The following is a 57,671-nucleotide window of genomic DNA, read 5'->3' as shown; positions in this document are numbered from 1 at the left end:
GAAGGCTGCTGCTCGCAACGACTCTCGCACTGGTCGTGGCGGTCGGCACGGCCTGCGGGTCGGACAAGGCCGAGGACGCGGCCGTCCGCCCCGACGGTTCGGTCGACCTGTCGCAGGTGACGTTGCACGCGGGCGATCAGAAGGGCACCGGGCTGCAAGCGCTGCTCACCGCCGCCGGCGAGCTGGACCAGACGCCGTACAAGATCACCTGGTCGCAGTATCCGTCCGGTCCGCCGATGCTGGAGGCGATCAACGCCGGTGCGGTCGATATCGGCGGCGTCGGCAACGCCCCGCCGGTGTTCGCGGCCGCGGCCAAGTCGGGTATCAAGATCGTCAGCGGCTACCGGGCCGGCACCGAGGGACAGGCCGTCCTGGTGCCCAAGGATTCGCCGCTGCGCAGCCCGGAAGAGTTGCGCGGCAAGAAGATCGCCGTGGCCAAGGGCAGTTCGGCGCACTACCACCTGCTCAGCGTGCTGAACAAGGCGGGCATCAAGTGGGATCAGATCGAGCCGCAGTACCTGCAGCCGCCGGACGCGCTGGCCGCGCTGTCCACCGGCCGGGTCGACGCGTGGACCATCTGGGACCCGTACACCGCGCAGGCCGAGCAGCAGGCGAACGCGCGAATCCTGGTGAACGGCAACGGATATGTCACCGGCGATGCCTTCTACGTGGCCGGCACCAAGGCGCTGGAAAGCAAGGCGACCGCCGCCGCCCTGCGTGACCTGCTCGCCCGCATCGCACGGGCACACGTCTGGGTCAACGCGCACCCCGAGCAGTGGGCGAAGACCTACGCCGAACTGACCGGGCTCCCCTATGACGTCATCCTCACCGTCGTCAAACGCGGCCCGTACCAAGACCATCCGCTCGACGCCGCCGCCATCGCCGCCGAGCAGGGTGTCGCGGACGCCTTCGCCGATGCCGGGCTCATCCCGCGCAAGGTCGACATCAAGGACTACACCGACACCCGCTTCAACGACCTGTATCCCCCGGCCTAAGGAGTTGGCTTCATGAGTTTGTCCTTCCACTGGTTCCTGCCCACCTACGGCGATTCGCGCGGCCTGGTCGCGGGCGGGCACGGCACGTTCATGTCCGGTGACCGGCCCGCGACGCTGCGCTACCTGAACCAGATCGGCGCCGCCGCCGAGGACAACGGCTTCGAGGCCGTGCTCACCCCGACCGGCGCCTGGTGCGAGGACGCCTGGCTCACCACGGCGATGATGGTCGACACCACCGAGACGCTGAAGTTCCTGGTCGCGCTGCGCCCCGGTCTGGTCAGCCCGACCCTCGCCGCCCAGATGGCGGGCACCTTCCAGCGGCATTCGCAGGGCAGGCTGCTGCTGAACGTGGTGACCGGCGGCGAGCCGCACGAGCAGCAGGCCTACGGCGACTTCCTGGACAAGGAGCAGCGCTACGCGCGCACCGGCGAATTCCTGCACGTGGTGAAGGAGCTGTGGAACTCGTCCGAACCGATCACCTTCGAGGGCGAGCACATTCACGTCCGCGACGCGCTGCTGAGCAATCGGCCCGATCCGATTCCGCCGGTGTTCTTCGGCGGTTCCTCCGCACCCGCCGGACCGGTCGCCGCCCGCTACGCCGACACCTACCTGACCTGGGGCGAGCCGCTGCTCGCGGTGAGCAGGAAGCTGGAGTGGATCCGCCGGCTGGCCGTCGATCAGGGTCGCGTCCTCGATTACGGCCTGCGCATCCACGTGATCAGCCGTGATACCTCCGAGGAGGCGTGGGCCGAGGCGGATCGGCTGTTGCAGGGCATCGACCCGGCCGACGTCGAGCGGGTGCAGGCGAGCCTGGCGCGCAGCGAGTCGGAGGGGCAGCGGCGGATGTCGGAGCTGCACGGGGGCAACACGGATCGATTGGAGATCGCGCCGAACCTGTGGGCCGGGGTCGGGCTGGTGCGCGGCGGAGCCGGCACCGCGCTGGTCGGCTCGCACGCCGAGGTGGCCGAGCGGCTGATCGAGTACTCGAAGCTCGGCATCGAGCACTTCATTCTGTCCGGGTACCCGCACCTGGAAGAGGCGTACTGGTTCGGCGAGGGCGTGCTGCCGATCCTGGAGCGCAAGGGGCTGTGGACGCACCCGTCCCGGCCGGCCGCCACGCCGGTCGCGACACCCTTCGCGGCGTCGTCGAGCAGCTGACCCAACTGCGCCTCCGCGCTCCCGCACCCGGCTTCACCTGCAATGTCGGGTGCGGGAACGCGAGCGGCGCGCGGTACCCAGTTGCACCCAGTTAACGGCGACTGACTCACTTCGACGAGAATGATCTAGTGGTCCGGCTCCCCCGCCGGCCCGCCAGACGAGCTCATAAGGGAGTCATGACCACCCCAGCCGCCCAGCGATGGCGTCGCCGCCTGCCCGATACCGCGACCACCGACGGGGCGCCCAAGCTGGCGCGCCGGCTCGGACGCGTCGACCTCACCGCGATGGGGGTCGGCACCATTGTCGGCGCGGGGATCTTCGTGATCACCGGCGTGGCCGCGGCGGAGAAGGCCGGGCCGTCGATCGTGCTGTCGTTCCTGCTGGCCGGGACGGTGTGTGTGCTGGTCGCGCTCTGCTACAGCGAGCTCGCGGCGATGGTGCCGGTTTCCGGCAGCGCGTACACCTACACCTATGCCACGCTCGGCGAAGGACCCGCGTTCCTGGTCGGGTGGAATCTGTTGCTGGAGTTCGTGATCGCGGGCGCCGCGGTCGCGATCGGCTGGTCCGGGACGACAGTGTCGGCGCTGGATTCGATCTTCGGGATCACCGTGCCCAAGGCCATCGCGGCCGGCCCCACCGAGGGCGGGATCGTGAATCTTCCTGCGGTGCTGATCATCTGCGTGATCGTCGCGGTGCTGGTCGGTGAGGTGTCGTTGACCGCGCGGATCACCAAGGCGCTGGTCGGGGTGACGATCGGCGTGCTCGTGCTGGTGATCGCGGTCGGCGCGCCGCATATCGACGTGAACAACTGGACTCCGTTCGCGCCCTTCGGTTTCGGTGGAATCGTCGGTGGAGCGGCTATCGCGTTCTTCGCGTTCCTCGGGTTCGACGTCGTCGCGGCCTCGGCCGAGGAGGCGCGCACCCCGCGCAAGGATGTGCCGTTCGCCATCATCGGCACCGTGCTCATCGCGACCGTGCTCTACGCCCTGGTCAGTGGGGTGCTCACCGGGATCGCGCCATTCGCCTCGCTGAACAACGGGGCGCCGATCGCGACCGCGTTCGAGGGGTTGAAGATCGGCTGGATCGGCAATGTCATCGTGGTCGCCTCGATCATCGCGTTGACCAAGGGGCTGCTGATGATCGTCTACGCACAGGTGCGGCTGGCGTTCGCGATGTGCCGGGATCGATTGCTGCCCTACGGTTTCGCGCAAACCGGGAAGCGGTCCACGCCGGTCCGGCTGACCCTGCTGCTCGGGGTGTTCTGCGCGACCATCGCCGGACTGCTGCCGATCGACATCGTGGTGGAGCTGGTGAACATCGGGGCCCTGTCCGCGTTCGCGGTGGTCTGCGTCGGCGTGCTGGTACTACGCCGCGCCGAGCCGGACCGGGAGCGCCCGTTCCGCACACCGTTCGTCCCGGTGGTTCCAGTGCTCGCCCTCATCGGGTGCGTGCTCCTCGCAACCACATTGGACGGACTCACCTGGGTGCGATTCGCGGTATGGGTAGCCGTCGGGCTGATCGTGTACTTCACCTACAGCCGCAAGCGCTCCACGCTCGCACCGGCCGCCGTCCGCACCTGACCCCATCCCGCTTTCCCGCGATCGCCCGGCCCCCAAGCAAATTCCCCGCCTCCCGCGAATCCCCGTCCAAGCGAATTCGACGGTTTCCCGGCGAATTCCCGGCCTACCCGGCGAGACTTCGCGTCTTGGGGAGCCTGCTCGTCCAGGCGAATCACCTGGCGAATTCGACGGTTTCCCGGCGCCTACCCGGCGAGCCATCGCGTCTTGACGAGCCGGCAGGGTCCTGAGCGCCGAGCACCGTCCCAAACGCCGACCGGCTGACGGTCTGCGTCGTCGACGTCGGCGCCGACCCGCAGCAGATCGTCTGCGGCGCGCGCCCAACGCCGCGGCGGGCCGGACCGTCGCCGTCGGCCGGTCGGGCTCGGTCATGCCGCCCCACTCGTCTCGGCAAGTTTCTCGTCCTGGCGAGCTTCTCGTCCTGGCAAGCCTGCTCGTCCCGGCGAACTGGCCCGCTCCGGCGAGTTTCCGGCTTCCCGGCGAGCGCAGGCATCGAGTCGCGACCTGTGGATTCGGTGCGGGCTCGGGCACTGATGGCAGGAAAGCGTCGGGATATATCACACATGATGTGGAATCCATTGCGCCGCATGCGCGTTTTCGGCAGGCTCACTAGATGCCGAACGCACTGGTGAGGCGCCATACGAAGGGACGATGAACGATGTCGGACGACGAGAAGACGATCCGGGTTCTGATCGAGCGCTGGGCGGCCGCCGTGCACGCCGGCGACCTGGACGCCGTCCTCGCCGATCACGCCCCCGACATCGTCATGTTCGATGTCCCGCCGCCGGACGAGGGCCTGCGCGGCATCGACGCCTACCGGGCGGCCTGGCCCGGCTTCTTCGAGTGGCAGGCGCAGGGTGCCACGTTCGAGATCGTCTCGCTCGACGTCACCGCAGGCACCGATGTCGCCTTCGCCCACGCCCTGCTCCTGTGCGGAACCGCCGAGGACTTCGCCACCAACCCCGGCCGCCGCCTCCGCCTGACCCTCGGCCTCCGCAAGGAAAACAACCGCTGGGTCGTCGCCCACGAACACCACTCCTTCCCAGACGCCAACCTCCCCACCATCTGATCAGCCGGCGGCCGACCTAAACGTCCCCGCCCATTCCCGCACGGGTTTCGCCCCACGCGGGTGGGTCAGTACCGGGGTACTAGGTGCGAATAGTGCTGCGGCGGGAGGTGTTCCGGGGGTTCGGATTCCTACCTTCGGGGCATGCCAACAACACATTCCGCCGCGCTCGACCGTCGGTCTTCGGCGCGGCATCGCCGCGGTGGCGCGGTCGCCGAGGCCGCCGCTCGGTTGCATCGTCCGCTGAAATGGATGGCGGTCACGATGGCCGGGCTCGTCGTTTTCTCTCTGGTGGCGATGGTCGTGGACGACCGGATGCTGCTGGGCGAGTCGGTCTGGTTGAAGCCGATGAAGTTCGGGCTCGCGTTCACGCTGTACGGGCTCACGCTGGCGTGGCTGTTGTCGTTGCCGCACAGGGGCAGTCGCGCGACCTGGTGGCTCGGCACGGTGTTCGCGGTGACCGGTTTCCTGGATGTCGGCTTCATCGCGGTGCAAGCCGCGCGCGGCACGTTCAGCCACTTCAACAACGAGACCGACGCGGTGAACGAGATCGGGCAGCAGGTGTTCCAGTCCGGGGTGCCGGGACTGTTCCTGGCGAACCTGATCATCGTGGTGATCCTGTCCTGGCAGCGGCTGGTGGATCGGCCGACCGCGCGGGCCATTCATGCCGGACTGTTCCTGGCGGTCGTCGGGATGATGCTCGGATATCTGATGGGCTTCACCGGCAAGCAACTGGTCCGCGACGCCGACGGCAACGTGGTCGAGCTGGTCGCCGGGCACACCGTGATCGACCAGGCCGGCCGCGACCTGTCGCCCCGCGACGCCGCCCCGGGCATCCCGATCACGCATTGGAGCACCATCGGCGGCGACCTGCGCGTCCCGCACTTCGTCGGATTGCACGGCATTCAGGTCCTGTTGCTGGCCGTCGTCGTCCTGTCCTGGCTGGCCCCGCGCTACCGCTGGCTACGCGCCGAACGCACCCGCGCCGCGGTGATCGGCATCCTCGCCCTCGGCTACACCGGCCTCCTGGCCATCGTATTCACCCAGGCGATGCGCGCCCAATCCCTGGCCCACCCCGACGCCACCACCCTCACCGCCTTCGCCGGCCTCACCGCAGGCGTTGTCGCGCTCCTCGGCCTCGTCTACTGGCGAGCCCGCGCAACCATGGACCGCGAGTCCCCCATCGCAGACCCGATCCTTCGCCCGGCGCCCGCCCCATACCCGATCCAAACCCGCCGGTAACCCTTCCCGAAGCGCACTTGACGTAGGAACCAGGTCGGTGAATCCGGATCCAGTGGCACATGGTGGCGGCGAAGTGCGAGAGGGGTCCGCCATGGTGTGCCACTGAATCTGGGTTCGGTACTGCCACCCGCCAGCGTTAGGCGATGGAGGTCGGGAGGTGCGGGCTGGTCAGCGTAGGCGTTCGGCATCTCGGGTCAGTTCGAGCAAGGTTTTGCCCAGCGTCGCCAGTTCATCGGGGCTCGCGCCCTCTTCGATGGCGATGGCGACGTCCTCGGCGGCGCAGCGCGCGGCGAACCAGCGGTCGGCCAGGTCGGCGGCCTCTTGGGCGCTGAGCACGACGGAGTCGTCGGGGATGCCGGTCCCTTTGAGACTGTTGCGGTGTTCGTAGGCGCGTTGACGACAGGATTGACGGCAGTACCGGCGACGACGCCCGGCCTCCGACTCCACGATCTCCCGCCCGCACCACAGGCAGGACAGCTGGCGAGAGTGACGACGATCAGAGATGGAACACACCCCCTAGCGGGACAGCAAGCGGCGCGACATGACGCAGAACCTTAATCGCTCGACGCCCGGAACCCGCTCAGCGACCCCCGAGAACCGCCCGACGGCGGGCGCGGCGTGCTCGGCGCGCCGTTGGCACTACAATGGAACGGTTCCGCGGCCCGTCGGGAACTATCGGCGCAGGCCCGTTCGTTGCACATAAGGTCCAGCGAGCACCACCCGCTCGTACGGTCGCAGCAACAAGACTCGAGCACACAGGGAGAGGCACACCATGGCAGATCGCGTACTCCGGGGCAGTCGGCTCGGAGCGGTGAGCTACGAGACCGATCGCGACCACGACCTGGCTCCACGTCGGATCGCCCGGTACCGCACCGACAACGGTGAAGAGTTCGACGTCCCGTTCGCCGACGACGCCGAGATCCCCCCGACGTGGCTTTGCCGCAACGGTCAGGAAGGCATGCTGATCGAGGGCACCACGGTCGAGACCAAGAAGGTCAAGCCCCCGCGCACCCACTGGGACATGCTCCTGGAGCGCCGCAGCAAGGAAGAGCTCGAGGAGCTGCTCAAGGAGCGCCTCGACCTGCTCAAGACACGCCGCCGCGTCTAGGTCGCACCAGCCGAAAAGGCCGCCCGCATCGTCCGATGCGGGCGGCCTTTCGCGTACCCCGTCAGTGAAACCCGCACCGGCGGCGCGTGACGCGCGTCCAGGGGACCAGGCTCGCCCCGGAGGGTTCGGGCGAGATCCGCTGGGGTACTTAGGGTCTGGCGTGGCATATCTGGATGTCGCGGCCGGCGTGGGGAGGTCGAAGAATGGCGCAGCAGATCGATGTGAGTCCGGCAGCCCGGGAATTCGCCGAGCAGATCTGGCAGTCGGGGGTGAAGCAACTGGTGGTGACGGTCGAGGCGGCGAAGGCCGCGGTGGAGATGACACGGCAGTTTCCGCTGCCGAAGGAACCGCCGGCCGAGTTCACCGAGCAGTTCGCGGTCGATACCGAGGTCATCACCGATGCGCGCGGCAATGTGTGGGTCGTGTACACGGCGACCGAGCGGGACCGGGAGCCCGAACGGACCGTCCTGTACACCCACGGTGGCGGTTTCGTGCTGCGGATGTCGCCGGACGGCTGGCGGCAGTGCGCGGAGGTGATCACCGAAACCGCTGCGCGCCTGGTCATTCCGCTGTATCCGCTGGCGCCCGAGGGCACCGGTGAGGTCATTCCGGAGATGATCGCCGACCTCGCGGCGAAGTCGATCGCCGACGAGGGCCCCGAGCGGGTGACGTTGCTCGGCACCTCCGTCGGCGCGACGATCACCCTGTCGGCGGCGCAGATCCTGCGCGATCGCGGGGTGCCGAATCCGCACCTGACCGCGCTGATCGCGCCGGTCCTGGACAGCCGCTACGCCGATCCGGAGATGGCGGAGCTCGATCCGCTCGACCCGTTCCTCAGTCCGGAAGGGTGCCGTTATTTCGGCAGCCTGTACCGCGGCGACCTGGACGTGACCGACGCCAGGGTGAGCCCGATGTTCGGCGACAACGACCACCTCGGCCGCGTCCTGCTGTTCAGCGGCACCTACGACATCCTGAACTGCCAGGCCCGTAAGTTCGCGGCCATGGCGCCGTCGTTCACCGGCACCCGGCTCGAGTATCACGAGGCGCCGCAGATGATCCACATCTGGATGGACGCTCCGATACCCGAGGGACGGGCCGCGCGGGAGACGCTCTTCGAGGCGATCCGGGGTTAGTGACTGGCCACCCTCCGGTAGCGCAGCAGCGCCAGCGGAACCGCGACCGCGAGAATGACGAGTGAGCAGCCGATCGCATACCCGACACAGTGATCGGCGGCCCACCCGGTCGGATGCCCGAACGAGGGCGGGGCGTCGTTGTCGAAGAGCTTGCGGCCGGCCGCGGAGACCGCGGTGATCGGATTCCACTCGGCGATCGTGCGCAGCGGCCCCGGCAGGGTATCGCTGGAGATGAACGCCGAGGAGATGAACGACAGGGGGAACATCCAGATCAGCCCCGCACTCTGCGCCACTTCGACGGTCGGCGACAGCAGGCCGGTGAGCGCGCCGACCCAGGACATCGCGAAGGCGAAGAGCAGGATCACCCCGAAAGCCAGTGCGGCGTCGGCGATTCCGCCGTTGATCCGCCAGCCGACCACATACCCGCAGCCGACCATGACGACGACGCTGAGCACATTCACCACCAGATCGGACAACGTGCGCCCCATCAGCACCGCCAGCCGCGACATCGGCAGCGTGCGCATCCGATCGATGATGCCCTTCTGCAAGTCGCTGGCCAGCCCGACCGTGGTGAACGCCGCATTGAATGCCACCGTCTGCGTCAGGATCCCGGCCACCAGGAACTCCCGATACTGACTACCGCCCAGCGACCCGCCGAAGATGTAGGCGAACAGGAACACGAACATCAACGGCTGAATCGTCGCGGTCACCAGCAACGTCGGCACCCGCAGGATGGTCAGCAGGTTCCGCTGCGCGACGATCGCGCTGTCCCGGAAGATCCGCAACTGCGGCCCCGAATCCAGCTGAGCCACTTGCCTTTTAGGCGCTTCAACAACGGCGGTCACGAAAGAATCTCCTCTGTCACGTCATCGGTTTCTGGCTGGCGCTCGGCCGAATCACGGGCCGAAGTGCCGGTGAGCGAAAGGAATACGTCGTCGAGGCTCGGACGATGGACGTTCGCGTCCACCACGCACACGCCCGCGTCATCGAGCCGGCGCAGGGCCTCGACCATGGTGCGCGAGCCGTCGCCGACCACGACCGACGCCTCGTTGGTGTCCGCCTCGTGGCTCGGTTCGCCGATGCCGACCTGGGCGAGCACCGTCAGTGCCGGTTTCACGTCCTGCCCGGCGGCGAGGGTGACGGTGAGCCGGTCACCGCCGATGGACATCTTCAGTTCGTCCGCGGATCCGCGCGCGATCACCCGGCCGCGGTCGATCACGGTGATCCGGTCCGCGAGCAGATCGGCTTCCTCCAGATACTGCGTGGTCAGCAGCACGGTGGTGCCGTCGTCGACGAGTTCGCCGATGACGCGCCACATGTCGAGCCGCCCGCGCGGATCGAGCCCGGTGGTCGGCTCGTCCAGCACCACCACCGCGGGCCGGGCGACGAGCGCGCCGGCCAGGTCGAGCCGCCGCGCCATGCCGCCGGAGTAGGTGCCCGCGCGGCGGTCCGCGGCGTGTTCCAAGCCGAACGCGCTCAACAGCTCCACCGCGCGCACCGTCGACTGCCGCGGCGACATCCCGTACAGCCGGGCCACCATGCGCAGGTTCTCGTATCCGGACAGGTTCGCGTCCACCGCGGCGTACTGACCGGACAGCCCGATCCGCCGCCGCGCCGCCCCCGGATTGCGCAACACGTCCACCCCGGCCACCCGGACCGACCCGGCGTCCGGGCTGAGCAACGTGGTGACGATGCGGACCGTCGTCGTCTTGCCCGCCCCGTTCGGCCCGAGCAGCCCCATCACGGTGCCGGCCGGAATGTGCAGGTCGATGTTGTCCAGTACCCGGATCTTGCCGTAGCTCTTCACCAGGCCGTGCACTTCTACTGCCAAGCTCACTGGTTTACCTCCCCGAGCGCCGCCCTCGCGGCCGGTCTGTCGGCGGACCCCTGCGTCACCTTTGCTTCTCCTTCTTTCTGATCCCGATGGCAGGCTTGTCGGATCGCGAACCGTTCTTGGTGCGTTTCGGGTCGCCGCCGGCCGGGAGCGATCCGTTGGCCAGCGGCAGCCCGGGGTCGCCGTCCAGCTCGCGGCGTAAGACCGAACCGATCGCCGCCAGCGATTCGGGTGCGGTCATCGCCGAATGCCGGCACGGCAGTTCGTGATCGTGAATCGCGCCGGTCACGAACGGCTGCCACGCGACCGCCCTGCGCTCCGGATCGGCCCGGTTGATCTCGTCCGCGGCGGCGGTGAAGAACACCACGTCACCGTCGAACACCCGGGGCCGGAAGCCGTGCGCGAGCAGCGTGCCGTTGGTGTAGCCGGCGTAGAGCCGTTCGAGGTGCTCGACGGTGAGCGCCGCGAACGGCCCCGGCCGCTCGCGCAGCAGTTCGGCCGCGTCGCGCAGGTTCATCGCCGGGTCGATCGGGGCGTCGAGCCGGCCGCTGCCGAACTCCTCGATGATCTCGGCCACGCTCGGGATCGCGTGCTCGAGCCAGGCATCGGAGAGCCGGTAGCTGTCCATCATCGACAGCAGCGCGACCTCGTCGCCCGCGTCCTGCAGGCGCACCGCGACCTCGTGTGCGATCAGCCCGCCGAGCGACCAGCCGAGCAGGTGGTACGGCCCGACCGGCTGGATCGACTTGATATGGGCCACATACTGTCCGGCGGCCTCGGCGATCGAGGCGAACCCGTCCTCCCCCGCGACGTGCGGCGCCTGCAACCCGTACACCGGGCGGTCCGGCGCGAGGTGCGCGAGCAACCCCGAGTAGCACCAGGCCAGCCCGATCGCGGGATGGATGCAGAACAGCGGCGCCGCGGCGCCGTTCGGGCGGATCGGCAGCACCGGTCCCAGCGCGGCCGCGATGCCCGCGCCGGAACCGTCGAGCCGGCCGGCGATGGCGGCCGGGGTCGCCTCGCCGAACATCAGCTGCACCGGCAGGTCGAGCCCGTTGGCCCGCACCTGCGCAACCACCTTCGTGGCCAGCAGCGAATTGCCGCCGAGCTCGAAGAACCCGTCGTCGGCGCCCACCGATTCCAGGCCGAGCACTGCGGCGAAGGCCGCGCACAGTGCCGACTCGGTCGGCGTCGACGGTGCCCGATACCCCTCGGCGGCGGCGAATACCGGTTCCGGCAACGCTTTCCGGTCCAGCTTGCCGACCGGGCTGAGCGGCACCCGGTCGAGCAACATGATCGATTGCGGCACCATGTAATTCGGCACCAGCTCGGCCACGTGCTCGGTCAGCTCGGCCGCGCTGACCCCGTTGCGTGCCTTCACATACGACACCAGCGCGGTGGTTCCCGCGGGTGTGCGATGGCCGATGGTGGTGGCGAACTCGACCGCGCCGTGCCGGGACAGCGCCGCGTCGATCTCGCCGAGTTCGATACGGAAGCCACGGATCTTCACCTGATGGTCGGTGCGGCCGACGTACTCGATCTCGCGGCCGGAGCCGGTGTCGCGGCCCGCGGACAGCGAGCCCGTCCCGGACCACCAGCGCACGAGGTCGCCGGTGCGGTACATCCGCTCTCCCGGCTTGCCGTACGGATTGGCGACGAACCGCTGCGCCGTCAGCCCCGGTCGGTTGAGATAGCCCCGCGCCAGCGCGGCGCCGGACAGTTGCAGCTCGCCGGTGACGCCCACCGGCGCCGGATGCAGGCGGGTGTCCAGGATGGTCGCGCTGACCCCGCGGATCGGGCCGCCGATGGTGATCGGACCGCCGGGTGTCAGTGGCTGCCCGATCACCGTGACGATGGTCGTCTCGGTGGGCCCGTACACGTTGTACAGGTTGCGGTTCGGCGCCCAGCGGGTGACCAGGTCCGGCGGCAGCGCCTCGCCGCCGACCAGCACGTGCCGCAGTTCGGTGACGCCGGTCGGATCGACCGTGCCGAGCGCGGAGGTGGTGATGAACGCGTGCGTGATCGCCTCGTCGATGAACACCCGGCCCAGGTCGTCCCCGCCGACCACGCCGGGCGGCGTGATCACCAGGGTGGCCGCGCCACCCAGTGCGAGCAGCAGGTCGAGCATCGCGGCGTCGAAACTCGGTGTCGCGAAATGCAATACGCGGCAGCCGGGCCGGACGTCGAAGCGCTGCGCGGTCTCCGCGGCGAAGTTGGACAGGCCGCCGTGGGTGACCACCACGCCCTTCGGCGTGCCGGTCGAACCGGAGGTGTAGATCACGTACGCCGGGTTGTCCAGCCGCAGCGGCGCGTTGCGCTCCGCGGCGGCGATCGACGCGTCGGACGAGTCGAGCACCAGGCCGCGGAAGTTCGCGTCGTCCAGCACGATCCACTCGACCCCGCCGGGCAGTGCGGCACGGTAGTCGCCGAGCGTGATACCCAGTGCCGCACCCGAATCCGACAGCATGTGGGTGATCCGGTGCGCCGGGTACAGCGGGTCGACGGGCACGAACGCGGCGCCGGCCTTGGCCACCGCGAGCACCGTCGCCACCGACTCGACCGATCGCGGAATGCCCAGCGCCACCAGCGTTTCCGGGCCGACGCCGCGCCCGATCAGCACCCGCGCCAGCCGGTTCGTCCACCGGTCGAGCGCGTCATAGCTGACCTGAGTGTCCTGCGCGCGCAACGCGATCGCCTTGCGGTCGACGTTCACTGCCGCCTCGAACACCTCCGGCAGGGTGACCGGACGGTCCGGCTCGGCACCGCGCACCGGGGCGAGCCCGGACCATTCGGCGGGATCGAGCAGCTCCAGATCCCCCACCGCGGTGGTCGGATTCGCGGCGACCGCGGTCAGCAGCCGCACCAGCCGCTTGCCGAGCAGCAGCGCGGTCTGCTCGTCGAACAGATCGCTCGCGTAGTTCACCGACAGGCTGATGCCGGCCGGATCGCGTTCGGGCGTCTGCGATTCGGTGAGGGTGAATTGCAGATCGAACTTGGCGATGCCGGTGTCCACGTCGGCCGCCTCGATCCGCAGATCGGGCAGGTCCAGCGCGCGCACCGGCTGGTTCTGCACCGACAGCATCACCTGGAACATCGGGTGATGTGCCTGCGAGCGAGCCGGATTCAGCACCTCGACGAGCCGCTCGAACGGCACGTCGGCGTGCGCGAACGCGTCCAGGTCGGTGTCGCGGACGGTGTGCAGCAGGTCGGTGAACCTGGCGTCCGGATCGATCCGGGTGCGCAGCACCAGCGTGTTGACGAACATGCCGATCAACCGGTCCAGCGCGGGGTGGCCGCGGCCGGCGATGGGCGTGCCGACGGTGATGTCGTCGGTCGCGGTCATCCGGTGCAGCAGCACCGCGAGCGCGGCGTGCAGCACCATGAACATGCTGACGTTGTTGCTGGTCGCGACGGTGTGCAGTTCCCGGTGGGTGTCGGCGTCGATCGCGCACTCGACCAGTCCGCCGCGATACGACGGCGTCGGCGGACGCCGCCGGTCGGCGGGCACGGTGAGCAGTTCGGGGCTGCCGTCCAGGGTGCGCCGCCAGAAGGCGAGCTGCCGGCTCAGCACCGAATCGGCGTCGTTCTCGGCGCCGAGCGTCTCCTGTTGCCACAGCGTGTAATCCGCGTACTGGACGGCGAGCTCGGACCACTCCGGCGTGCGTCCGGCACAGGCCGCCCGGTAGGCGGTGGCCACGTCGAGCGCCATCGGCTCGAGCGACCAGCCGTCCATGGCGATGTGGTGCACCACCAGGACCAGCACGTGCTCGTCGGACACCTCGGCCGGGTTCTGCACGCCGGTGTCGCCGTCGGGCGAGACCGAGATCAGCGCGGCCCGGATCGGCACCATGCCCGCGAGATCGAATCCCGGTGCGGCGAAACGGCGTACGGCGTCGTCCACTTCGGCCGGGGTGACCGTCGCGACGAACAGCGTGATCGCGGCGGCGGCGAGATCGAGCACCTGCTGGGCCGGTTCGCCGTTGGTCTCGGGGAACACCGTCCGCAGCGTCTCGTGCCTGGCCTGCACCGCGTGCAACGCCATGACCAGCGCGTCGACATCGAGTTTGCCGTTCATCCGCAGCACGACCGGCACGTTGTAGGCGCCCGCCGTCTGCTCGGCCGCTTCGCCGGATCCGTTGAACCGGTTGAGGAACCACAGCCTGCGCTGGGCCGCCGACAGCGGAATCCGCTCGGGCCGGTGGCGGCGCACCAGTGCGGGACGCGCGTCCGCGCCGGCCGGCCCGGAGTCGAGCAGCGCGGCCAGCGCGGACACCTTCGGCGCGGCGAACACGGTGCGGACCTCGAGCCGGATATTCGTCGCCGCGGCCAGCCGGGCGACGAGTTGCGTTGCCAGCAACGAGTTTCCGCCGATATCGAAGAAGCTGTCGTCGGCGTTCACCGCGTCGACGCCGACCAGGTCCGCCATCACCTCGGCGACCAGCAGTTCGGACCGGGTCTGCGGCGCCCGCGCGGCAACGCCGGCGACGAGCTGCGGTTCGGGCAGCGCGGCGGTGTCCAGCTTGCCCACCGGGGTGAGCGGAATCCGGTCCAGCACGGTGATGCTCGTGGGCACCATGTGCGACGGCAACTGCGCGCCCAGATGGGCGCGCACCGCCTCCACATCCACACCCGCGTGCTCGTCGGCGGCTTGGACGAAAGACACGATCCGGTCCGCGCCCGCGATCTGGCGAACCTCGGTGTGCGCGAACCGCACTCCGGGATGCTCGCCGAGCGCGGCGGTGATCTCGCCGAGCTCGATGCGGAAGCCACGCACCTTCACCTGATGGTCGCTGCGGCCGAGATAGCAGAGCTCGCCGGCCGCGTTCCAGCGCACCACGTCACCGGTGCGGTACAGCCGCGCGCCCGCGGGACCGTACGGGTCGGCCACGAAACGCGATGCGGTGAGCCCGAATCGGTCGAAGTAGCCGCGGGCCACGCCGTGTCCGCCGAGGTACAGATCGCCGGGCACGCCGACCGGCACCGGACGCAGCCGCTCGTCCAGCACCAGTGCCCGCGCGCCGCGGACCAGGGTGCCGATGGTGACCGGCCGGTCCGCGGTGAGCGTCGCGATGGTGGCCACGACGGTCGTCTCGGTCGGCCCGTACCCGTTGAACATCGCCCGTCCCGGCGCCCAGAGGGCCACCAGGTCGGGCGCGCACGCCTCGCCGCCGACCATCAGCGCACGCAGGTGCGGCAGCGGCCAGCGTTCGTGGTCGATGGTGGACAGCGCGGCCGGGGTCAGGAAGGTGTGGGTGATCCGCTCCCGCTCCAGCAGCGCGGCCAGCTCGTCGCCGCCGTAGACCTCCGGCGGGCAGATCACCATCGCCGCGCCGGACCCCACCGCGAGCAGCAGGTCCAGCATGGCCGCGTCGAAGCTCGGCGAGGAGAAGTGCAGCGTGCGCGACTCGCGGTCGACCCGCATGCGGTCGCGCAGCTCGTCGGCGAAGTTGGACAGTCCGGCATGGGTGACCGCGACGCCCTTGGGTTTTCCGGTGGAGCCGGAGGTGTAGATCAGGTACGCGAGGTCGGCCGCCTCGATGGTGCACAGCCGGTCGAGGTCGTCGACCAGCGCGTCGTCGTAGGTATCGAGCTCGGTCACGAAGTCGGGCTCATCAAGCAGCAGCCACTCGGTCGACGGGCCGTCGAGGGTGGCCGCGTGCAGCCGGTCGGCGTGTTCGGTGACGGTGACGCCGACCCAGCAGCCCGCGTCGCCGAGCATGTGCCGCACCCGGTCGGCCGGATAGTTCGGGTCGACCGGCACGAACGCGGCGCCGGACTTGACCACCGCGAGCAGGGTGACGACGGACTCGACCGAGCGGGTGAGCCCCAGCGCGACCCGGTCGCCGATCCCGATGTCCCGCGCGAGCAGGGCCCGCGCCAGCCGATTCGAGCGGCGGTCCACCTCGGCGTAGGTGAGCGTGGTGGCGCCCGACTGCACCGCGGTGCGCTGCGGATGCATGTGCGCGGTGGCGGTGAAGTACGCGGACAACGTGCACTGCGGGGTGGTCGCGCCGCCGGTCGCCGGGGCGAACAGGCGCCGCTCCCGTTCGGTGCGGGCGTCGATGTCGCGCACCAGGACTCGCGGATCGGCGGTGATCGCGGCGAGCACCCGCAGGAACCGATCGGCCAGGGTGTGGATCGTCGACTCATCGAAAAGCTCGGCGGCGTAGACGAATTCGAAGGCCTGCCCGGGTTCGCCCGGCCCGGCGTCGCACCCGATGTGGGCGACCCGCAGTTCCAGGTCGAACTTCGCCAGCGCGATGTCGAGCTCTTCGGCGCGCAATGCCAGACCCGGCAGTTCCAGCACCGGAACCGGTCCGTCCTGCACGCTCAACGCCACCTGGAACAGCGGGTGGCGACCGAAACTGCGGGCCTCGCGGCCCAATTCCTCGACGATGCGCTCGAACGGTATGTCCGCGTGCGCCATCGCGGCCAGCTCGGTGTCGCGATCGGCGCGCAGCTGGCCCGCGAAGGTGCGGTCCGGATCGACATCCGAACGCAGCACGAGCGTGTTGACGAACATGCCGACCAGCTCGTCGAGCTTGGTGTCGGTGCGGCCCGCGACCGGCGTGCCGATCACGATGTCGCGGCCGCCGGTCACCGAGCGCAACAGCACGGCAAGCGCCGAGCGCAGCACCATGAACATGCTGACGCCCTGCTCCTTGCCCAGGTCGGCGAGCGCACGCTGGACCGGTTCGGGCACCGTGAATTTCACCGCGCCCGCCCGCTGCGTCGGCTCCGCGGGGCGCGGCCGGTCGTAGGGCAGGGGCAGTTCGTCGGGCAGGTCGGCCAGCGCGGTGCGCCAGTAGGCCAGCTGGCTGCCCGCGAGGCTCTCCGGATCGTTCTCGTCGCCGAGGCAGGCGCGCTGCCACAGCCCGAAGTCGGCGTACTGCACCGGAAGTGGCGCCCACGCCGGTGCGGCGCCCTCGTGCCGGGCCACGTAGGCGGCGGCCAGGTCCCGGGTCAGCGGGCCGAGCGACCAGCCGTCGGCGGCGATGTGGTGCACCACGATGCCGAGCAGGTAGCGCTCGGATCCGGTGCGCAGCAACGTCGTTCGCAACGGAGTGGCGCGGACGAGATCGAAGCCGGTGTGCGCGAGGGTGCGCAGCGCGGCCGCGGCGCCCGCGTCGTCGACGTCGATCGGATCGATCGACGGGAGCGCGCGCGAGGTCGGCAGCACCGACTGCTGGGCACCGTTGCTGTCCTCCGGGAAGACCGTGCGCAGTACCTCGTGCCGCTCGACCACATCGGTGAGCGCCGCCCGCAGGGCCGCCACATCCAGATCACCCGCGATGCGGATAACGAAAGCGATGTTATATGCGCTCGATTCGGGAGAAAATCGATTGAGGAACCACAGTCGCTGCTGCGGCAGCGACAATGGAATGCGTCCCGGGCGCGTGGTCTGCACAGCCAGCGCCAACCGCTGCGTCCGGGGCGCTTCCGTGAGCCGCTCGGCGACGCCGGCGATGGTGGGCGCCTCGAAGATCACCCGCACCGGCAGGTCCACCCCGAACTCCGCGTGCAGCGCCGCGGCGAGGCGGGTGGCGAGCAGGGAGTTACCGCCGACGTCGAAGAAGCTGTCCTCCGCGCCGGTGATCGGGCGGCCGAGGATGTCGCCGAACACGCCCGCGACCCGCGACTCGAGCTCGCCGCTCGGCGCGCGCGACGAACCGAGGGCGGCGAAAACGGGTTCCGGGAACGCCTTTCGGTCCAGCTTGCCCGCCGGGGTGACCGGCAGCTCGTCCAGCACGATAACCGAGGCGGGCACCATGTATCCGGGCAGCCGCTGCCGCGCGGTCTCGACGATCGCGGCGGCGTCCACCGGTTGATCGGCGGTGACATACGAGGCGAGCCGCGGCTGGCCCTGCTCGTCGGTGTGCACGATGGTGAGCGCGAAACTCACGCCGGGATGCTCGCGCAGCACGTGGTCGATCTCGCGCAACTCGATGCGGAACCCGCGGATCTTGATCTGATCGTCGGCCCGGCCGAGGAAGCGCAGCCGGCCGCTGTGCTCGACCACCACCAGGTCGCCGGTGCGGTACATGCGCTCGCCGCGCCGGCCGTGCGGGTTTGCCGGGAACCGTTGCGCGGTAAGGGCGTATCGCCCGTGATAGCCGCGCGCCAGGCCGGGTCCGGACAGGTACAGCTCGCCCGGCGTGCCCGGTGGCACCGGATGCAGCCGTCCGTCCAGCACGAACAGCCGCATGCCGCGGATCGGCCTGCCCAGCGGCACCGGGCGGCCCGGGACCATCGGGCCGGTCGCGGTGGCCGCGACGGTCGCCTCGGACGGGCCGTACATGTTGTGCATGCGGTGCCGGGCCGACCAGGTCTCGACCAGTTCTTCCGAGCACGCCTCACCGCCGACGATCACCGCCTCGAGCTCGTCGAGCCCGGCGGTCGGCACGGTGGCCAGCGCGGCGGGGGTGACGAAGGCGTGGGTGACCCGTTCCGCGCGCAGGAACGCGGCGAGTTCGGCGCCGCCGTACAGGCCGGCCGGCGCCACCACGATGGTCGCGCCCGCGGCGAAACCGAGCAGCAGCTCCAGCACCGACGCGTCGAAGCTCGGTGACGAGAAGTGCAGTGTCCGAGCCGAATCCGAGACGCCGAACAGGTGCATCTGCTCGTGTGCCAGGGACGCGAGCCCGGCGTGGGTGATGATCACCGCCTTCGGGGTGCCGGTGGAGCCCGAGGTGTAGATCAGGTACGCCGGGTGCACCGTGCACAGCGGATGGTGCCGGTCGGCGTCGGTGATGGGATCGGTGGAGTAGGCGACGGATTCGGCGGCCAGCTCGGCGGAACCGAGCACCAGCCAGTCCACGTGATGCTTGCGGTGGCGGCCGCGCGGCGAGGGCCACTCCGGCATGGCCGCGAGGCATTCCGCGTCGGTCAGGCCGAGCAGCGCGCCGGAGTCGGTGATCATGTGCGCGATCCGCTCGCCGGGGTAGCCCGGATCGATCGGCACATACGCCGCACCGGTTTTCGCGACCGCCCAGACCGCGGTGATGGCGTCCAGGCCGCGCGGCAGCGCGATGGCGACGACCACCTCGGGGCCCGCGCCGTGCTCGATCAGCGCGCGGGCCAGCTTGTTCGACGTCTCGTCGAGCTCGCGGTAGGTGGTGTCGATGCCCAGGTAGCGCACCGCGACCGCGTCCGGCAGCCGTTCGGCGGTGTCGGTGAGCAGCCGGGCCAGGGTGGTGAACGGCTCGGCCGGCGAACCGGCGATCGGTACCAGGTTTGCCAGTTCGCGCTGGTCCAAGATGGTCAGGTCGCCGATCGGCATGCTCGGCGCGGCGACCACCGCGTTCAGCACGGCGACGAAGCGGCGGGCGAAGGACTCGACCGTCGATTTGTCGAAGATGTCGGTGGCGTAGCCGAATTCGGCGGTCAGCGGTCCGTCGGAGGTGTCGTCGTGCACCACCAGCTGCAGGTCGAACTTGGCGATGTCGGAGACGATCGGCAGCACCTCGGCGCGCACGCCGGACAACTCGACCCGCAGGTCGGGTGCGCGGTCGTAGGACAGCATCACCTGGAACAGCGGATGCCGGGCGGCGGAGCGTTCCGGGTTGACCACCTCGACCAGCCGCTCGAACGGCACGTCGGCGTTGGCGAAGGCGTTGAGGTCGGTCTCGCGGGCCACGTCCAGCATCCGGTCGAAACCGGCCGCCGGGTCGATCTCGGTGCGCAGCACCAGCGTGTTCACGAACATGCCGACCAGATCGTCCAGCGCCGGATCGGAACGACCCGCGATCGGCGTACCGATGGCGATGTCGGTGCTCGCGCACAGCCGCGACAGCAGCGTGGCCAGCGCGGCGTGCAGCACCATGAACATGCTCACGCCCCGGGTGGTCGCGAGTTCACCTGCCGCGCGGCGGATTTCGGGGGAGATGGTGAATTCGACCCGGCCGCCGGTGGTGGCGCGGCGCAGCGGCCGCAGGCGGTCCAGCGGCAGGTCGAGCTGGTCCGGCAGGCCGGCCAGCGCCGAATGCCAGTGTGTCAGTTGGGCGCTCAGCGCGCTGGCCGGGTCGGACTCGGCGCCGAGCAGTTCGCGCTGCCACAGCGCGAAGTCGGCGTACTGCACCGGCAGCGGCGCCCACTGCGGTGCGTGGCCCTCGGCGCGCGCGGACACCGCGGTCATGAGATCCCTGGCCAGCGGCGCGATCGACCAGCCGTCACCGCAGATGTGGTGCAGCACGAGCAGGAACACCCAGCTGTCCGGCCCGGTGGCGTAGAGCGCCACCCGGATCGGGGCCTGGATGCGCAGATCGAAGCCGTACCCGGCGAATTCGGTGGCCAGCGCAGCCACGTCGGCCCCGGTGGCGTCGATCGGGTCCAGCGTCAGCGGGATCTCGGCGGCCGGATGGATCAGCTGGCACGGCCCGTCCGCGGATTCCGGGAAGGTGGTGCGCAGGCTCTCGTGCCGTTCGATCACGTCGACCAGGCCGGCCCGCAGCGCCTCGACATCGAGCGCGCCCTCGATCCGCACGGCCAGCGGCATGTTGTAGGCCGCGGCGTGTTCGGCGAACCGGTTGAGGATCCACAGCCGCTGCTGGGCGAGCGACAGCGGAATCCGCTCCGGGCGGTCGGCGGCAACGAGTTTCGGCGAGGCGACATCGGCGGTGTGGGTGGCGAAGCACTGGGTGAGCGCGGCGATGGTGGACGCCTCGAACAGGTCGCGGATGGTCAGTCCGGTGCCGAGGGCGGCATTGATCCTGGCCACCGCGCGGGCGGCAATGAGCGAGTTGCCGCCGAGGTCGAAGAAGCTGTCCTCGACGCCGATGTCGTCGGTGCCCAGCACCTCGGCGAAGATGCGGGCCAGCACGCGCTCCACCTCGGTGCGTGGCTCGGCCGTCGACCGGCCGGCCGAGCGAGCGCCCACCGCGGGCGCGGGCAGCGCCTTGCGGTCGATCTTGCCGTTGGCGCTGAGCGGCAGTTCGTCGAGCTCCATCAGCGCGGACGGCACCATGTAGGCGGGCAGGGTGCGGCGCAGCGCGGTGAGCAGCGCGGCCGTATCGATCCGGGACACCGGGTGCGGCCCGCCGGTGGACGGCACCGCGGGGCGGTACTCCTCGGCGTCGGGCACCGCGACGACATAGGCGACCAGTTCGTCGCCGTTGCGTCCGGTGTGGGCCACGCAGACCGCCCTGGCGACCCGGTCGTCGGCCAGCAGCGCCGCCTCGATCTCGCCGAGTTCGATGCGCAGGCCGCGAATCTTGACCTGGAAGTCGCTGCGGCCCATGTATTCCAGCACGCCGGGACGGCCGGTCGTGAGCTGCCAGCGCGCGAGGTCGCCGGTGCGGTACATCCGGGCGCCGGGCGCAAAGGGATTGGCCACGAAGCGATCCGCGGTCAGCCTCGGCTGGCCGAGGTAGCCGCGGGCCAGCTGGACACCGGCCAGATACAGCTCCCCCACCACGCCGGGCGGCACCGGGCGCAGACGCGAATCCAGCACGTAGGTCTGGGTATTCCAGACCGGTGAGCCGATCGGCACGCTCGTCGGATCGGCCGGGCACGGCCAGTAGGTGACGTCGACCGCGGCCTCGGTCGGGCCGTACAGGTTGTGCAGGGCTGGGCCGTGCCTGTGGGTGGCGGCGGGCAAACCCTGCGGGGCGGGCGAACGCAGAGCGGCGTGGAAGTCCCGGACCGTCGCGGCGGGCAACGCCTCACCACTGCAGAACACCTGGCGCAGTGCGGTGCAACCGCGCACGTCGGTGTCGGTGACGAAGACCGACAGCATGGACGGCACGAAATGCGCCGTGGTGATCCGCTTTTCGGTGATCAGCCGGGCGAGGTAGCCGGGGTCGCGATGGCCGTCGTGCTCGGCGACGACCAGGCGCGCGCCGATCTGCAAGGGCCAGAAGAACTCCCAGACCGATACGTCGAAGGTGGCCGGGGTCTTCTGCAAGACCGCGTCGGTGTGGTCGAGCGGATATTCGTGCTGCATCCAGCGCAGCCGGTTGACGATCGCGGCGTGCGTGACGCCGACGCCCTTGGGCTTGCCGGTCGAGCCGGAGGTGAAGATCACGTAGGCGAGGTGGTCGGCGCGCAGCGCGCAGGTGCGGTCGGCGTCGGTGATCGGCGAACCGGGGTAGCCGGACAGGTCGGCGGTGTCGACGGCGAGCCGGTTCACCGGCAGGGTGAGCTCGTCGCGGTCGGCGGTCAGCACGCAGACCGGTGCTGCCTGCCGCACGATCTGTTCGATGCGCTCGGCCGGATGTTCCGGATCCAGCGGCAGGTAGGCCGCGCCCGCCTTGACGATCGCGTACATGCCGACGACGAGGTCGAGACTGCGGCGCAGGCACAGCGCGACCACGCGCTCCGGGCCCGCGCCGCGGGCGATGAGCAGCCGGGCGAGGCGGTTGGCGCGGTCGTCGAGTTCGGCGTAAGTGATTGCCTCGTCGCCGAATTCGAGTGCGATGGTGTCGGGGCAGCTCGCGACGCGCTCGGCGAACAGGCTCGCGAGGGTGCCGGTGTGCGGCGGGGTCTCGGTCGCGTTCCAGTCGTGCAGGACCCGGGTGCGTTCGGCCGCGGTGATGGCGGTGAGCGTCTCCGTGCGGGTGTCCGGCGCGGCGGTCAGGAAGCGGGTGAGGAAATCGAGGTAGCGCTCGTGGTGGGTGCTCACCTCGGTTTCGCTGTAGAGCCGCGGATTGGCCTCGAAATCGACGTGGATGCGGTTGCCGACGCCGTTGTACAGGTTGATCGACAGATCTTCGACGGGCCCGGTGGCCAGCACGTTGAGCGAGCCGACCAGGTTGCCGAACTTCAGCTCGTTGTGGAACAGCATGATGTTGACCATCGGCCCGAAAAAGCCGCGGGCGTCGCGGGAGTAGCCGCAATCGCGGCGGATGTCGTCGTGACGGTAGCGCTGGTGGCGCAGCGCGCCGGTGATCTGGAGTTCGGCGGCCTTCACCACGTCGGCGACGGTGGTCTCGGCGGTGAACCGCAGCCGGATCGGCACCACGTTGGAGATCACGCCCGCGGACCGGCGCAGCGAGACCGTGGTGCGCGCGGAGACCGGCAGGCTGAGCACCACATCCGGATTCCCGGTCACCGAGCGCACATACGCGCCCAGCGCCGCGACGAACAGCGCCGAGTTGGCGGTGCCGAACTCGGCGGTCGCGGTGTCCACCGCGGACTGGGCGCGGTCGTCGAGCACGGCGGTGGCGGTGCGCCGGCCCACGTCGTGACTGGCCGCGGTGACGGTGACGCCGCTGAGGCTCATCGGCTCGCCGGCCCCGGCCAGCTGCTCGAGCCAGTAGTCGCGGTCCGCGCGGAACCGGCTGGTGTCGCGGTAGCGCACCTCGTCGGCGTAGATCTCGGTCAGCGGCATAGCCCGGGACGCGACGGGCTCGGTGTGGTTCTCCAGCGCGGTGTAGATCTCCGCGGTGCGGGTGAGCGCGTTCATCGCGCCGTAGCCGTCGATCACGATGTGATGGGCACGGGCGTACCAGATATAGTCCGAATCCCCGGTGCGCAGCACCACATTCGTGCTGAGCGGATCGCGTTCGAGATCGATCGGCGTGCTGGCATGCTCGTGCATCCAGCGCAGCGCCGCGGCGTGCGGGTCGGCCTCGTGGCGCAGATCGACCCGCGCCCAGCCGGGTCTACGGGCGGGATCGACCAGCTGATGCGGGATTCCGTCGATCTCGCGCAGGCGCACCTGGCCGACCTGGGTCTCCGCGCCGAACCGCTCGATGGCGTAGAGCAGGCGCCCGACGTCCAGGTCACCGTGGATCTCCACATACTGGGCGATGGTCAAGGGCACATCCGGGCGGATCCGCTGTGCGTACCAGAGCGCCGTTTGCGCCGGCGACAAAACGAACGGTTGTGCCGAAAATTCGCCGGATGAACATTGGTCGACGCGATCCGTGGCCAATGAACTCATCAATCACTCCGTTCTGCCGCTGTTGAAGCAACTCCACGTGCATCGCCACACAGTCGGCGCGCAGGCGCCGACCACGGACGTGATCTACGCCTTTAGATTCGGAGCGTTAGAACGGGCGGATTGCCGACGAGTTGGATTTGTTTCACATCCAACGCCGTTGGCGGGTCATGATTTTGGTAGCTACACCATCGCGAACTGGGCGATTTGGGCGCTTTGCGACAGAGAAACGCCAGGAAGATAGGTGACGCGACAAGAAAACGCCCGCGTACCCCACCCGACTCGGCGAATATTGCGCTACATCACAATTCGGCTACAGATGCCACAGAAAATACCGGGCGTCCGGTCCGGTATCGCCGTTGTCAGGAGACGGATTGTCCGATCTCGGCGTTCCGGTCGGTCGTCTCCTCGGTTCGGGAGCGCCGCCGCCGGACCGCCACCCCGGCCACCGACGCCGCCACGGTCAGCGCGACGAAGACACGCTCCGGCGCCGGACCCACCCGAGTCGCGATGGTGTTGCTGGTGCGCAGCGGCAGATCGGCGACCAAGGCGGCGGGCACGAACTGCGGGGTCTCCTGCGCCACAGTGCCGTCCGCGGCAATGATCGCACTCACCCCCGAGGTGGCCGCGACGACGAGGGCACGGCCGTGTTCGACCGCCCGGATCCGCGACATCGCCAGCTGCTGATAGGTCATCTCGCTGTCTCCGAAGGTCGCGTTGTTCGTCGGCACGGTGAGCAGTTGGGCGCCCGCGCGCATCGCGTCCTCGAAGGCGCGGTCGAAGGCGACCTCATAGCAGGTCGCGACGCCGATATCGACGCCGTCGGCGCGCACCACGCCGTCGCCGTGGCCCGGCACGAAATATCCGGCGCGGTCGGCGTATTCGGAGAACAGGCGGAAGAACGAGCGCATCGGCAGGTACTCGCCGAACGGCTGGATGATCTTCTTGTCGTGCCGCTCCCCCGGGCCTGCCGCGCCGTTCCACACGATGACGGAATTGGTGGTGGTGCGGTCGCTGTTCACCAGCACCGCGCCGACCAGGATGGGTGCGCCGATCTGTTCGGAGGCCTCGGTGATGATCGTGGCGGCGTCGGCGTTGCGCAGGGGATCGATGTCGGAGGAGTTCTCCGGCCAGATCACCACATCCGGCTGCTTCGCCTGGCCGGCTTCGATTGCGCGGGCCAGTTCCTTCGTGCGGCGGACGTGATTGTCCAACACAGCGCGGCGTTGCGCGTTGAAGTCGAGCCCCAGTCGCGGGACGCTGCCCTGGATCGCGGCGACGGTGATGGTGCGGTCGCCCTGGCTCGGGTCGGGCAGGGTGAGGCTGAGGAGCAGGCCGGCGATCGGCATGACGATCAATGCCGATGCGGCGGTGAAGAACGCGATCCGCGGGGTAGATGCGCGATGCTGCTCGTCTACGGCATTGCCGACATCAGCACGCGAGGTGGACGCGCGACGCTCATCGGCTGCGGCTTGATGCTCTTCTGCTGGAGCGCCATTGCCCATTGTCGATGCGTTGTCCACGGTTTCGACAGCGCTGTCCTGCGACGATGCATCCTCCACCGAGGCGGTACTATTCGGCGCCTGTCCACCGTCTTCCGGGGCGACCGGTGTGGTCCCGGACGCACCCACGCGCGCCGATCGCACGGCCAGAATCAGTGCCGCCGCACCGGTTCCGGTGAGCGCCACCGCGAAACTGACCATCGGTGCTCCACCGATGGAAGCCAGCGAGAGGAACCATCCGTCGGCCTGCCCGAATGCCAAACGCCCCCAAGGAAATCCACCGAACGGAAAACTCGACCGCACCCACTCGGCGCTCGCCCATGCCAGCGCCACCCACAACGGCCACCCGGGCAACCTGCCCACCAGCCGCGCAATCACCCCGAACAGCCCGATGTACACCGCGCACACCGTGGACAACGCCAGCCACGGCACCGGCCCCACATAGATTCCGGTCCACGGCAACAGCGGAACGAAAAACGCCAGCCCCGCCAGGAACCCGTACCCGAACCCGCTACGCAACCGTCCACTGTCCCGCACGACCAGCGTGAGCACCGTGATCCCCACCGGCGCGAGAAACCACCACGGCCGCGGCGGAAAACTCCCGAACAGCAACAGCCCGCCCACGATCGCCGCCACCGACCGCCACAACACCGGATACCGGCTCAACACCGCCGGAACTCGCTCACGCACCACGAGTGGTCACCTTCCCATCCGCTACAGCGGCGAGTGCCGCGATTCTCCGATTCCCCATCGCCGCACCGCTCCACCGGCCTCCCCGAACCCGGCAACCCCGCAACCGCATCCGCCCTCGCGCCGACGCGCCCCTCGAATCCCCATCGACGCCCACACCGATCCGCACCCGATTCCTGGGCACCCCACCGACGACAGCCCCTGTGCCGCCGCCGAATTCAGCCACACCGCTACGCCACACCAAATCCCGCGCCCACACACTCAACCCCACCCGACCGACGCTCCAGCATCCATCGGGGTACCCACCGGCATTCGCAATAGCGCCCTCGAGATCAGACGAAACCGCACCGACGACGAACGATGTCGCACCGATGAATTCCGCCGCGCCACTATGCAAGGGCAAGTCCGACACCCGCGCAATCACTTTCGCACGACCAACGCTCGAACTACCGCTGGCGTGCCCACCAGTACGTGCACTGGCTTCCTCACGATCCGCGGAGATAGCTCTGACGACAACCGTTGGTGCACCGGCAGATTCGGCCGCACCGCTATGCCGCGACCAGTCCGGCACCAACGCACGGACTCCGCTCGAACTCCTACTCGCATGCCCACCAGCACTCGCGCTGGCTTCATTGCGATCCGCTGAAACAGCTCTGACAACCGTTGGTGCACCGGCGAATTCGGTCGTATCGCTACGACATGGCAAGTTCGGCGTTCGCGCGTTCAACTCGCTGCGGCTTTCGGTCGAGTTCGTTGTGGGATGGGCGCATGCGCGGCCCGTCGGCGCATCGCCGGTGGGCGGAGTGGCGCCGGACAACTCGGCCACGTTGTCGTGAAGACGTGCGACTCGGGGTGGCGGGCCGGGGTCGGCTGGGCTAGCCGGAGGTTCGCGGCGCACCTGGGTGGGGTGGTCACGCTGCATAGATGGTGGTTCCGCGGTGGACGGTGCGCAGGCAGGTGGGCAGGGGTGAGTCGGGTGCCAGCGGGGGGAGGCCGGGGACGCGGGAGCGGGGGTCGGTGGACCAGCGTTGGACGGTGTCGGCGGCCGCGGCGACGACCAGTTGGTCGGCGTCCCAGATCGCGTAGGAGGCGGGGGCGCCGGGGACGAGGGTGCCGGCGACGCCGTCGCGGACGCCGCCCGCGCGCCAGGCGCCTCGGGTGGCGGCGGCGAAAGCGGCTCGCGGAGAGAGGGAATGGCCCGGGGTGTGGTGGTTGGCGGCGGCGCGGACGGCGGACCACGGATCGAGCGGGGTGACCGGGGCGTCGGAGCCGAGGGCCAGGGAGATGCCCGCGGATGCCATGGCGGCGAAGGGATTCAGGGTGGCGGCGCGGTCGGCGCCGAGGCGGGCGGCGTACATGCCGTCGGGTCCGCCCCAGGCCGCGTCGAATCCCGGTTGGACGCTGGCGATCACGCCCCAGGAGGCGAGCTTGGCGATTTGATCGGCGTCGAGCAGTTCGGCGTGTTCGACGCGGTGGCCGCGGGCGGCGACGGCCGGACCGCCGAATTCGCCGACCACGCGGTCGAATCCGGCGATGATCGCGTCCATCGCGGCGTCGCCGATCACGTGGAAGCCGGCCTGGATGCCCGCCTCCGTGCAGGCGCGCACGTGCGCGGCGATGCCGTCGGCGTCGAGGTAGGCGCGGCCGGTGCCGGCGTCATCGGCGTACGGGTCGCGCAGCCAGGCGGTGTGCGAGCCGATCGAACCGTCGACGAACAGGTCGCCGCCGAGCGCGTGCACACCGAGTTCGGCGATGAGAGCGCGCGCTTCCTCGGCACTGCCGACCGCTTCGCCCCAGTAGGCACGCACCTGCACGCCGTGCTGGAAGTCGAGCAGTTCGCGAATGTCGGTGCGGCCGGAGATCTCCGGGCCGGCGCACTCGTGCACCGCGACGATGCCGTGCGCGGCGGCGTGGTCGAGTGCGGCGGTTCTGGCTCGATCCCGTTGGGCCCGATCGAGTTCCGCGAGCACGGTGGTGCGGACGAGATGGTGGGCGGTCGCGCGCACCGGTTCGCCGCGGGTGTAGCCGTCGGCGGCGGTCACCTGCGGCATGGCGTCGAGCAGGGCCGTGGACACCACGGCCGAATGCGCGTCCACCCGGGACAGGTACACATGCCGGGCGCCCGCGGCCTTGTCGATCTCCTCGACCGTGGGCGGACGGCCCTCGGGCCAGGTGGTCTCGTCCCAGCCGTCACCGAGAATCGCGCCCTCGGGCCGGGCCGCGGCGAACTCGCTCAGCAGGGTCAGGCAATGCTCGAGCGACCGCGCCACGGACAGGTCGAGCCCGGTGAGTTTCAGCCCCAGCGCGGTGACGTGCACGTGCGGATCGACGAAGGCCGGTGCGACGAACGCGCCGTCCAGCTCGATGATCTCGGCGTCCGGGTGCAGCGCCCGGCCCGGTTGCTCGGCGCCCAGCCACACCACGGTCCCGTCGGTCACCGCCATCGCTGTCGCGTCGGGGGAACTGGAACTGTAGAAACGACCGCCGATCAGCAACTGGGTTCTCACGGGAGACCAGTCTGCCGTATGCCGGATTCAGGCTTTCAGGTCAGCCGTTCAAGACCGGCTGCGGTGCCGTGTCCTCCGGGCACGCCAGCACCGTCATCACCTCGGCGAACTGGCTCGTACCTAGGCGTGAGCCGGACCGGTAACCCGCTTCGACGGCGATGAGTTCCAGCCGCAGCGCCGCCGCGGTGAAACCAGAGATCGACTGTCCGGCAGCTGCCGCAGCTTTCTTGACCGCTGCGGCCAGCTCCTCGCTCACCGTGATGGTGAGTTGCTCGGTGGCCATCGCGCCACCATAGCCCCGTTCGGCCCGGATCCCTAGCCCGCCCGCGCGCCTTTACTACCCGTTGGTAATAGCGAAACTATGGCTTGGTAATCGCGCGGCGCGCGTTGCCTTGCCCGTCGTCGTACCACTGCTGCACCACGACCCCGTCGACCACATCACCGCCGTCGATCACCACGCCGCGATACGGCATCGCGGCGGTCATCTTGCCGATCCGGCGGGCGGCGAACGCGGCGACCAGCGGACGCACCAGCATCCGGGTCGGCGGCAACAGCAGCAACAAGCCGAACAGCGAGGTGACCAGGCCGGGCACGAACATCAGGAACCCGCCCGCGGCGACCAGCGCGCCGTCGGCGACCGCGGTGCCCGGCGGGATCTCCCCGCGACCGGCCCGCCGGAACTGCTCGAACACCCGCCGGCCCTGCGAACCGATCAGCAGCATGCCCGCGGCGGAACCGGCGATCAGCAGCAGGATGGCGGGAATCACACCGAGCCACTGGCCGACGGCGACCAGTGCGATGATCTCGGTGATCACGTAGAGGACGAATACTAGGGCGGGCATGGCGATCCTTTCGGACGATCTACCCTGTGCAACGCCCGGCGGCGCGAATTTTCTCCCGAATCCGCCTGAGAGCCCGCTGAGATCCTGCTCAGGCGGCCGGTTCGCCGTAGGAACTCATCTGGGCCAGCAGCTTGTCCAGTGCGTCCGGGCCGAACATGAGGGCCTGGTTGGCGGCGGATTCGGCGGCCAGTTCGGCACTGCGCGGGAAGAGGGCCGTTTCGTAGGCGTGCAGGGCCTGCTCGAGGTCGGGATGGGTGATCAGCGCGGTGGCGAGTTCGGCGCCGTCGAGCAGTGCGAGGTTCGCCCCTTCGCCCGCGAACGGTGACATGAGGTGAGCGGCGTCGCCGAGCAGGGTGACGCCGGGGACGCGGTCCCAGCTGTGGCCGATCGGCAGGGCATGGATGAGACGCGGAACGAGTGGACCCTCGGCATCGGCGACCAGCGCGCGCAGCGCGTCGTCCCAATCCTGGAAGCGTTGCAGGACATAGTCTTTGGCCGACGGCGTGTCGGTGAAGTCGATACTGTTCAGCCAGTCCGCCGGCGCGGCGAGGGCGACGTAGGTGTGCACGGAGCCGTCGGTTTCCCGGTGGGAGAGCATGCCTTTGCCGTCGGCGAGGGCGAACATCATTCCGCCGCCGGCCAATTCGGCCGCGGCGGGGTTTCGGGTGGCGGCGTCGGGTAGGTCGCATTCGACGAAGGAGACACCGGTGTAAGCGGGGGTGGCCGTGGACAGCAGCGGCCTGATCTTGGACCAGGCTCCGTCCGCGCCGATCAGCAGGTCGGTGGTGAAGGTGGAGCCGTCGGCGAGGATCACCTCGTGCCTGCCGTCGCCAACCGCACGCGCATCGACCACTTTTGTGCCCCAGCGAATCGTATTGTCCGGCAACGAGTTCAGCAGCAAGCGGCGCAGGTCGTTACGGTCGATCTCGGGTCGGTCGCCGTCGCCGCCGTCTTCCTGCATGCGGATGTTGCCGTGCTTGTCGATGATGTGCATTTCTTCGCCGCCGGCGTGCACGAGCGCGCGGAACTCCTCGAACAAGCCCGCGGCGCGCAACGCCGCTTGGCCCGATTCGACGTGTATGTCGAGCATGCCGCCCTGACCGCGAGCGTCCGGCGAAGCGTCGAGTTCGTAGACGGCCGTTGCTATTCCGTGCACGTGCAGAACGCGGGCGAGCACGAGACCGCTGAGGCCGGCGCCGATCACGGCGATGGGATGGTGTTGCGACATGGCATTCCCCTAACGGGTGGGGCGCGGTGTGTGCACGGCGCCGTTGATGAGCAGATGGAAGCCCCAGGCGAGGCGGTCCGAGCCGGGGCCGGACAGCAGGTCGTCGCCCAGAGCGGCGATCCTGGGGTGGGTTTCGGTCGAAGCGGTGCGAATGGCGGCGACGAGTGCGTCGGTGTCGCGTTCGAGGTCGGTGCCGCGGTCGCGGGTGGCGTGTTCGGCGGCGTTCGCGGTGGCGTGCTGCAACAGCACGTCGCAGAGCCAGGCCGCGCGGTCGTCGGGGAGGCCGCCCTGGTTCAGCAGCGCGAGGATCGCTTCGAGCAGGTTCAGGTAGCCCGGACCGGACGGGCGGGCGACCAGCGCGGATTGGCCGAGGCCGGGGTTGTCGTAGAGCACCATCGTGTACGAGGTGAGCAGCTGAACCAGGCGGTCCTGCCAGTCGCCCGGCGCGTCGACCGGGGCGAGGTCGACCGCGGCGAGCATGTCGTCGAGGACCGCGGCGTGCAGTTCGGCGGTATTGCGGACGTACACGTAGAGCGAGGCGGGCCCGGTATCCAGCTCGGCCGCGAGGCGTCGCATGGTGACGCGCTCCAGACCTTCGGCCCGCATCAGCCGGACGGCGGTCGCGATGATGCCGGGGCGGGTCAGCGCGGGTTTCGCTGGGCGTTCGCGGCGACTTCTCGGTTTCTGCGGGTCGGTCGGCATGAATCCACTATAACGAACATGTTCGTTACGAACATGTTCGTTCGCTCACAGCATGCGAAAACCGCTGTTCAGGGAGATGGCCATCCGGCTGAGCCGGCGAAGATGAATCCGGGTTGGATGTGCCCGCAGGCCTAGTCGAGTGCCTGCATCGACGTTCGCCGCACAGGACTTACGTCACCGCGCGTCCGCTCGGTTCGATCACTTCGGACGCAGGTCAGCCCGACGGCCGCGGCGTCGACTAGCGCGCGGTAGGGCTGCGGATTTCGACAACCGGCGATGGTCGTCAGCCGCCGGGCCGGACCAGCCCGGTCTCGTACGCCAGCACCACGGCCTGAACCCGGTCGCGCAGACCGAGTTTCGTGAGCACGCGGCCCACGTGGGTCTTCACCGTCGCCTCGGAAAGGTAAAGCTGCTCGGCGATTTCGGCATTCGAACGACCAGCGGCGATCTGCTCCAGCACTTCTCGTTCGCGCGCGGTGAGCACGTCGAGCACACCCGGGTCGCGCATCCGCGCCGGATCCTCCGCGATCAGCCGATCGAGCAGCCGCTTGGTCACCTTCGGCGACACCACCGCGTCCCCCGCGGCCACACTGCGGATAGCGGAGATCAGGTCCTCCGGCGGCGTGTCCTTCAAGAGGAACCCGCTCGCGCCGGCCCGCAACGCGCCGAGCGCGTGCTCGTCGAGATCGAACGTGGTCATCACCAGCACTCGGCAGCCGTGCCCGGCCTCGACGATCCGCGTGGTCGCGGTGACCCCGTCCACCACCGGCATCCGCACGTCCATCAGCACCACGTCCGGCCGCAATTCCGCCGCCCGGCTGACCGCGGCCGCCCCGTTCGCCGCCTCCCCGATCACCTCGATGTCCGGGTGCGCCCCGAGGACCATCTTCAGCCCCATACGCATGAGTTCCTGGTCATCCACAACGAGAACGGTGATCGGCACGCCCCTAATCTAACGTGCCCGCCCCACTCCGCTCGCCGCGCACTTCCGCTCGTGCCGCACCCAAATCAGCGTTGGTTATGCCGCGCTACTCGGGGAGACCCGGCTCCAAGGGGATCGTGGCCTGGACGCGCCACGCGCCGTCGGCGGAACGACCGGTTTCCAGCGTTCCGCCGAGGACCGCGATGCGTTCGCGCATGCCGACCAGGCCCATGCCGCCGCCCTTGATCCGGATGGCGGGTTCATCGAGGGGAACGCCGCCGGTGTCGGTGATGTCGATGGTGACGTCGGTGTCGCGCCGACGGATCTGGACCCAGGCCTTCGGGTGCGGACCCGCGTGGCGCAGCGTGTTGGTGAGCGATTCCTGCACGATGCGATGCACGCCGAGGCTGACCTCGGGGGCGATGTCGTCGAGTTCGCCGGTCAGTTCCAGTTCGACGGCCAGGCCGGTGCCGCGCATCATCTCGACCACCTTCGCCAACCCCGCGGTGCCGTGCTGCGGCAACTGGTCGGCGGCGTGTTCGGTGCGCAGCAGCGCGACGGTCCGGCGCAGTTCGCGCAGAGCCTCGCGGCCGGTGCCCGCGATCGTGCCGAGCGCCTGTTCGGCGGCGTCCGGGTCGCGGCGCAACGCGTAGCGCGCGCCGTCGGCCTGCACGATGATCACGCTCACCGCGTGCGCGACCACGTCGTGCAACTCACGGGCGATGCGGGTGCGCTCGGCGGACACCGCGTCGTGCGCGCGCCGCTCCTTGTCGTAGTCGGCGACCGCGAGCCGGGCCGCGACCTCGGTGTCGTAAGCGTGTCGCGCACCGATGAATTCGGCCAAGGTCCAGCACAGGGCGAAGAACATCAGAGTGAAGATGAGATCGCTGGGACTCACCAAGCCCGCCGCGGTCGACAGCCCGCTGTCGGCCACGAGCCCCACCCCGAACCACAGCCCCTCCCGCCGCCCGACGTAGGCGACCAGCGTGTACAGCATGATCCCGAGGCTGAACAGCGTGATGTGCTCGACCTGCTCGTCGCCGACCACATACTGCACCGCGGTCGCGGTGAACGACAGCAACAGCACGGCCACCGCCATCGCCCGCGGATACACCCGCCGGAACACGATCGGCAGCGGAATGAAGACGCCGATCGCCGCCGCCGCGGCCTTGTTGTCCGCGTTGGCAACCCCGAGCACCTCGAGCACCAGCAGAACCAACGCCAGCATCGAATCCGCAACAATGGGCTTCCCGCGAAGCCACAAACTGAACCGACGCATGTCGACCACCCTAAGCCGACGCGCACCCTCGCCTGCGCCAACGCACAGCCGCACCACTCTTGATTTCCCGCACCGAGAATCGCAGCCAATTTTCGGTGCGGGAAATCAGAAGCGGTGCGGCTGTACTGGACTGCTGTCTGGTATTGGACATGCGGTCTGGTTGGCTGACCGGTGTGCAGATCGGTGACTGGGTGGTGTTGTTGGCCGCGGCGACGGCCGCGGGGTGGGTGGACGCGGTGGTCGGGGGCGGCGGATTGATCATCCTGCCGACCCTGTTCCTGGTCGCCCCGACGATCGCGCCGCAGACCGCGCTCGGCACCAACAAGCTGGCCGCGCTCGCGGGCACGGGCGCCTCGGTGGTGACCTTCGCCAGGAAGGTGCCGCTGCGCTGGCGAGTACTGCTGCCCGCGGCGGGGATCGCGGCGGTCACGTCCGGAATCGGCGCTGCCGCGGTGTCTTTGATCGATCGCGAGCTGTTCATCCCGATCGTGATGGTGGTGCTGGTGTCGGTCGCGGTGTTCGTCACGCTGCGCCCGTCGATCGGCGTCACCCTGGCCACGCACCCGCCGACGCGGCGCAAGTTCATCCTCACCATCGCGCTGGCCGCGGGCCTGATCGGCCTCTACGACGGACTGCTCGGCCCCGGCACCGGCACGTTCCTGATCATCACCTTCGCCACGCTGCTCGGCACCGAATTCGTCCGCGCGGCCGCGATGGCGAAGGTGATCAACTGCGGGTCCAACCTCGGCGCGCTGATCTTCTTCGGCGCGACCGGCCACATCATCTGGGCGCTCGGCGCGGCCATGGCGGTCGGCAATATCGCCGGCGCGATCGCCGGCTCGCACATGGCGCTGCGCAACGGCGCGAAGTTCGTGCGCATCGTCTTGCTGGTGGTGGTCGTCGGCATGGTGATCCGGCTGGGCTGGCAGCAGTTCGGTTGATCAGCCCCGGGTTTCGACCTGCGAGGCGAGCCACGGCTTCAGCACCCGCGAGGTCGTCTCGTGGATGCGCCGGTGCAGTCGCTCCCCGTCTTCCGCGCCGCTGATCGGCTGCTGGAACAGCACGGTCAGCGCGCCCGACACCGCGCCGACGACCGCACCGACCAGCGCCGCGGCACCGACCTCGTCCAGCTCGTTCGGGAACGCGATGTGCAGCTGACGAGCGATCTCACGCTGCGTGACCAGCTGTGCGTGCGCGGCCCGGCCGCTCACCGACGGCACGGTGCGCGAAACCTGCGCCCGTAACGCGGCGATCCGCGCGTTCAGATCGTCGACGAGATGCTCGCCGGGGTTGTCACCGGCCGCGCGCAGCGCCCGGAGCAGCACCTCGACCGGTCGCTCCCCCGGTCGCCGGCTGCCGATCGCGGCCACCGCGGCCCGCACTCGGTCGTCGGTCTCCGGGAATAGCAGCTCTTCCTTGCTGGCGAAGTAGTTGAAGAAGGTGCGAGTCCCCACATCGGCCACCGCGGCGATGTCGGCAACCGTGGTCTCTTCGTAGCCTCTCGTCTCGAAAAGCTCTACGGCTGCCTGGAGCAGGGCTCGGCGGGTACGTTCGCGTTTGCGGTCACGAAGGGCGGATGGCGGCACGGCGGGCACAGTACGGCATTTCGCGAGGCAGACGCGGTAGGCGGCGGTTTCGCGCGTGCCGTTCCCGGCGCCCGTTACGGGTGTTTCACCCTGTGCCGCTGGGCATTTCATGCGAGATTGCAGGCCGTGCAAACTCGCACGGCGTGTAACGCGGGCGGGCGCGACCACACTCGGCGGAACCGACTAGTTTGGACCGGGTGAGCATCGCGACTTCGAAGGATGTGGACGCCGAGTTCCTCGACCTCCCACTGGCCGCGCTCGCCGACGCCGCGCTGACCGCGGCGACGGCGGCAGGCGCCGAACATGCCGACCTGCGGGTGCATCGGCTGGTCACCCAGTCGATCCGGCTGCGCGACGGGCGGGTCGAGTCGATCAGCGACAACGTGGAGCTTGGCTTCGCGGTCCGGGTGATCGTCGACGGGACGTGGGGCTTCGCCTCGCACGCCGCGCCGACGCCGGAGACCGCGGTCGAGGTGGCGCACAGCGCGGTGACGGTGGCGACCACCTTGCGCGCGCTCAACCGCGAGCGGGTGCGGCTCGCCGACGAACCGGTCTACGACAACGTGCACTGGGTTTCGGCCTACGACCTGGACCCGTTCACCGTGCCGACCGCCGACAAGGTCGCGCTGCTCCAGGACTACTCGGGCCGCCTGTCCGGCTCCGACGGGGTGGATCACGTCACCGCGTCGGTGTTGCAGGTGAAGGAGCAGACCTTCTACGCCGACACCGCGGGTTCATCGATCACCCAGCAGCGCGTCCGGCTGCACCCGATCTTCGAGGCGACCACGGTCGACTCCTCGGCGGGCGTGTTCGAGACCATGCGCACGCTGGCGCCGCCGGTCGGTCGCGGGTGGGAGTTCGTCACCGGGGCCGACGGAACCTGGGACTGGCAGGGCGAACTCGCGCAGATCCCCGAATGGCTCGCCGAGAAGGTCAAGGCGCCGACTGTCACCCCCGGCCCGACCGATCTGGTGATCGATCCGACCAACCTGTGGCTGACCATCCACGAATCCATCGGCCACGCCACCGAGTACGACCGCGCCATCGGCTACGAATCCGCCTATGCCGGAACCTCGTTCGCCACTCCGGACAAGCTCGGGACGCTGAAGTACGGCACACCGGTGATGCACGTGACCGGTGATCGCACCCAGGAGCACGGGCTGGCCAGCGTCGGTTACGACGACGAGGGTGTCGCCGGGCAGCGCTGGGACCTGGTGCGCGACGGCATCCTGGTCGGTTACCAGCTCGACCGGGTGTTCGCGCCGCGGCTCGGTCTCGAACGGTCCAACGGATGCTCGTACGCGGACTCCGCGCATCACGTGCCGATTCAGCGGATGGCGAACGTCTCGCTGCAGCCCGATCCCGAAAACGACACCAGCACCGCGGAACTCATCTCCCGGGTGGACAACGGGATCTACATCGTCGGCGACAAGTCGTGGTCGATCGACATGCAGCGCTACAACTTCCAGTTCACCGGGCAGCGGTTCTTCCGGATCCGCGACGGGAAGCTGGACGGCCAGCTGCGCGACGTGGCGTATCAGGCGACCACCACCGACTTCTGGGGCGCGATGGAAGCCGTTGGCGGACCGTCCACTTGGCAGCTCGGCGGCGCGTTCAACTGCGGCAAGGCGCAACCCGGGCAGGTCGCGGCGGTCAGTCACGGGTGCCCGTCGGTTCTGGTGCGCGGCATCAACATTCTCAACACGCGGACGGAGGCGGGACAGTGACCGTGCAGACCGTTATTGCGGCGGGCGAGGTCGTCGAGCGCGCGCTCGCGCTGTCCCGGGCCGACGAGGCGATGGTGATCGTCACCGACGCGTACGACGCGTCACTGCGGTGGGCCGGGAACTCGATGACCACGAACGGGTCGTCGGTGTCGCGGGATTGGGCCGTCGTCTCGATCTTCCGGGACGGGCCGAATTCGGCGCGGGTCGGGACCATCGGGTCGACCAGTGTCGATCCCGGCGAGATCGAGGCGGTGGTGCGGCGCAGTGAGGAGGCGGCGCGCTCCGCCGAGCCGGCCAGGGACGCGATGCCGTTGCTGGAACCGGATGCGTCCGTCGACGATTGGGCGGACGCGCCGGGGACCACCGGGATCGAGGTGTTCACCGATCTCGCCGGTGGGTTGTCCACCGGATTCGACGGCGGCGATCGGCTCTACGGATTCGCGCATCACACCGTGCACACGACCTGGCTCGGTACCTCGACGGGACTTCGGCGGCGGTTCGTGCAGCCGACCGGTTCGGTGGAGATCAACGGAAAGCGCGGCGAGGGAAGCGATCTCGCCAGCGCGTGGGTCGGCGTCGGCACCAACGACTTCACCGACGTCGATGTGCCCGGGCTGCTCACCGAATTGTCCCGGCGCCTGGATTGGGCCGGACGGAAGGTCGACCTGCCCGCGGGCAGGTACGAAACCCTCATGCCGCCTTCGACCGTCGCCGATCTCATGATCTACCTGCACTGGGAGATGGAGGGGCGCGGCGCGCACGAAGGACACACGGCATTCTCCCGGGCCGGCGGCACCCGAATCGGCGAGCGGCTCACCGGCATTCCGTTGACGCTGTACTCCGACCCCACCGCTCCCGGACTCGAATACCGTCCGTTCGTCGCCACATCCGCATCGTCGCAAGCGATGTCGGTGTTCGACAACGGACTGTCCGCCGAACGCGTCGACTGGGTGCGCGAAGGCGTCATCGAGTCGCTGATCTACCCGCGCGCCACCGCCGCCGAATTCAACACCACCGCAACGGTTCCCGGCGGCAACCTGCTGCTCACCGGCGGCTCCGACGCCACCCTCGACGACATGATCGCCCGCACCGAACGCGGCCTACTGCTCACCACCCTCTGGTACATCCGCGAGGTCGACCCCGCCAGCCTGCTCCTCACCGGCCTCACCCGCGACGGCGTCTACCTCATCGAGAACGGCGCGGTAACCGCCGCCGTCAACAACTTCCGCTTCAACGAAAGCCCTCTCGACCTGCTCCGCCGCACCACCGAAGCAGGCCACACCGAAACCACCCTCCCCCGCGAATGGAAAGACTGGTTCACCCGAACCGCCATGCCCCCCTTGCGCATCCCCGACTTCCACATGTCCTCGGTAAGCCAGGCAACGTAGTCGAAATCGAGTCGAGTCAAATGGTCGTTAGTTGATCTTCAACAGCGACCTTTTGACTCGACTCGATGGGCGCACGACCATTTGACTCGACTCGATGGGCGCACACGACCTTTGACTCACCTCGATGAGCGAGAGGACCTGACTCAGCCCGACGAGCAGTGGACGACCACTCGCCTCACCGCGATCACCGAACCGACCACGCGACTCCCCCTCCTTTCCCAAGCCTCTTTGAACCGGACCACAACCCGATGACCACGCCGGAACTCCCGCGTTGCCCATGCCAACTGCGTGAGTAGGTCGGGGACCCCGCCTGACGTGCTCAGCACTATCGATCATCTCGGGGAGCAGGTGTACCTGACTCGCCAGGTAGACCCCCGGCATGTCCCAACGCGAGCTGACAAGAAAACTGAAGACCTACAACGGTTTTCACTGAAGTAGTGCTGAGCACGTCGCCTGCCGTACCCGGCTTTAGGCGCACGTCGAGCACGCGGCGTCGAGTTCCAGCGTGGTCATCTGGCTGTGGTTGCGTTATCGAGACTTCTTCGCATACCTGATTCGTCCTTCGCATACCTGTTGAAGGGTTGAGGGGTCTGCGAACGATGAAGCAGGTTTGCGAGGGCGACGAGCAGCGGTCCAGCGCCAGGGTTCTTCGCAGACCTGGTTTCGGCTTTACATAGCCAGCGGTGTCCGAGGGCTATGCAGAGGATGAAACAAATGTGCGAGGGGACCGATCCCTCGCACGGATCGGTCCGAGGGATCGGTTGGGGGTGCGCTCGCGTCAGACTTCAGGCGGTCAGCGTGATTTCGATGGCGATGGTGCCCTTTTTGCCGCGCCGGAGGTTGCTGCCGAGGATGGTGAGGGGGCCCATGAGCCAGTATTTGCGCATGAGGAGTTTGCGGACTCGGTCGGTGCCGGGCTGGTCGAGAATGCGGGCGGTGCCTGCGACTACGTCGCCGCGGGTTTTGCCGGTGACGTTGCAGGGTTGCACGGTGACTTCGGGGTTGCGGCGCAGGCGTTTGACTTTCCAGCTGTCGGTGACGGTCCACACGTAGAGTTTGTCGGCGTCCGCGACGGCCCAGACCGGAGTGCCGACGGGGGTGCCGTCTTTCCGGAACGTGGTCAGCAGAACGTAATCGGCCTTGCCGATAGCCCCCAGCGTGTTCGTCATGAGGTCAGCGTATCCGGGTGTCGGCTATTCGGACATACGGCGCTCAGTCCACCTTGGTCAGCACCTGGGGGCCGTCGTCGGTAATGGCGACAGTGTGTTCGGAGTGGGCGGTGCGCGAGCCGTCGGCGGAGCGCAGGGTCCACCCGTCGGGGTCGGTGACGATGCGGTCGGTGGTGCGGGCGAACCAGGGTTCGATGGCGATGGCCAGGCCGGGACGCAGGCGGTAGCCGCGGCCCGGGCGGCCGTGGTTGGCGACGTGCGGGTCCTCGTGCATGGTGCGGCCCAGCCCGTGACCGCCGAATTCCATGTTCACCGGGTAGCCGTAGTCGCGGGCGACGGCGGAGATCGCGGCCGAGATGTCGCCGATATGGTTGCCCGGCACCGCGACCTCGATCGCGGCGGCGAGCGCTTCCTCGGTAGCGCGGATCAGGCGGAGGTCTTCTCCCGCGGCGGCGCCGACCACGATGGTGGTGGCCGCGTCGGCGACCCAGCCGTCGATGCCGACAGCGAGGTCCATGGTCAGCACGTCACCGTCGCGCAGGTCGTAGTCGAACGGAAGGCCGTGCAGGACAGCGTCGTTGACCGAGAGGCAGACGGTGTTGCGGAAAGGTCCGCGGCCGAAGGACGGCGAGTAGTCCCAGTAGCAGGACTGCGCGCCGCGCTGCTTGATCCGTTCTCGCACATGGGCTTCCAGTTCGAGCAGGTTCACCCCGATGCGCGCGAGTTCGCGCAACTCCCCCAGTACCTCACCCACGAACTGTCCCGTGACCCGCATTCGTTCGATCTCGGCCGGCGTCTTCAGCTCTACCATGCAACTACTCCCATCTCGGTATTAAAATACCAAGGTAGCGGATTCGGTATTTTAATACCAACCCTGGCGTCCTAGCCGGTTGTTATAGCCCGACGGAACCAGCAGGGACCCGAGCTGATGCAACTACATAGTTTGATGCGCATATCTACGTAGCAACATGCAACACGCTCACTTGCGGTATTTAAATACCGCCAATACTCTGATCGCATGGTCCGTCTCCCGTTGACCCCGGCTCAGATCGACGCCGGCCGCCGCCTCGGCGCCGCCCTGCGCGCAGCCCGCGCCGACCGCGATCTCGTCGAGGTCGCCCGCTCGGCAGGCATTTCCCCGGAAACCCTGCGCAAGATCGAGACCGGCCGCCTCCCCTCCCCCGCCTTCGGCACCGTCGTGGCCCTGAGCCTCACCCTCGACCTCCCCCTCCAGGACCTAGCCGACACCTGGCGCGCCGCCGGCCTGGCGCAATCCGCCTGACCCCGGCGAGAGCCGCACCCACTACTCGCCGGACTCCAGTCGCCGGGTGACGGCGAGGCCGACGGAACCGTCTGCGCCACGAAACAGCTTGTGCAGCTTGATGAGTGACGTTCCGATGATTCCGTACTTGCGGGAGACCAGGTCGCGCACTCGCTGCGTGCCGTCCGCATCGAGGACCGTGGCAGTTCCCGCGAACACCTCATCGCCCTTGGGGCGACCCCGGGCATCGGAAGATTGCAGCGTCACGTCCGAGTTGCGGCGGATGCGCTTGACCTTCCAGGTCGTGGGGTTGGTCCACACGACGATCCGGTCGCCGTCCGGCGCGACCCACACCGGCGTCCCCACCGCGGTGCCGTCCTTCTTGTAGGTCGTCAGCAGCACAAATGTGCTCGCGCCCAGCTCATTCCATGTCATGGCGAAAACGGTATGTCGCGGGGATGTGGCCGGACATCCGTCCGTGAGCCCAAATCCGGGCTACGCGCCGCGACGTATCCGCGGCGCGTAATCCGAACACCCTCCGCACTCAGCCGCGATGCGCGCGAAAGAACGCCCGGACATCCTCGAGGAACAGCTGAGGCTGCTCCAGCGCCGCGAAGTGCCCGCCCTCGGCATACTCGGTGAAATGCTCGATGTACCCGCCCGGGTTCATCACCCGGCGCATGAGCGGACTCGTATTGAACACCGCCCACCCTTGCGGCACTCCGGAGGGCATCACCCAGTCCATGCCGGAATGGGCTGTCTCCCAGAGGAACTGCGCCGCCGAGGCACCACTGCGGGTGAACCAGTAGATGCTGATATTCGCCAGCAGGATGTCGCGATCCACCGCTTCACCGCTCGGCCGCGCCGGGTCGGTCCACACCTGGAACTTCTCCGCGATCCACGCCAGCTGAGCGAGCGGCGAGTCGGTCAACGCGGCGGCGATCGCGTTGGGTTGCGTCGTCTGGAGCACCAGGTAGCCCTTCTGTTCCGACCACCGCGCCCGCGCCTCTTCGATCGCAGCGACCTCCTCGTCGGTCAGCCCGTCCGGCATCGGCAGCTGCTCCCCTACCAACCCGAGCGTGCCTCGATCGCTGTTGACGTGCGTCGCGATCACCCGCTCCGGATACACCGCCGCCAACCGCCCCGTCACCCCCGCGCCGACGTCCCCACCCTGCGCCACGAACTTCTCGTACCCCAGCCGAGTCATCAACTCCGCGAACGCATCCGTCGTCCGAGCCAACTCCCACCCGGCCGACGCCAGCGGCGTGGAGAACCCGAACCCCGGCAGCGAGGGAATCACCACATGGAACGCATCCGCCGAATCACCCCCGTACGCAACCGGATCCGTCAACGGCCCGATCAACTCGAGGAACTCGACCACCGACCCCGGATACCCGTGCGTCATCAACAGCGGCGCCGCCCCCTCCTCCGCCGACCGCACATGGAAGAAATGGATTGTCTGCCCGTCGATTTCGGTCGTGAACTGGTCATAGGCATTCAGCCTCGCCTCCTGTTCCATCCAGTCGAACCCATCACGCCAATACTCGGCCAGCTCCGCGAGATAAGCCGGCGCAATCCCACGCCCCCAATCGTTTTCGGTCCCCGGCACCACCTCCGGCACCCGAGCATGCGCCAATCGCGCACGCAGCTCATCGATCTCGGCCTGCGGGATGTCTATACGGAATGGGCGGATCGCTGTGTTCGTCATGCGAACCACTCTCCCGGGCATTGCGGAAGACTTGCTTCCGCAATCAAACACTTCTTTGAGATTCTTCGAGATTCGATTCCGTCCGCTTCCACCGGGGATCGCGGCCGAGAAGGGCTGCGATGGTGTCCAGTGCCGGCACTGGTCGACCCGGCTCCACCCGGGGTTGGTACACGCCGTCCGGCCCATTGAGCGCGCTGCCCGGCGCGGTGATCGACCGAGCAATCGGCAAAGCCCGATCTGTGAGACGTTCCGGGACCGGGCAGGGGCGTGACAAGGCACGAAGTCTTGACAATATTCTTCGGTAAGCGTTGACTTACGGTTCGTAGAAACTTACCAAGCAGGAGATGAGTGGGGTGCGCTCGCTGACCGGATGCGGCGCACGATCGTGGAGCGCCTGGCCGAGAAGCCGCAGGCGGTGGGTGAACTCGCGCGCGAGTTGCCGATCAGCCGGCCTGCGGTGTCACAGCATCTGAAGGTGCTCAAGGACGCGGGGCTGGTCGCGGACCAGGCCGCAGGGACTCGGCGGATCTATTACCTGAACCCGGCCGGAATGAACGCGCTGCGCGCTCAGCTCGACCGGTTCTGGGGACGCGCCCTCGCAACGTATCAACAAGTGGTCGAGCAACATTCAGGAGAAGTCATGACTCATACCCAAGCCGAACCGGTGCATCAGCAGATCGTGGTCGACGCACCGTTGGACCGGGCGTTCGCGGTGTTCGTCGAGCGATTCGACGCGATCAAGCCGCGCGAACACAACCTGCTCTCCGCCCCGATCGCCGAGACGGTGTTCGAGCCGCGCGTCGGCGGGCACATCTACGACCGCGGCGAGGACGGCAGCGAGTGCCGCTGGGCGCGCGTGCTCGCCTACGAGCCGCCGAATCGCCTGGTGTTCAGCTGGGATATCAACGCGCGCTGGGAAATCGAGACCGATCCGGACAAGACCAGCGAGGTGGAGGTCACCTTCACCGCCGAAGGCCCCGACCGCACCCGCGTCGACCTCGAGCACCGCAATATCGAACGCCACGGCGAGGGCTGGGAGGCGGTTCGCGCCGGCGTCGACAATGAGGCAGGCTGGCCGCTGTACCTGCAGCGCTACCTCGACGTAGCGAACGAGGAAGCCTGAGGAATCAGCGGAGAGGATCGGATGAACAGCACCGATTCCGATCGCCCGGTCGATGACCGGCCTGCCCGCGTGCGGCTGGTCACGATCGCGCGGGAGTGGACCCGAATCGGGTGCATCGGATTCGGCGGCCCGCCCACCCATATCCTGCTGCTGCGCCGGCTGTGCGTGACCGAGCGGAAGTGGCTCAGCGCAACGGAATTCGAGGACGGCATCGCGGCGACGAACCTGCTGCCCGGCCCCGCATCCACGCAGTTGGCGATCTTTTGCGCATGGCGACTGCGCGGCGCGCCCGGGGCGGTCGTCGGCGCGCTGTGCTTCATCGTGCCCGGGCTCGTGCTGATCCTGGGGTTGGCCGCGCTGTTCCTGTCCGGCACCCCACCCCGGTGGGTGACCGGCGCGGCGGCCGGAGCGGGAGCGGCGGTCGCGGCGGTGGCCGCACACGCCGCCCTCGGGCTGATCCCGGCCAGCCGAGCCCGCGCCGACCGGCCTGGTCAACGGCTGCGCTGGACCGCCTATCTCGTATTCGGCGGTGTGGCAACGATTGTGCTCGGTCCGTGGTTGGTGCTGGTGCTGATCGGCTGCGGAGCGATCGAAATCTGCACCCGGTCGCGATCCGAGCGGGCTCCGCAGTTGCCGGCGCTGCTCGCGTTCGCGCCGGTGAGCCTGACCGGCATGGGGGCGCTGGCGTGGGTGGCGGTGAAAGTCGGCGCGCTGTCCTACGGCGGTGGGTTCGTGATCATCCCGCTCATGCAAGCCGACGCGGTGAATCACTATCACTGGATGACCAACGCCCAGTTCCTCAATGCGGTGGCGCTGGGGCAGATCACGCCGGGCCCGGTGGTGCAGACCGTCGCGGTCGTCGGCTACGCCGCGGGCGGAATCGCCGGTGGACTGCTGGCGGCGCTGCTCGCGTTCACGCCCTCGTTTCTTTTCGTGGTCGCCGGTGCGCCGCATTTTCAGCGCCTGCGATCCAGCGCGACGGTTCAGGCCTTCTTCGACGGCGCCGGGCCGGCGGTGATCGGCGCGATCGGCGGGTCAACTGTGCTGCTGGCGGCGGCACTGACCCAGTGGTGGCAGTTCGGCGTGCTCGCCCTGGCGGCAGGCTGGTTACTCGGCCTGCGCCGGGGCGTGGTCAGTACCCTGCTCGGCGCCGGGGCGTTGGGCGTGGGCGCCGCGCTGGTGCACCTGCCGATCGGCCCAGCCATTTAGTTCGCAATTGTGTCGAGAAACACTGCGGGGGCCTCAGCCGGTCGCTGAGGCCCCTGCGGTCGTGCCGACCGGTGTCCGAGCGATTTCCTCTGGGCCCCGGCCTCGATACATGAGGCTTTCATACTTCCGGCCGTTCGGCGCACCGAGCAGAGCCGCGAACGGTGAGCATGCGCGCCCGTGCATCTGTACTGACAGCGCACCGACGTGCCCGCACCGGAATCGCCGCCCGAAAACCGTTCGCAGATAACGAAATAGCAACGCCGTCAGCGAAACGTGCCCAAACTGTTCCGCTTGTCGTCACCTGCCGCACCCGAAGAATTCGCCACCGAGCCGCGCCCCGGCAACGGTCCGCCCGCTACTGCCCGGTTGGCCCTCGGATAACCTGGCCCGATGTTCTTGGCCCAGATCGTCGCCGCTCGCGTCCCGCGCCGGATGCTGTCCGTGTTCGTGCGGAACGCGGAGTTGCTCAAATTCCTGACCGTCGGAGCGATCGCCTTCGTCACCACCATGGTGCTCTTCTTCGGGTTGAAATGGACTGTCCTGGAAGGCAAGCCGGTCACCGCGAACGTGGTCGCGGTGTTGATCGCCACCGTGGTCTCCTACGTGCTGAACCGCGAGTGGGCGTTCACCGCGCGCGGCGGACGTGAGCGCCGTCACGAAGCGGCGCTGTTCTTCCTGGTGGCGAGCATCGGCATGGTGATCAACCAGCTGCCGCTGGCGGTGTCGAGCTACCTTTTCCAGCTGCGCACCCCGCACGTCTCGGTGGTGGTGGAGAACATCGCCGACTTCGTCAGCGCGACCATCATCGGCACGCTGCTGGCCACCGTCTTCCGTTGGTGGGCGATGCGCAAGTTCGTGTTCCCCGATCCGGTGCGGCCCGACATGGAACACGACGAGCCGGTCGCCGAGACGCGAGCCTGACCATGCTGGTCACCATCCCGGCGGGAACGGTGACGCTCTCGGATCGGCGCACGCAACGCAGTTGGACGGTCGAGGTCGCGCCCTTCCGGATGGCCGCGGTCCCGGTCACGCAGGAGCAGTACCACCAGGTCACCGGGCTGCGACCGGGCAGCGGCCGCGGCGACCGGTTGCCGGTCGACAGCGTCTCGTGGTGGGACGCCCTGCGGTTCTGCAATGCCCTCTCGGCGCAGGAGGGCCTGACACCCGCGTATCGGCTCGACGACGAGAACGCCGAGTGGGACGACACCGCAGACGGCTACCGGCTTCCCACCGAGGCCGAATGGGAGCACGCGTGCCGCGCGGGCAGCACCGGTCCACGGTATGGCGAACTCGACGAAATCGCCTGGTACCGCGGCAATTCGGAAGGGCGCATGCACGAGGTCGGCGGCAAGCGCCCCAATGCGTGGGGCCTGTACGACATGCTCGGCAACACCTGGGACTGGTGCTGGGACATCTACGACGCCGAAATCTACGGCTCCTACCGGGTATTGCGCGGTGGCGGCTGGTTCGACGAGCACTGGAGCTGCCGCGCCTCGGTGCGCCGGCGCAGTCACCCGACGCTGCGCCTGGACGACGTCGGATTCCGGGTCGCGCGTTCCTGATTCCGCGCGCACCTTGGACTTCGGTTGCAGCCGAATAGCTTTCGGCGGGCCGGGCGTCCGGTATGGTAACGATCAGCCGGTGTGGCATCGGCCGTGGTCACCGCAGCGACGCGGAGTGACACTGTCTCGATAGTGGATTCGCCCCTGCCGCAGGACGTGATGCACGATGCGAAGTACCAGCGACGTCGTGGTATTGACCGATCACAGCTCTACCGAGGGTAGTTCGGGTCAGCTCGCCCGCGCCGTCGAACTGGTCACCGGCGCCGCGCCCTCGATTCTCGACGCGCGACATTTCTACGACGGCGGCGAAGGAGCCCTGCGCCCCGGGGGCCGGCTGGTGATCCCGGCCGAAGCGGTCGATGTGCGGCCGTCCGTGCTCATCGTCTACGAAATTCCGCCGGCGGATCGGTGTCGGTTCACCCGTTTCCAAGCGGACGTGGCCCGCAACGGCATTCCCTGCCTCGGCACCGACGCGCAGGCATGGCGCCAGGCCACCGACAAACGGCACACGGTCGAATGCTTCCGCGCCGCGGGCATTCCGCAGCCGGACTCGCTGGTCCTCGATCGCCCGACCCTGGCCGCCTTCGACCGGCTCGGACGCAACGTGTGGACCCGGCCGGTCGTCGGCTACGGCGGCCACGACGTCTTCCACGTCACCACCGCGGCGCAACTGCACGCGGCGTGCGAGCACTACCGGCGCATCGGCAGCGGCTGGCTGCTCTCCCGCGACGCGCACAACTTCGACGAGCACGGCCGGCGCCATCAATACCGAGTCGTCGTGCTCGGCGACCGGGTGTTGCGGGTGTGCGAACACGTGCAGACCGACCCGGACGTCCCCTGCAACGAGTCGTACGGCGCGATCTCGACCGTGCTCGCGCCCGACGCACTCCCCCAGCCCCTCCGCGAGCTCGCGGTGCGGGCGACAGCATCGGTCGGGCTACCGTTCGGCGGCGTGGATCTGGTGCCCGAACGCGGCGGCGCGGTGTTCGAGGTGAATGTGCATCCCGTGCTCGACGTGCCGCAGGGATTCGAAACGGTGGCGGTTCCGTTCGTGCTCGCGCACCTCACCGATGCCGCCGCGCACAGGCCGGCGCTGCCCGAATCCTCGCGCACACACCGCTGATCGGACATTCCAGACAGGTTCTTCCGTACGCTCCACGGAATCGTCGGCGCCGCACATACTGTCCGGTACAGGCATGGCTATCACCCAGACAACGCGCCAGTGGCAGCTCGAGCAGGTGCCACATCGACCCCGAAGCGAGCGTATTCATGGTCATCTTCGCTGTGCACGACGCCCTCCTCGCGCAGATCGGCAACCCGACCCCGGAAGCGCCGCCGGTCTCGGACAAGATCTTGCAGATGGTTCGCTACCTCACCTGGCTGGTGCTGTTGTCCGGGGTCTGCGGAATCACCTACGCGGGTGGCCGATTCGCGTGGGAGAAGTGGCAGGGCGGTCCGTTGGACTCGCCGAAGATGATCGCCGGGGCGATGATCGGCGGGGTGGTCGCGACCAGCGCGGGCACCATCATGAACGCCGTGGTCGGCTGATCGCGGAAGAATCCCTTCCGCGATTGCTGTCATGATCGACACATGTTGGAGACCTCCGCGCGGCTGCTACGACTGTTGTCGCTGCTACAGCTGCATCGTGACTGGACCGGGCCGGTCCTCGCCGAGCGCCTCGGGGTCTCGACCCGCACCGTGCGCACCGATATCGAGCGACTGCGGACCCTCGGCTACCCGGTGCACGCCACTCCCGGTGTCGCGGGCGGTTATCGACTCGGCGCGGGCTCCGCGTTGCCGCCGCTGCTGCTCGATGACGACGAGGCCGTCGCGGTCGCGGTCGGGCTGGCCACCGCGGCCAACGGCGCGGTCACCGGGATCGAGGAGACCTCGGTGCGGGCGCTGGTGAAGTTGCAGCAGGTGCTGCCGTCGCGGCTGCGTAATCGGGTGCAGGCGTTGACTTCCGCGACCGTGCACGTGCCCGGCGTCGGCAAGCCGACGGTGGACGCCGCCGTGCTCACCGCCGTCGCGGGGGCGATCCGGGCGAGCGAGCGATTGCGGTTCGACTACGAATCCCATTCCGGCACACCGTCACGCCGCGATGTGGAGCCACATCGGCTGGTGCACTGGCGCGGTCACTGGTACCTGGCGGCGTGGGATCCCGGACGCGGCGATTGGCGCACGTTCCGGGTGGATCGAATCACGCCGAAGACGCCGAACGGTCCGCGGTTCACCCCACGCGAGGTGCCGGAGGCGGAGATCGCCGAGCGGGTGCAGCGCGGAGTGGGCGCGGCTACCTGGCGTTTTCGTGCGGTGGTGCGCATGGCCGCCCCGGCCGATGCGATCCGGGCGCGGTTGCCGGCAGCGGTGACGGTCGAGCCGGACGGGCCGGAACACTGTGTGGTGCAGGTGGGTTCGGATTCGCCGCGACTGCTCACGTACTACCTGGCCCTGGCCGACGTCGAGTTCGAGGTGCTGGACGCCCCCGAACTGGCCGACCAACTACTGGCGACCGCCGAGCGATTCCGCCGGGCGGCCGGTTCCCGATGAAACACCGGCGCAGCACAATTCGCCGATACAGTGCAACCCGGCCGGGCCGGCGAAATACGCCGAGCGCGGCCGGGCGATCACTGTCGTAATTTCCCGCTAGGGCTGGTTGGCACCGGCGATGCCACCGATGATTCCGCCGATGATGCAGCCGGGGATGGCACCGATAATGGCGAAGATCAAACCGATCAAGAACCCGATCGCGCAGCCGATCAACACCCCGGCCACGGTCGTACCCGCATCACCGATGAACTGCGGCGCACCCGGCTCCGGGCTCGCCGCGCCGACCGGCGTCAGCGTCAATGTGGTTGCGGCGGCGTTCACTTCCGGCGCGACCCGCACCTGCTGACCGGAGACCGACTGCACGGTGGTCGGCACGGTGGCGACCACCGCCCCGTCCGGCGCCAGCACGGAGACGCCCTGATCGGGCGTCAGCACGAACCTGCCGGAGGCCAGCGTGAGCGTCGCGCTCGAGTGGTCGGGCGCGACCGCCGCCGTGTAGGCGACGCCGTGATCGACCCCGGTGAACGCGGCGTCGGCCACTTCGGCCTGCCCGTGCGCGGTGGCGGCGGCGACGCCGGTGGCGGCAATCGTGAGAACCGCAGTTGCCACAAATTTCCTGATATTCATAAGGCTTTCCAATCATCTAGCCGATTCGATTGGCGTTTCTCCGGAAACGGCCATGGAACACCATCGATCATGCGCTCCGGGCAAGAGCGTTGTCGAGGGAATTCGGCAGATCGAATTGCCTTGCAAGATCAGGTAATTCGAAACTCCCCAATAATTGGGGGGTTGATTTTCGGGCTATTCCAATTCCCCTTCGGTCTCCAAGTAGACCTGGCGCAACCGATCCAGCGTCGCCTGCTCCGGATGCTCCCACAGGTCCCGCTCGGCGGCCTCCAGCAGCCGCTCGGCAATGCCGTGCAGCGCCCACGGGTTGGACTGCTCCATGAACTTGCGGTTCACCTCGTCGAAAACGTAGCTCTCCGCGAGCTTCTCGTACATCCAGTCGGCGACCACATTGGTGGTGGCGTCGTAGCCGAACAGATAGTCGACCGTCGCCGCCATCTCGAACGCGCCCTTGTAGCCGTGCCTGCGCATGGCCTCCAGCCAGCGCGGGTTCACCACGCGAGCGCGGAAGACCCGCGAGGTCTCCTCGGACAGCGTGCGGGTGCGCACCGCGTCCGGGCGGGTACTGTCGCCGATGTAGGCCTCGGGGTTCTTGCCGGTGAGCGCGCGCACGGTGGCGACCATGCCGCCGTGGAACTGGAAGTAGTCGTCGGAGTCGGCGATGTCGTGTTCACGGGTGTCGGTGTTCTTGGCCGCCACCGCGATTCGGCGGTAGGCGGTGCGCATGTCGTCGGCGGCGGGTGCGCCGTCCAGGTCGCGCCCATAGGCGTAGCCGCCCCAGGTGGTGTAGACCTGCGCGAGGTCGTCGTCGGTGCGCCAGCTCTTCGAATCGATGAGCTGCAAGAGGCCCGCGCCGTAGGTGCCCGGCTTGGAACCGAAGATGCGGGTGGTGGCGCGGCGGGCGTCGCCGTGCTCGGCCCGGTCCGCTTCGGCATGCGCGCGAACGTAATTCGATTCGGCGGGCTCGTCCAGCTCGGCGACCATCCGCACCGCGTCGTCGAGCAGGGCGAGCACGTGCGGGAACGCGTCGCGGAAGAAGCCGCTGATGCGCACCGTGACATCGATGCGCGGACGGTCCAATTCGTCGAGCGAGATCAGCTCCAGGGTGGTGACCCGGCGGCTCGCCTCGTCCCACACCGGCCGGACCCCCAGCAGCGCAAGGACTTCGGCGATGTCGTCGCCGGAGGTGCGCATCGCCGAGGTGCCCCACACCGACAGACCCACCGAGCGCGGGTACTCGCCGTGATCGGCCAGATAACGCTCCAGCAGCGAATCCGCCATCGCCTGACCGGTTTCCCAGGCCAGGCGCGAGGGAACGGCCTTCGGGTCGACGGAGTAGAAGTTGCGGCCGGTCGGCAGGACGTTGATCAGTCCGCGCAGCGGCGAGCCGCTGGGGCCCGCGGGGATGAAGCCGCCGTTGAGCGCGTGCAGGACCCGGTCGACCTCGACAGTGGTCTGGCGGAGGCGAGGGACGACTTCGGTTGCGGCGAAACGGAGTACCGCGCGCACCGCGGCGAGCTTGGGATCGGCGGCCAGCGCTGCGGGCGTGTCAGCGTGTGCGACAGCAGGCGCGGCGGCGTCCGTGGCAGCAGGCGCGACGGCGTCCGTGGCAGCAGGCGCGGCGGCGTGCGCGACAGCGTGCGTCGCGGCGTCCGCGACTGCGTTCGTGGCGGCGGTCGAAGGTGCGGCGGGCGAGCCCGTCGTGGCGGCGCGGAGGGAGTCCGCGAACTCGTCGACGAGCCGGTCCACCGCGTCCACCGACCAATCGGCCGCTTGAAGGGCGGCAACGAGTCCGCGCGCCTGGCTCTCGACGACGTCGACTCGGCCGCGGACCTCGGTGCCGGACTCGTCCAGCCCCAGCGCTTCGCGCAGGCCGGGCACGTTGCGCTCGCCGCCCCACAGCTGACGGGCGCGCAGCATGGCCAGCACCAGGTCGACCTCGCTCTCCCCGACCGGCGCCTGGCCGAGGATGTGCAGGCCGTCGCGGATCTGCACGTCCTTGATCTCGCACAGCCAGCCGTCGACGTGCAGCAGCATGTCGTCGAACACGTCCTCGTCCGGGCGTTCGGCGAGACCGAGGTCGTGGTCCATCTTGGCCGCGCGCATCAACGTCCAGATCTGCTGACGGATGGCGGGCAGCTTGGCCGGGTCGAGGGTGGAGATGTTGGCGTGCTCGTCGAGCAGCTGCTCCAAACGCGAGATGTCGCCGTAACTTTCGGCACGGGCCATCGGCGGGATCAGGTGATCGACCAGGGTGGCGTGCGCGCGGCGCTTGGCCTGGGTGCCCTCGCCCGGATCGTTGACCAGGAACGGGTAGATCAGCGGCAGGTCGCCGAGGGCGGCGTCGGTGCCGCAGGAGGCGGACATGCCGAGCGTCTTGCCCGGCAGCCACTCCAGGTTGCCGTGCTTGCCGAGGTGCACCATCGCGTCGGCGCCGAAACCCGCGGGCTCACCCGCCCCGCCGTCGGCCGGCGCCGAGAGCCATCGATAGGCGGCCAGGTAGTGGTGGCTGGGCGGCAGATCGGGATCGTGGTAGATCGCGACCGGGTTCTCGCCGAATCCGCGGGGCGGCTGCACCATCAGCACCACATTGCCGAAACGCAATGCGGCGATGACGATCTCGCCTTTCGGATCGGCGGAGCGGTCCACGTAGAGCTCGCCGGGCGGCGGACCCCAGGACTCGACGATGGCCTCGCGCAGGTCCTCGGGCAGCGTGTCGAACCACGCGGTGTAGGCCGCCGCGCTGATCCGAATCGGGTTGCCCTCCAACTGTTCCGCGGTCAGCCAGTCCGGATCCTGGCCACCGGCGGCGATGAGCGCGTGGATGAGCGCATCCCCGTCCTGCTCGTCCAGGCCGGGGATCTCGCCCGGCGCGCCGAGGTCGTAACCGGCGGCGCGCATTTCGGTGAGCAGGCGGATCGCGCTGGCGGGAGTGTCGAGGCCGACGGCGTTGCCGATGCGGGCATGCTTGGTCGGGTAGGCCGACAGCATCAGCACCACGCGCTTGCGGTCGGCGGGGATGTGGCGCAACCGGGCGTAGCGCGTGGCGATGCCGGCCACCCTGGCCGCGCGCTCGGCATCCGGGACGTAGGTGGACAGGCCGTCGGCGTCGAACTCCTTGAAGGAGAACGGAACCGTGATGATCCGGCCGTCGAACTCGGGGACGGCGACCTGGGTGGCGACGTCGAGCGGGGACAACCCGTCGTCGTTGGCGGCCCACTGGGCGCGGCCGCTGGTCAGGCAGAGGCCTTGCAGGATGGGCACATCCAGGTCGGCGAGCGCGCCGACGTCCCAGGCCTCGTCCTCGCCGCCGGCCGAGGCGGTGGCGGGCTTGGTGCCGCCCGCGGCGAGCACGGTCACCACCAGGGCGTCGGCTTGGCGCAGTGTCGCAAGCAGTTCCGGCTCGGCGGTGCGCAGCGAGGCGCAGTACAGCGGCAGGGCGCGGGCGCCCGCGGCTTCGATCGCCCGGCAGAGGGCGTCGATGTAGCCGGTGTTCCCGGCGAGATGCTGTGCGCGGTAGTAGATCACCGCCACGGTGGGCTGATCGGCGACCGGCTCGGCCGAATCTCGTTCCAGCACACCCCAGCTCGGCAGCTGCACCGGCGGCTCGAAGCCATGTCCGGTCAGCAGGACCGTGTCGGAGAGGAAGTTGTGCAGTTGGCGCAGGTTTTCCGAGCCACCGGCGGCCAGGTAGTTGTGTGCGTCGGCGGCGACACCGCCGGGCACGGTCGAGCATTCCATCAGCTCGGCGTCCGGCGCGATCTCGCCGCCGAGCGCGACCATCGGGATGCCGCTGGCCCGGATCGCGTCGAGCCCGTCCTCCCAGGCGCGCTTGCCGCCGAGGATGCGCACGATCACCAGATCGGCGCCGTCGAGCAGCGCGGGCAGGTCGTCCACGAGCAGTCGAGCGGGGTTGCCCCACCGGTAGTCGGCGCCGCTCGCACGGGCGCTCAGCAGATCGGTGTCGGACGTGGACAGCAGCAGAATCACAGGTGACGGCCTTCCTCGGGTTACGCGCCCATCGGGGTTGCTGCTCGCCGGAGAGGGTCTGGCTTTTCTACAGTGGCGCGACCGCACCGGATTTCCACCGGTTTCCTCGTCGCCCGCCGAGCATGCAGATGCTACCTGCTGGGCTGTGCGGTCCGGTTCAGGCGGTCGCCGCGCGGGCTGCGAGGAAGTCGTCGATGCCGCCCGGGAAATCGGGATCGCGGGCGCGGGCAGCATTCTTGCCGCGGACGGATCGCGCGCGCTCTCCGTTACCCGAGGCGGCGTGGGCCGATGTCAGATTCGCCTGCTGCGGCACTGCAAGTCGCCGACATTCTGCTCCGCGCCTGGGCCGCCGATCACCCGGCGGTCTGCCTGGTGATCGGCGGCACCGGCACCGCGGCAGCCGAATGACGTTCCACCGCAGCATCGGGTAGGGCCGCAAACTCAGCCGCTGGTCGAATTCGTGAAAAGGGCGCTCGTTCACGGTGCGCAGCAGTCCTGCCTCGCGCTCGGTTACCTGGCGTTCGGCGCGGCTGTGCTCGTTGGGATTTGGGCGCCTGGGCGGCACCGGACCGGGGCGGATTCCAGTCCGGTGCCGGAACCGGCGTCGGCGGGCGTGACCGGCGAGCGCTGACGGCTGAACCGATCGGCACCGACGCGGCTCGGGCGGATCAGGTCAGGTCGGCGTTTCCGTCGATGACCTTGAGGTGGTAGTGGAACTTGTTGACCCGCCAGCCATTCGGGGTTCGTTCGGCGCCGATGTCGTAGCTGCCGACGAACGTGCGGGTCTTGCCGTTGGTCGCGGAGTTCTTGACGTGCACGGCGATCGCGTCCGCGTGCACGGTGGCCGTGTCGCCGGCCAGGTCGATCAGGTGGTTTCCGGACTGATGATGGACCCCGTCCAGGTCACCGAGCCCGACCTTCCAGTCCTCGACGATGTCGGTGGCGTCGCGTTCGCCGACCGGCCCGCCGAACCCACCGTCGAAGTCGACCTTCGCCGTGAAAACGGCGTCGACCAGATCCGGCCAGCGACCTTGATCGGTGTAGACGAACATCCGGGTGATCACGTCGACGATCGCGAGCCGATCCGTCAGGGTAGAGATTTCAGACACACGTCGCACATTAGCGATCATGGTGAACCCTCACACCCCCTTATTTCCGCACATCGAGTCGCCGCGCTGACGCGTAAGCGCGGGCCCAAACGGCTCCGGTGTTGAGCGCGTCACGAGCGGCGCTGATTGGCGGTCCGCTGCCGGTCGGCGGTCGGGTTCGTGCAGCACTGTTTCTGGTTGCCGGGTCGGGCGAGTGCTCGATGGATGGGTGGGAGGCGGGGTACGTACCCTGGTTGGACTATGACTCGACAGGTTCCGGATTCTTGTCCCGGCGTGCTGCGGCTGCATGCGGCGGCGGATGGGCCGCTGGCGCGGATAAGGGTGCCGGGCGGGCGGGTGGAGCCGGAGCAGTTGGTGGCGCTGGCGGAGGCGGCGCGCGAGCTCGGGGACGGGAATATCGAGCTGACGTCGCGCGGGAATGTGCAGTTGCGGCAGGTGCGGGACGCGGGTGAGCTGACGGGGCGGCTCGAGGCGGTGGGGTTGCTGCCGAGTCATACGCATGAGCGGGTGCGCAATATTGTCGCTTCGCCGTTGTCCGGACGGATCGGTGGTTCGGCGGACGTGCACGGGCTCGTCCCGGTGCTCGATGCCGGGCTGCTGGCCGCGCCCCGCTTGGCCGAGTTACCCGGGCGGGTGCTGTTCACGCTGGACGACGGGCGCGGGGATATCAGCGGTCTCGGCGGCGATATCGGCGTACATGCCACGGGGACAGACGAATTCGCGCTGATCCTCGCCGGGCATGATTCCGGTATCCGGATCTCGGCGGCCGACGCGGTGGATGTCATGCTCGCGGCCGCGCACGGATTCCTCGACCTGCGCGGTGACGACGCGGGTCGCTGGCGGCTGCACGACATCGAGGACGGGGCCGATCGGGTCGCCGAACTACTCGGCCTCAGCCGTGGCAGCGATCGCGTGGAACTCAGTGCGGCCCAGGATATTCCGATCGGCTGGCTGGATCAGGACAACGGCCTGGTCGCACTGGGCGCCGGTGTCCGCCTCGGCTCCCTGCCCGCCCGCACCGCCGAATTCATCGCCGCCGTCGAACGACCTGTCTTCATCACTCCCTGGCGCAGCCTCGTCCTCCCCGACCTGGACGAATGGACCGCCGAACAGGTCGTCCGCGTACTCGCCCCGATGGAACTCATCTTCGACGCCAACTCCCCCTGGCTCCAGGTCAGCGCCTGCGCAGGCCGCCCAGGTTGTGCGAAGTCCCGCACCGACGTCCGCGCCGACGTAACCGCCGCTGTCGAATCCGGCCGGGTCCTCCCCCCCGATCCGAATCCCCCCGCGCCCCAAGACATCCCACTACTCGACGCAACCGAAGTCACCGTCGCCGGCCGCCAACACTGGTCCGGCTGCGACCGCCGCTGCGGCCGCCCCCACACCCCCGTAACCGACATCGTCGCCACCGACACCGGCCACTACCAATCCTCACCAAAACCAACCTGACCAACCCCGGCAACACGACTCGCACACCATGGCCGACCTTCTTGCCTGTGTCGTTGCCGCCTAAGTCGCCGGGCTGCAACCGATCACCGACACTCTTTGCCGCGCCCATTCGCCAAACCAGCCGAGCGGCGCGGGCAGGGGACCAGCACCGCAGACCGCCACGCGGTAGGTGGAATCGCACGACCAGCCGGTGCATCGATGCGGACAACCGCCGGCTCTCGCACCGGCGTCTTCGATCCACCCGCCGGTCCGCGAAATGGAATGCGGCACAACCTATTAGAAAAACGGCACATGGTGGCGGCGTCGCCCGGCAGCGGGCCGCGACCATGTGCCGTTGATCGGGAGACGCTGCGCACCACCGAGCGTTTCCATGATCAACGGGACGTGGTGGCGGAGTAGGCGGAGTGTCGCCGCCACCATGTCCCGTTGGCGAAAGCAGTTCGCTACTCGTGGATCTCCAGGGTGCAGCATTTGACGCTGCCGCCGGCCTTGAGGAGTTCGGACATGTCGATGCCGATGGGGTTGTAGTCGCGGGCGCGGAGCTCTGCGGACAGGGCGGTGGCCTTGTCGCTGAGGAAGACGTTCAGGCCGTCGGAAACGCCGTTCAATCCGAGCACCTCGGCGTCGGCGTCGGTGGCCACGATCGCGTCGGGGTAGAGCTCGGTGAGCACCGCCCGGCTGGCGGGGCTGAAGGCCGGCGGGAAGTAGGCGATGGTGGTCGCGTCGAGGGGCAGCAGGACGGTGTCGAGGTGATAGAACCGCGGGTCGACCAGCTCCAGCGACACCACCTCGCGGGAAAAGTGTTGCGCCACTTCCTGATGCGCGGCGGGCGAGCTGCGGAAGCCCATGCCGGCCAGCATCCGGTCACCGACCAGGAGGAAGTCGCCTTCACCCTCGTTGACCTCTTGGGCATCGACCAGTCCGGCGAGACCCTGCTGGGCGAACCAATTGTGATACGCCGGGCCCTCGGCGGCCCGCTCGACGTGGGTGAACCGGGCCGACATCGCGCGGTCGCCGACGATGAGGCCGCCGTTGGCCGCGAACACCATGTCGGGCAGCCCGGGGACGCCGGGCACCACGTCGACCTTGTGCCCGTACTCCTCGTAGGTCGCGCGCAGCGTTTCCCACTGCAACAGGGCGAGGGCGGGGTCGACCGGTGCGTTCGGATCCATCCACGGATTGATGCAGTAGGTGACGTCGAAGTAATCCGGACGGCACATGACGAACCGTCGCGGCGACGGCTTACGGGTAGTGGACTCGGCGCGGAGGGTGGCTACGGAGGTCAACGTGTCTCCCGGTGGGTCGGCGCGAACTTGCGGCTCACACGACCGTAATTCGCCTACTATTGCGCCAGGAACAACGAATCGTTGCGCATTTCGACCTCAGAACACCGATTCATTGTGCAACAAGGAAGCAGGTGTGACGTGGACGATATCGACCGGCGGATTCTGGAGCACCTGCTGAGACAGGCACGAGCCTCGTTCCAGGAAATCGGCAGCGCGGTCGGCCTCACCGCGCCCGCGGTGAAGCGGCGCGTCGACAAGATGGT

The 57,671-nt window shown here is 68.8% G+C and carries 41 protein-coding genes and 1 pseudogene (2 of these 42 only partly in view); 21 read left to right on the top strand and 21 right to left on the bottom strand.

What is annotated here, in order from left to right; genetic code table 11:
* The 5 genes from ACFYO1_RS10925 to ACFYO1_RS10905 form a co-directional block, all read left to right on the top strand.
* Positions 1-995: the 3' portion of an ABC transporter substrate-binding protein gene (locus ACFYO1_RS10925; protein WP_387229293.1), read on the top strand. Its footprint begins 10 nt before the window's first position; only the last 995 of its 1,005 coding nucleotides appear in the window; the start codon falls outside the window, past its left edge; the stop codon is at positions 993-995.
* Positions 996-1,007: 12 nt separating this feature from the next.
* Entirely contained in the window at positions 1,008-2,153 is a 1,146-nt protein-coding gene (locus ACFYO1_RS10920) for an LLM class flavin-dependent oxidoreductase (protein WP_387229291.1), read from the top strand.
* A gap of 176 nt (positions 2,154-2,329) precedes the next feature.
* Complete coding sequence (locus ACFYO1_RS10915; RefSeq protein ID WP_387229289.1) at positions 2,330-3,733, top strand: APC family permease; 1,404 nt, start codon at positions 2,330-2,332, stop codon at positions 3,731-3,733.
* A 655-nt stretch (positions 3,734-4,388) separates the two neighbouring features.
* A complete protein-coding gene (locus tag ACFYO1_RS10910) occupies positions 4,389-4,799 on the top strand; it encodes a YybH family protein (RefSeq protein WP_387229287.1) in 411 nt (136 codons plus the stop codon).
* A gap of 141 nt (positions 4,800-4,940) precedes the next feature.
* The gene (locus ACFYO1_RS10905) at positions 4,941-6,038 is read left to right on the top strand and encodes a hypothetical protein (protein WP_387229285.1); all 1,098 of its coding nucleotides are present in this window, start codon (positions 4,941-4,943) and stop codon (positions 6,036-6,038) included.
* Positions 6,039-6,206: 168 nt separating this feature from the next.
* Here the strand turns inward: ACFYO1_RS10905 and ACFYO1_RS10900 are convergent, their stop codons facing one another.
* On the bottom strand, positions 6,207-6,542 hold the full coding sequence (locus tag ACFYO1_RS10900) for a hypothetical protein (protein ID WP_378716567.1): 336 nt from the start codon (positions 6,540-6,542) through the stop codon (positions 6,207-6,209).
* Between the two features lie 268 nt (positions 6,543-6,810).
* Here ACFYO1_RS10900 and ACFYO1_RS10895 point away from each other — a divergent pair, with 268 nt between their 5' ends.
* A complete protein-coding gene (locus tag ACFYO1_RS10895; RefSeq protein ID WP_040731279.1) occupies positions 6,811-7,146 on the top strand; it encodes an RNA polymerase-binding protein RbpA in 336 nt (111 codons plus the stop codon).
* Positions 7,147-7,349: 203 nt separating this feature from the next.
* Positions 7,350-8,279: an alpha/beta hydrolase fold domain-containing protein gene (locus tag ACFYO1_RS10890; protein ID WP_387229282.1), complete on the top strand. Its 930-nt coding sequence runs from the start codon at positions 7,350-7,352 to the stop codon at positions 8,277-8,279.
* Here the strand turns inward: ACFYO1_RS10890 and ACFYO1_RS10885 are convergent.
* The 11 genes from ACFYO1_RS10885 to ACFYO1_RS10835 form a co-directional block, all read right to left on the bottom strand.
* Positions 8,276-9,058, bottom strand: a complete 783-nt coding sequence (locus tag ACFYO1_RS10885; RefSeq protein WP_387231838.1) for an ABC transporter permease — start codon at positions 9,056-9,058, stop codon at positions 8,276-8,278. The genes ACFYO1_RS10890 and ACFYO1_RS10885 overlap by 4 nt on opposite strands.
* Before the next feature lie 62 nt (positions 9,059-9,120).
* Positions 9,121-10,116, bottom strand: a complete 996-nt coding sequence (locus tag ACFYO1_RS10880; protein ID WP_387229280.1) for an ATP-binding cassette domain-containing protein — start codon at positions 10,114-10,116, stop codon at positions 9,121-9,123.
* A 55-nt stretch (positions 10,117-10,171) separates the two neighbouring features.
* The gene (locus ACFYO1_RS10875; protein WP_387229277.1) at positions 10,172-23,995 is read right to left on the bottom strand and encodes an amino acid adenylation domain-containing protein; all 13,824 of its coding nucleotides are present in this window, start codon (positions 23,993-23,995) and stop codon (positions 10,172-10,174) included.
* 359 nt (positions 23,996-24,354) lie between these two features.
* Complete coding sequence (lnt, locus tag ACFYO1_RS10870; RefSeq protein WP_387229275.1) at positions 24,355-26,187, bottom strand: apolipoprotein N-acyltransferase; 1,833 nt, start codon at positions 26,185-26,187, stop codon at positions 24,355-24,357.
* 908 nt (positions 26,188-27,095) lie between these two features.
* Complete coding sequence (locus ACFYO1_RS10865; RefSeq protein WP_387229272.1) at positions 27,096-28,691, bottom strand: amidohydrolase; 1,596 nt, start codon at positions 28,689-28,691, stop codon at positions 27,096-27,098.
* A gap of 40 nt (positions 28,692-28,731) precedes the next feature.
* A complete protein-coding gene (locus tag ACFYO1_RS10860) occupies positions 28,732-28,974 on the bottom strand; it encodes a hypothetical protein (protein ID WP_387229270.1) in 243 nt (80 codons plus the stop codon).
* 76 nt (positions 28,975-29,050) lie between these two features.
* The gene (locus ACFYO1_RS10855; RefSeq protein WP_387229268.1) at positions 29,051-29,533 is read right to left on the bottom strand and encodes an FxsA family protein; all 483 of its coding nucleotides are present in this window, start codon (positions 29,531-29,533) and stop codon (positions 29,051-29,053) included.
* An 88-nt stretch (positions 29,534-29,621) separates the two neighbouring features.
* Positions 29,622-30,761 carry an FAD-dependent oxidoreductase gene (locus ACFYO1_RS10850; RefSeq protein ID WP_387229266.1) on the bottom strand — a complete coding sequence of 380 codons (1,140 nt, stop codon included), beginning with the start codon at positions 30,759-30,761 and terminating at the stop codon, positions 29,622-29,624.
* A gap of 9 nt (positions 30,762-30,770) precedes the next feature.
* The gene (locus ACFYO1_RS10845) at positions 30,771-31,463 is read right to left on the bottom strand and encodes a TetR/AcrR family transcriptional regulator (protein WP_387229264.1); all 693 of its coding nucleotides are present in this window, start codon (positions 31,461-31,463) and stop codon (positions 30,771-30,773) included.
* Between the two features lie 283 nt (positions 31,464-31,746).
* Positions 31,747-32,406: a response regulator gene (locus ACFYO1_RS10840; RefSeq protein ID WP_378716553.1), complete on the bottom strand. Its 660-nt coding sequence runs from the start codon at positions 32,404-32,406 to the stop codon at positions 31,747-31,749.
* 85 nt (positions 32,407-32,491) lie between these two features.
* Positions 32,492-33,664, bottom strand: coding sequence for a sensor histidine kinase (locus tag ACFYO1_RS10835; RefSeq protein ID WP_387229260.1), 1,173 nt, complete (start codon positions 33,662-33,664; stop codon positions 32,492-32,494).
* Positions 33,665-33,837: 173 nt separating this feature from the next.
* Here ACFYO1_RS10835 and ACFYO1_RS10830 point away from each other — a divergent pair, with 173 nt between their 5' ends.
* The gene (locus ACFYO1_RS10830; protein WP_387231837.1) at positions 33,838-34,605 is read left to right on the top strand and encodes a TSUP family transporter; all 768 of its coding nucleotides are present in this window, start codon (positions 33,838-33,840) and stop codon (positions 34,603-34,605) included.
* Here the strand turns inward: ACFYO1_RS10830 and ACFYO1_RS10825 are convergent, their stop codons facing one another.
* Entirely contained in the window at positions 34,606-35,250 is a 645-nt protein-coding gene (locus tag ACFYO1_RS10825) for a TetR/AcrR family transcriptional regulator (protein WP_387229258.1), read from the bottom strand.
* A gap of 197 nt (positions 35,251-35,447) precedes the next feature.
* Between ACFYO1_RS10825 and ACFYO1_RS10820 the strand changes: the two genes are divergently transcribed.
* Together ACFYO1_RS10820 and ACFYO1_RS10815 are read left to right on the top strand one after the other, a co-directional pair.
* Positions 35,448-36,977 carry a TldD/PmbA family protein gene (locus ACFYO1_RS10820; RefSeq protein WP_387229256.1) on the top strand — a complete coding sequence of 510 codons (1,530 nt, stop codon included), beginning with the start codon at positions 35,448-35,450 and terminating at the stop codon, positions 36,975-36,977.
* Positions 36,974-38,365: a metallopeptidase TldD-related protein gene (locus ACFYO1_RS10815; RefSeq protein ID WP_387229254.1), complete on the top strand. Its 1,392-nt coding sequence runs from the start codon at positions 36,974-36,976 to the stop codon at positions 38,363-38,365. Before ACFYO1_RS10820 ends, ACFYO1_RS10815 begins: the two co-directional genes overlap by 4 nt.
* Before the next feature lie 785 nt (positions 38,366-39,150).
* Here ACFYO1_RS10815 and ACFYO1_RS10810 read toward each other — a convergent pair.
* Complete coding sequence (locus ACFYO1_RS10810; protein WP_387229252.1) at positions 39,151-39,534, bottom strand: PPOX class F420-dependent oxidoreductase; 384 nt, start codon at positions 39,532-39,534, stop codon at positions 39,151-39,153.
* 43 nt (positions 39,535-39,577) lie between these two features.
* Positions 39,578-40,345, bottom strand: a complete 768-nt coding sequence (gene map / locus ACFYO1_RS10805) for a type I methionyl aminopeptidase (protein ID WP_387229250.1) — start codon at positions 40,343-40,345, stop codon at positions 39,578-39,580.
* A 207-nt stretch (positions 40,346-40,552) separates the two neighbouring features.
* Here map and ACFYO1_RS10800 point away from each other — a divergent pair, with 207 nt between their 5' ends.
* Positions 40,553-40,816 carry a helix-turn-helix domain-containing protein gene (locus ACFYO1_RS10800; RefSeq protein WP_387229248.1) on the top strand — a complete coding sequence of 88 codons (264 nt, stop codon included), beginning with the start codon at positions 40,553-40,555 and terminating at the stop codon, positions 40,814-40,816.
* A gap of 21 nt (positions 40,817-40,837) precedes the next feature.
* On the opposite strand, the gene ACFYO1_RS10795 is transcribed toward ACFYO1_RS10800, so the two are convergent.
* Positions 40,838-41,230, bottom strand: coding sequence for a PPOX class F420-dependent oxidoreductase (locus tag ACFYO1_RS10795; protein WP_387229246.1), 393 nt, complete (start codon positions 41,228-41,230; stop codon positions 40,838-40,840).
* A gap of 109 nt (positions 41,231-41,339) precedes the next feature.
* Positions 41,340-42,503 (bottom strand): epoxide hydrolase family protein, encoded by a 1,164-nt coding sequence (locus ACFYO1_RS10790; protein ID WP_387229244.1) that lies wholly within the window; start codon positions 42,501-42,503, stop codon positions 41,340-41,342.
* Positions 42,504-42,825: 322 nt separating this feature from the next.
* Here ACFYO1_RS10790 and ACFYO1_RS10785 point away from each other — a divergent pair.
* The 8 genes and pseudogenes from ACFYO1_RS10785 to ACFYO1_RS10750 all read left to right on the top strand — a co-directional run.
* Positions 42,826-43,140 (top strand): annotated as a pseudogene (locus ACFYO1_RS10785) (ArsR/SmtB family transcription factor); the annotation flags it as partial.
* A 3-nt stretch (positions 43,141-43,143) separates the two neighbouring features.
* Entirely contained in the window at positions 43,144-43,626 is a 483-nt protein-coding gene (locus ACFYO1_RS10780; RefSeq protein WP_387231835.1) for an SRPBCC family protein, read from the top strand.
* Between the two features lie 21 nt (positions 43,627-43,647).
* The gene (chrA, locus tag ACFYO1_RS10775; RefSeq protein WP_387229241.1) at positions 43,648-44,835 is read left to right on the top strand and encodes a chromate efflux transporter; all 1,188 of its coding nucleotides are present in this window, start codon (positions 43,648-43,650) and stop codon (positions 44,833-44,835) included.
* A 390-nt stretch (positions 44,836-45,225) separates the two neighbouring features.
* Positions 45,226-45,756 carry a GtrA family protein gene (locus tag ACFYO1_RS10770; protein WP_387229239.1) on the top strand — a complete coding sequence of 177 codons (531 nt, stop codon included), beginning with the start codon at positions 45,226-45,228 and terminating at the stop codon, positions 45,754-45,756.
* 5 nt (positions 45,757-45,761) lie between these two features.
* Positions 45,762-46,397: a formylglycine-generating enzyme family protein gene (locus ACFYO1_RS10765; RefSeq protein WP_387231833.1), complete on the top strand. Its 636-nt coding sequence runs from the start codon at positions 45,762-45,764 to the stop codon at positions 46,395-46,397.
* 166 nt (positions 46,398-46,563) lie between these two features.
* The gene (locus ACFYO1_RS10760; protein WP_387229236.1) at positions 46,564-47,520 is read left to right on the top strand and encodes a RimK family alpha-L-glutamate ligase; all 957 of its coding nucleotides are present in this window, start codon (positions 46,564-46,566) and stop codon (positions 47,518-47,520) included.
* Positions 47,521-47,666: 146 nt separating this feature from the next.
* Positions 47,667-47,945 (top strand): hypothetical protein, encoded by a 279-nt coding sequence (locus ACFYO1_RS10755; protein WP_150404621.1) that lies wholly within the window; start codon positions 47,667-47,669, stop codon positions 47,943-47,945.
* Positions 47,946-47,987: 42 nt separating this feature from the next.
* Positions 47,988-48,947 (top strand): helix-turn-helix transcriptional regulator, encoded by a 960-nt coding sequence (locus ACFYO1_RS10750; protein WP_387229234.1) that lies wholly within the window; start codon positions 47,988-47,990, stop codon positions 48,945-48,947.
* 96 nt (positions 48,948-49,043) lie between these two features.
* Here the strand turns inward: ACFYO1_RS10750 and ACFYO1_RS10745 are convergent, their stop codons facing one another.
* The 3 genes from ACFYO1_RS10745 to ACFYO1_RS10735 all read right to left on the bottom strand — a co-directional run bounded on the left by ACFYO1_RS10745 (position 49,044) and on the right by ACFYO1_RS10735 (position 54,673).
* Positions 49,044-49,556, bottom strand: a complete 513-nt coding sequence (locus ACFYO1_RS10745) for a hypothetical protein (protein WP_387229232.1) — start codon at positions 49,554-49,556, stop codon at positions 49,044-49,046.
* Between the two features lie 192 nt (positions 49,557-49,748).
* Positions 49,749-53,564 (bottom strand): cobaltochelatase subunit CobN, encoded by a 3,816-nt coding sequence (gene cobN, locus ACFYO1_RS10740; protein ID WP_387229229.1) that lies wholly within the window; start codon positions 53,562-53,564, stop codon positions 49,749-49,751.
* 668 nt (positions 53,565-54,232) lie between these two features.
* A complete protein-coding gene (locus tag ACFYO1_RS10735) occupies positions 54,233-54,673 on the bottom strand; it encodes a nuclear transport factor 2 family protein (protein ID WP_387229226.1) in 441 nt (146 codons plus the stop codon).
* Positions 54,674-54,913: 240 nt separating this feature from the next.
* Between ACFYO1_RS10735 and ACFYO1_RS10730 the strand changes: the two genes are divergently transcribed.
* The gene (locus tag ACFYO1_RS10730; protein WP_387229224.1) at positions 54,914-56,122 is read left to right on the top strand and encodes a precorrin-3B synthase; all 1,209 of its coding nucleotides are present in this window, start codon (positions 54,914-54,916) and stop codon (positions 56,120-56,122) included.
* A 443-nt stretch (positions 56,123-56,565) separates the two neighbouring features.
* Here ACFYO1_RS10730 and ddaH read toward each other — a convergent pair whose 3' ends face one another.
* Positions 56,566-57,408 carry a dimethylargininase gene (gene ddaH, locus ACFYO1_RS10725; RefSeq protein WP_387229221.1) on the bottom strand — a complete coding sequence of 281 codons (843 nt, stop codon included), beginning with the start codon at positions 57,406-57,408 and terminating at the stop codon, positions 56,566-56,568.
* A 138-nt stretch (positions 57,409-57,546) separates the two neighbouring features.
* Here ddaH and ACFYO1_RS10720 point away from each other — a divergent pair, with 138 nt between their 5' ends.
* Positions 57,547-57,671, top strand: the start of a protein-coding gene (locus ACFYO1_RS10720; RefSeq protein ID WP_150404614.1) for an Lrp/AsnC family transcriptional regulator. Its footprint extends 313 nt past the window's final position; the window shows 125 of its 438 coding nt (coding positions 1-125); its start codon is at positions 57,547-57,549; the stop codon falls past the right edge of the window.

Source organism: Nocardia sp. NPDC006044 (genome assembly GCF_042871115.1).
Classification (GTDB): domain Bacteria; phylum Actinomycetota; class Actinomycetes; order Mycobacteriales; family Mycobacteriaceae; genus Nocardia.
Note: the sequence above shows the minus strand (reverse complement) of the source record. Positions and strands in the feature narration are given on the sequence as shown.

Coding starts and splice junctions, on each gene's coding strand:
- ACFYO1_RS10800 (WP_387229248.1), top strand. CDS start 40,553: ATGGTCCGTCTCCCGTTGACCCCGGCTCAGATCGACGCCGGCCGCCGC.
- ACFYO1_RS10760 (WP_387229236.1), top strand. CDS start 46,564: ATGCGAAGTACCAGCGACGTCGTGGTATTGACCGATCACAGCTCTACC.
- chrA (WP_387229241.1), top strand. CDS start 43,648: ATGAACAGCACCGATTCCGATCGCCCGGTCGATGACCGGCCTGCCCGC.
- map (WP_387229250.1), bottom strand. CDS start 40,345: ATGGTAGAGCTGAAGACGCCGGCCGAGATCGAACGAATGCGGGTCACG.
- ACFYO1_RS10910 (WP_387229287.1), top strand. CDS start 4,389: ATGTCGGACGACGAGAAGACGATCCGGGTTCTGATCGAGCGCTGGGCG.
- ACFYO1_RS10890 (WP_387229282.1), top strand. CDS start 7,350: ATGGCGCAGCAGATCGATGTGAGTCCGGCAGCCCGGGAATTCGCCGAG.
- ACFYO1_RS10905 (WP_387229285.1), top strand. CDS start 4,941: ATGCCAACAACACATTCCGCCGCGCTCGACCGTCGGTCTTCGGCGCGG.
- ACFYO1_RS10755 (WP_150404621.1), top strand. CDS start 47,667: ATGGTCATCTTCGCTGTGCACGACGCCCTCCTCGCGCAGATCGGCAAC.
- ACFYO1_RS10770 (WP_387229239.1), top strand. CDS start 45,226: ATGTTCTTGGCCCAGATCGTCGCCGCTCGCGTCCCGCGCCGGATGCTG.
- ACFYO1_RS10730 (WP_387229224.1), top strand. CDS start 54,914: ATGACTCGACAGGTTCCGGATTCTTGTCCCGGCGTGCTGCGGCTGCAT.
- ACFYO1_RS10780 (WP_387231835.1), top strand. CDS start 43,144: ATGACTCATACCCAAGCCGAACCGGTGCATCAGCAGATCGTGGTCGAC.
- ACFYO1_RS10895 (WP_040731279.1), top strand. CDS start 6,811: ATGGCAGATCGCGTACTCCGGGGCAGTCGGCTCGGAGCGGTGAGCTAC.
- ACFYO1_RS10920 (WP_387229291.1), top strand. CDS start 1,008: ATGAGTTTGTCCTTCCACTGGTTCCTGCCCACCTACGGCGATTCGCGC.
- ACFYO1_RS10845 (WP_387229264.1), bottom strand. CDS start 31,463: ATGCCGACCGACCCGCAGAAACCGAGAAGTCGCCGCGAACGCCCAGCG.
- ACFYO1_RS10875 (WP_387229277.1), bottom strand. CDS start 23,995: ATGAGTTCATTGGCCACGGATCGCGTCGACCAATGTTCATCCGGCGAA.
- ACFYO1_RS10835 (WP_387229260.1), bottom strand. CDS start 33,664: ATGCGTCGGTTCAGTTTGTGGCTTCGCGGGAAGCCCATTGTTGCGGAT.
- ACFYO1_RS10855 (WP_387229268.1), bottom strand. CDS start 29,533: ATGCCCGCCCTAGTATTCGTCCTCTACGTGATCACCGAGATCATCGCA.
- ACFYO1_RS10915 (WP_387229289.1), top strand. CDS start 2,330: ATGACCACCCCAGCCGCCCAGCGATGGCGTCGCCGCCTGCCCGATACC.
- ACFYO1_RS10750 (WP_387229234.1), top strand. CDS start 47,988: ATGTTGGAGACCTCCGCGCGGCTGCTACGACTGTTGTCGCTGCTACAG.
- ACFYO1_RS10810 (WP_387229252.1), bottom strand. CDS start 39,534: ATGACGAACACGCTGGGGGCTATCGGCAAGGCCGATTACGTTCTGCTG.
- ACFYO1_RS10850 (WP_387229266.1), bottom strand. CDS start 30,761: ATGTCGCAACACCATCCCATCGCCGTGATCGGCGCCGGCCTCAGCGGT.
- ACFYO1_RS10790 (WP_387229244.1), bottom strand. CDS start 42,503: ATGACGAACACAGCGATCCGCCCATTCCGTATAGACATCCCGCAGGCC.
- ACFYO1_RS10860 (WP_387229270.1), bottom strand. CDS start 28,974: ATGGCCACCGAGCAACTCACCATCACGGTGAGCGAGGAGCTGGCCGCA.
- ACFYO1_RS10795 (WP_387229246.1), bottom strand. CDS start 41,230: ATGACATGGAATGAGCTGGGCGCGAGCACATTTGTGCTGCTGACGACC.